Origin of the sequence: Kocuria sp. 2SI (assembly GCF_005502825.1) — a bacterium.
GTDB classification, from domain to species: Bacteria; Actinomycetota; Actinomycetes; order Actinomycetales; family Micrococcaceae; genus Kocuria; species Kocuria palustris.
Window position 1 is genome coordinate 1 of sequence record NZ_SCNB01000021.1, and the last position, 44902, is coordinate 44902.

The window sequence follows — 44902 nt, forward strand, 5'->3', positions numbered from 1 at the left end:
CTGAACCCACGCCCCGACCGGAACACCCCCACGGCCTCGACGGAGAAAACGAACCCATACGAAAAAAGCCTGAGCCGCGACATCGTCTGTCAACGATGTCGCGACTCAGGACAAGAAGTGCCCCGGGAGGGATTCGAACCCCCGACCAAGAGATTAGAAGGCTCCTGCTCTATCCCCTGAGCTACCGAGGCGGGCGCGGAACAGCTTATCGAACAGCTCGCGCCGACCGTGCACCCTGCCTCCACAGCAACAAGATCCGGGCTTGTGCCTGCAGATGCCCCCAGATGCGTCGGCGCCGCCGCCGGGGGCGGGGCATGGCGGTCCAGTCTGAGCGGACTCCGGGGCGCTGCCCGCACGAGCAGGCTCCGGCGACCATCGGCCGAGCGGCTCGTCTCGGCCCTCACCATCAGGAGTTGCCATGTTCGACACCCTCACGGTCCGCGGCTTCGCCGCCACCAAGCCCGATCTCCGCAATCTTCCCGACGGCACTCCGGTGGCGTCGTTCCGCCTGGCCTCGACCCCGCGGCGCTTCGACACCGAGTCGAACTCCTGGGTCGATGTGGGCCCCACCAACTGGTACACCGTGACCTGCTTCCGGCGGCTGGCGGCGAATGCGGCGTCGTCGCTGAAGGTCGGCGACGCCGTGCTCGTGATGGGCCGGCTGCGCCTTCGGCCCTGGACCACCAAGGAGGGGCAGGAGCGGCTGACCGTCGAGATCGACGCGACGGCCCTGGGCCCGGACCTGGCGCTGGGCACTGCCACCTACAAGCGCTCCGGTGCCGGTTCCGACAGCTCGCGCGGCGAGGGCTCGGACGCCTCGCAGCACAGCGACGACTGGGGCGACGGGTCCCGCTCGGTCGACCCCATGACCGGCGAGATCCTCGACGACGGGAACGACGAGCACGACGGCCGCGACGGCTCCGGCTCCGATGCCGGGGGCAGCTCCGAGGACGCGCATTCGTGGGAGGGCGATCCGCAGGAGCTGCTGGCCGGTGCCGGGCAGGGATCCTCCTCCTGAGTCGGTGTGCGGACAGCAGGTCCGTGCCGGGTCTGCAGGGCGCTCGCGGCGCCTCCCGCTTGGGTGCTCTCAGGGGCAGGGGAGGCGCCGCCGGGGTGCGGAGCCCGGCCGAGGGGACTGGACCCTGGGCAGATGCTCAGGCGGTGTGGCTCCGGCTGGCGTCCCCGACGGGTAACCTGAGGGCCATGGCTGAATTCATCTACACCATGAACAAGGCCCGCAAGAAGGTGGGCGACAAGGTCATCCTCGATGACGTCACGATGTCGTTCTACCCAGGCGCCAAGATCGGTGTCGTGGGTCCCAACGGCGCGGGCAAGTCCACCATCCTCAAGATCATGGCGGGGCTCGACGAGCCCTCCAACGGCGAGGCCCGTCTCTCACCCGGCTACTCCGTGGGCATCCTCCAGCAAGAGCCCCCGCTGAACGAGGACAAGACCGTCCTCGGCAACGTGGAGGAGGGCGTCGGCGAGATCAAGGCCAAGCTCGACCGCTTCAACGCCATCTCCGAGGAGATGGCCCAGCCGGACGCGGACTTCGACGCCCTCATGGAGGAGATGGGATCCCTCCAGACGGACATCGACGCCGCGAACGCCTGGGATCTCGACTCCCAGCTGGCCCAGGCCATGGACGCCCTGCAGTGCCCTCCCGGCGACGCCGACGTGAAGAACCTCTCCGGAGGTGAGCGCCGCCGCGTGGCGCTGTGCAAGCTGCTGCTGGAGAAGCCCGACCTGCTGCTGCTGGACGAGCCCACCAACCACCTGGACGCCGAGTCCGTGCTGTGGCTCGAGCAGCATCTGGCCGCCTACCACGGCGCCGTGCTGGCCGTGACCCACGACCGCTACTTCCTGGATCACGTGGCGGAATGGATCTGCGAGGTCGACCGCGGCCGCCTGTACCCCTACGAGGGCAACTACTCCACCTACCTGGACACCAAGGCCAAGCGCATGGAGGTCCAGGGCAAGAAGGACGCCAAGCAGGCAAAGCGCCTCAAGGACGAGCTCGAGTGGGTGCGCTCCAACGCCAAGGGCCGCCAGACCAAGTCCAAGTCGCGTCTGGCGCGCTACGAGGAGATGGCCGCCGAGGCCGAGAAGACCCGGAAGCTGGACTTCGAGGAGATCCAGATCCCGCCCGGACCGCGTCTGGGCAACCTGGTCATCGAGGCCAAGGACCTGCAGAAGGGCTTCGGCGACCGCTCGCTGATCTCGGATCTGTCCTTCACCCTGCCCCGCAACGGCATCGTCGGCGTGATCGGCCCCAACGGCGTCGGCAAGTCCACGCTGTTCAAGACCATCGTGGGCAAGGAGCCGATCGACGGCGGCGAGCTGCGCATCGGCGACTCCGTGAAGATCTCCTACGTGGATCAGAATCGCGAGAACATCGACTCCGAGAAGTCGCTGTGGGAGGTCGTCTCCGACGGCCTGGACTACATCCACGTCGGCCAGGTCGAGATGCCCTCGCGCGCCTACGTCTCCGCGTTCGGCTTCAAGGGCCCGGACCAGCAGAAGAAGGCCGGCGTCCTCTCCGGCGGTGAGCGCAACCGCCTGAACCTGGCGCTGACCCTCAAGCAGGGAGGCAACCTCCTGCTGCTGGATGAGCCCACCAACGACCTCGATGTCGAGACCCTGGGCTCTCTGGAGAACGCGCTGCTCGACTTCCCGGGCTGCGCCGTGGTCATCTCCCACGACCGCTGGTTCCTGGACCGGGTGGCCACCCACATCCTGGCGTGGGAGGGCACCGAGGAGAACCCGGACAACTGGTACTGGTTCGAGGGCAACTTCGAGTCCTACGAGGAGAACAAGATCGAGCGCCTCGGCGAGGAGGCAGCCCGCCCGGGCCGCATGACCCACCGCCGTCTCACGCGCGACTGAGCTGCTCTGCCGCGGCCCTCGCACCGCGCCTCGAGGGCCCGTCGTCATCCTGCACCGGATGACGACGGGCCCTCGTCATCATGTGCGCTGGTTCGGATCAGCCGCGGCACCGCCCCTGGCTCGGGCGCCCTGCAGAGCCTCGCGAGCCAGGAAGGCAAGCTGGGCGGTCTTGTCCGGAAGCCGGATGTGCGTGCCGAGCTCGAAGCCGGTGCGCTGCATCCTCCGCACCGCTCGCCAGTTCGAGGCATCGGGCTCGGCGACCACGCGCCGGGTAGCGGGGTCGGCGAAGAGGAACTGCGCCAGCGACTCCGCCAGGGCAGAGGTCAATCCGGGCTGCGGCCGCCGGGCCGGGGCGAGCAGCAGGTGCATGCCCAAATCCCCGGCCCGCGGCAGATAGGCCCCGCCGATGGGGTCGGCGTGCGGCTGATAGGTCTGCAGCAGCCCCAGGGGGCGGTCCTCGAGCTCGAGGACCCAGGCGTGGTGGCTGTCGGAGGCTGCGATCTCGGCGTAGATCGCCGAGACCGTCTCCGCGTCCAGTCCTCCCATGCCCCAGAAGACGGCGCGCGGTGAGCTGACCCAGCCGTGCAGCAGCTCGGCATCGGCCAGGGGATCCACCGGTCGCAGGCTCAGCAGGGGAGCGTCGGGGCCGAACCCGGGGGCACCGGTGGACTCCTCTGCGGAAGCGCCGACCGGAGCCTCGGACGTGACCTGCGCGGCAGGACGGCGCAGGTGCAGGCCTCCCAGCGGGTGCGGACGGTCAGTGGACGCCGGAGCCCCAGGCGGCACCCACGGCAGCGCCTGATCGATCTCGCCTGCCGCCCACCGATCGAGCGGTCGCGAGCCCAGCTGGCCGCGGTCCACGGGGTCCGGGGTGATCCATGCCGAGGCGGCCGGGTGCGCCAGATCCCACAGCACCCGCGCCGAGGGCACACGAGCGCAGCCTGCGCCCAGGCCCGGCAGCACGCCTGCGGCCAGCAGCGCATCGGAATCCCCGCCGACGGGCACGGGAGCGAAGGGCAGCAGCTGGTCGCAGGCCCTCCACGGGGCGAAGGCGTGCTGCACTCCCCACGGGGAGCCGGACGGCCCGTCCAGCTGCGCCGCGAGCTCCTCGAGCGCCGCCTCGGCGCAGGGGCCGGGATCCAGCCCCAGCCCCGGGCCGAGGGTGACGATCGACTCGAGGGCCAGCCCCACCCGAGGGGTGGTCCCGAGCAGGGGATCCCACAGGGGCGGCAGGCCCGTGGCGCCGCGCAGCGGCTCGAGCGCCGGATGGCCCGCGAGGTGCCGGGCCAGCAGATCCCGCCACTGGGCCGCGTGCGCGGCGACGACGGAGTCCGCGGCCATCTCCCCGTCCCACTCGAGCAGCTCCTGGCGCAGGGCCTCGACCTCCGATCCTGCAACGGGACTGGACGAGCCGGCGGTGCGATCCGCGCAGGGGCCGGCGGCGGGATCGACGGTCCCGCCGGCGTCGTCGTCGGAGTCCTTCTGCGCGTCAGCCGGAGCGAGCAGCGCGTGCACCAGACCCAGCAGGGACGACGAGCGCGTGTCCAGCTGGGCGCTGAGCAGGTCCTCCGCCGAGATCGCACCGCTGTCCGCGAGCGCCTGGCGCAGCAGGTGCTCTGCGCGCCGGGCGCGATGGGGAGGGGCGCACCCCAGGACGGATCCGGCCGCGATGGGATCCGGGGGCCGCTGATTGGCGCGGACGAGCAGGTCGTCGACGTCGCGGGGCTCGGGCAGCGGGCGCGAGGCCGCACCGATCACGGCGTGCACGCACCTGCCCCTCGTGTCGGCCGCGACCAGGTCGTTGACGGGCACCGCCCAGCCCTGTGCCGCGGCCAGGACATCGGCAGCGGTGCCGGCGCCGAGCAGAGTGCGGCAGGCGCTGAGGGCCGTGGCCGCAGAGCTTGGCGACAGCTGCTCGGCTGCCGTGCGCACGACCAGCACGGACGCGGTGCCGCCCTCGGGCAGGTCCGACAGTGCAGCCTCTCGCTCGCTGCTGCCGGGCAGGACCCGACCCTGGCGGCAGCGACGAATCACGCGCAGTGCGCCGGTGCTGTCCCGGAACCCGGACTCGATGAGAGGCTCACCGGTCTGCTGCTGGACCAGCTGCCCGCCACAGCGCACCACGGTGATCTCGGCGAGCTGCTCCGTCACGGCCATCGAGGCGGTGATCGCCCATGCCGCTGATTCCGTGCGCCCGAAGTGGGGGGCGCCCGGCAGGCCCACCAGCGCCAAGCCCCGAACGCGCACACCGGGGCACGACAGGCACACCGGCTGGTAGGGCCCAGACTCCTCGACGATCCGGTGCGGGTCGGCCGCGATCATCGGGGCGCCGGAGGCGCTGAGCCGCCCCGGCACCAGCCACGCATTGGATCCGGCCGTGCGGGGGCTCTCCGCGTCCAGGGCGTCGAGCCACTGCGCTCCGAGCTGCCGGCGCACCCGGTGGCGCCACAGCTGCTCCGGCAGACTTCCCGCCAGCAGATGAACGTCCAGGTGCACCGCGATCGGCGTCCACGGCTGCCAGGGCCGGGGCGGACGATGACCGAGGCCCAGGGACTGCACCTCGGCGCTTGCTGCCCAGGCCTGCGACAGCTGCGAGCTGACCCCGCGCGCGTAGCCGGCCAGGAACACGCGGTCCTGAGACCCGGCGGCCTCCCACCAGGACCGCGCCGTCTCCTCGATGCCGAGGGCGGCGCTGAGATGGTCGCCGTCGTCGTGCTCCGGGCCCAGCAGATGCCCGCTGCGGGATTCGGCCCGGGTGCGCAGGACCTCCAGCTGCCACACCCGGTCGCGGGCGGTCACGGCCCCGTGACCGAAGGCCAGCGCCTCGAGGTCGCGCGCCTGGACGTGCGGCACGCCGTGCGGGTCGCGGAACACGGCCCACCCGTCGCCGGAGAGCTCGCAGCCGTGCGGATCCGGATCGGTCATGGGCGGCTCGCCGCCTCGTCCCGGCACTCGACCTCGACGCCGGCCGGACTTCCGATCTCGTCCGAGGTGGGGCCGACGCCGCGGAACTGCGCCAGCGGATTGCGGATCCGCCCCACGAGGATCTGGGAGCCCAACGGGTCCGTGAGGCTCACCATGGACTGCGGGTCGCGCAGCTGGAGGCGGTTGAGGCACGAGTGGGCGAAGTCTTCGCGGAAGAGATCGTGACCGCGCCACAGCTCGGGATGGGCCGCACGGTGCTCGTCGAGCACCTCGGCGGCCGCGCCCCAGAACCGCTGCTCGTCCAGAACGCCGTCGGCGTGCAGCAGCGCACCCAGGTGACGCAGCACCCCGTCCAGGACGTCGGTGTGCACGGACAGCTCCTGGGACTCCGGCTCGATCAGGGTGCGGATGCGCTCGATCTGCGGAGGCAGGGGCTGATCATCCATCACGGCGATCTCCTCGCCGAGGTCCTTCCAGAACGCGCCGACCGGCAGGCCGTCCTGCAGGCGCAGGATCACGTTCTCGCCGTGGGGCATCAGCGCGATCGAGCGCGAGAGCACGAGATGCGCGACGGGCAGCAGGTAGACCTTCAGCAGAGCACGGATCCACGTGTCGGCATCGACCCCGCTGCGCTCGATCCAGGCGCGCGCCAGCGGCACGCCGTCGCGATCGGTGTGCAGGACCCCGGCGAGGCTGGCGGCCTGCTCCCCGGGGGCCAGCCGAGCGACCGGGGATTCCCGCCACAGCGCGGCCAGCTGCTTGGTGTGATCGCTGCGCAGCCCCGAGCGGTGCTGGGCATCGCCCACCCATCCCACGGCGCTGCGCTCGCGCAGGACCTCCACGCCGCACTCCCTGAGGACGGGGTCGGCCGAGACGATGTCGTCGAGCCAGTCGCTGATGGCGGGCATGGCCTCCATGTAGGCCGGCGAGAGCCCGCGCAGGAAGCCCATCGAGTGCACGCCCAGCGCGGTCTTGGCGTAGTCGCGGGCCGGATCGTCCATGTCCAGGAAGGTCCGCACGGACTGCTGGGCGCGCCAGCGGTGCTCGCTGGGGCCCACCAGGATCAGATCCCGGCTCAGGACGTCCGGCAGCATGCCGGGCAGGATGCGGTGCTCCCACTGCCAGGGGTGCAGGGGGATCGGCGTGTAGTCCTGCGGGTCCTCGCCCGCCTCCCGCACGGCAGCGCGGAAGCGCTCCTCCTCCGGGTCCAGCAGGTGAAGCTCCATGTGCTCGCGGTCGTCCATCTCGCGGCCGAGCGAGAGGACGCAGCCGCTGCGGCGGGCGGCGAGCCACACCAGCGGGGTCGGCTCCGTGGCCTCGGGCGCCCACCGCTCCTGCTGGGCGGCGCCGAAGCCGATCCGGCCGGAGCTGGCGACGAATCCGGGGTGGCCCTCGTGCAGATGCTGCTCGACGAGCTTCAGGGGGCTCCCGGCGAGCTCGCGTGAGCTCGGTGCGGGTCGGGCCTGACGCCGGGCGGAGGTGAGCTGTGTGGCGGAGAGGTCCTCCAGGTACAGCGGCAGCACCCGGTCGGTGAGCTCGAGGACCTCGCGCAGATCCAGGATCGCCTGCTGGGCGTCGAGATCGCGAGGCGCTGAGCCGGGGCGGCCATCGTCGTCCAGGCGCTGGATCGACGACGGATCCACTCGCCAGTGCTCCATCGGGTGGCGGCTCGCGCGGAAGCGCCAGCGCGGCGTGCCGGTGTGATCGTCCACGACCCAACCCCCCGCCTCCGGACGCGGCGCGAGGATGCGCTCGTGGGCGAACTCCGCGAACAGCTTGGCCAGGGTGAGCCGCTGCAGCTGCTCGGCGCCCTCGGCATCCAGGTTCGGGGCAGGCGTGGGTCCGGCGGAGCTCGCGGTCTCGGCTCCGGTCAGGGCGGTCTCGGTCATCGGGGATCCTCCTCGCTTGCGGGATCGACGGTCAGGGTGCCGGCCGACGGGCGCTCGGAAGCCGTGGTGCACTCGGACGTCTCGGGCGCTGCGTCGGCCGCGGTGCGCTCGCGCACGGACAGGCAGGCGGTCTTCTCCGGCAGCTCGAGGGGTCCGAGCTCTCGGAAGCCGGCGCTGCGGTTCACGGCGCGGATCGCATGGTTGGTCTCGTCCGGCTCCACGACGACGCGCTGGACGGACGGGTCGCTGAACAGCAGCCGCAGGGCCGCCGCCATGACGGCCGAGGACGTCCCGGGCACCGGATCCTGGGCCGGGACCATGAAGAAGTGCAGCCCGACGTCGCCGTCGCGCACGCACCAGTGCTCGGCCAGCGGGCTGCGTGCGGGGTCGTAGGTCTCCACGAAGCCGCGCCGCACCGGATGCTCGGGATCCGAGGCCACGATCTCCTCGACGAGCCAGGCATCCGTGTCATCGGCGCGCTCGATCGCCTCGAAGACCTCTCGGATCCGCTCGGGGCTTGCGCCGACGAGATCCCAGGCCCTGGCCCGAGGCCGGCTCAGCCACTCGTGCAGCGCGGCGCCGTCGCGCTGCGGGTCCACCGGACGAAGCATGAAGCGGCGCCCGTCGATCTCGGCGCAGAACGGCTGGGCCTCGGCGGTGCGGGGGCCCCAGTGCTGCTGGGGCAGGCGGCCGAAGCTCTGGAACATGGTCCGCGCTCCGTCCGATACGGCTGCCGACCGGTGACGTGGCCCAGGACGATCGCATTGCGCAGCGCGCCCATGCCGAGATCCGGGGCGGTCAGGGCGTGGGTGTGCTCGGTGTGGTTGAGCACGTGCAGGGTGCCGTCGGAGCTGGCTCGGTGCCATCGGTCCGGGCTCAGGCGTCCTGCTCCGTCCAGGCTGAGCTGAGCGCGCACGGGCTCCAGCCACGGCAGGGGAGCAGGGACGTAGCCGGTGCCGGCCACGACCGCGTCCGTCACGGTCTCGCGGCTGCGCCCGGTCTCGATCGAGCGCCAGGTCAGCAGCGTCCGGGTGTCGTGCGGGGCGGCGGCCACCAGCTCGGTCGCAGCCAGAAGACGCACCGGGGCACGCCCGCCGGCCGCGCGGCGGACGTGCAGCGCCTCGTAGATGCGGGTGATCGTCTCTGCCGAGATGCCGCGGTGCAGCTGCGGCTGGGCGCGGTTGATCGCATCCCGCTGATCCTCCGGAAGGCCCCGGAAGTGATCCAGGTATTCGGGGGAGGTCAGCTCGAGCGAGAGCTCGGAGTACTCCATGGGGTAGAAGCGCGGGGAGCGGGTCACCCAGTCCACGGCCGGGCCGTGGGGATCCTCGAGCAGGTCGACGACGACCTCTGCGGCCGACTGCCCCGATCCCAGCACGGTGACATGATCCTGCCCGTGCAGCCGGTCCTGGTGGGCCAGGTAGTCGCCGGCGTGCAGGACCGCATCGCCCGCAGGATCCAGCGCCTTCGGCTGGGTGGGGATCTTGCCGGCCCCGACCACGAGGTGGCGGGTCCACCAGAGCTGCTCGAGACCGTCGTCGTCGCGGGAGCGGACCTGCCAGGCCCCGGAGCCGGAAGGGCGACGGACCTCGAGGACGTCCTGGCCCCAGTGCAGTCCCGGGAGGCGGGAGGCGGCCCAGCGGCAGTACGCGTTGTAGTCGCGTCGCAGCGGATAGAAGGACTCGCGCACGTAGAAGGAGTAGAGCTGCCCCGTCTCCTTGAGCCAGTTCAGGAACGAGTGCTCGGAGGTGGGATCGGCCATGGTCACCAGGTCCGCCAGGAAGGGGACCTGCAGCGTCGCGTCCTCGAAGAGCAGCCCGGGATGCCAGTCGAAGCCAGGTCTGCGGTCCAGGAAGGCGGCGCGCACGTCCGGCAGGGGATCGGCCAGGCAGGCCAGCCCCAGGCCGAAAGGCCCGAGGCCCACGCACAGCAGGTCCAGCGGCTCGTCTGCGGAGCCCGTCTCGGCGGTGGAGCGCATGGTCATCGGATCCTCTCTGCGGTCTGGGCCATGTCGGGATGCGGCTGCGCAGCGCGCTCGACGAGCACGGCCTCCCCGGCCCGGTGGACGTCGTCCAGGACGGCGCGCAGGTCACTGAGCTGCGCGGCGGGGTTCAGCAGAGTGAGCTTGAGGCAGCGCTGACCATCGACCACGGTCTCGGCGACCGTGGAGGAGGCCTCGTCCCACACTCGGCGCCGCACTGGGCGCACGAGAGCCTGCGGGGCCGAGCCGTCCAGGGGCAGCCAGCGGAACAGCACCGTGGACAGCGACGGCTGCGCGATCAGCTCGAAGCGCGGATCGGCCGTGATCTCCCGGGCCGTCTCCTGGGCCAGGGCGCAGCAGCGATCGAAGAGCTCGCCGATCCGCTCCGGGCCCATGGCGCGCAGGGTCGTCCACAGCTCGAGCGCATCGAAGCGCCGTGTGGTCTGCAGGGAGCGGTCCACCTGGTTGGGCTCCGGGGTGTCGGCCGGATTCAGGTAGTCGGCGTGATGCGTGCAGTGCCGCAGCGTGCGGGGATCGCGCACGATCACGGCCGAGCAGGACACCGGCTGGAACCAGGACTTGTGGAAGTCGATGGTCACCGAATCGGCCTGCTCGATGCCCGCCAGGCGCTCCCGCTGAGTCGTCGAGGCCAGCAGGCCGCCGCCGTAGGCGGCGTCGACGTGCAGCCAGGTCCCGGCCTCGGCGCACAGCTGGGCGATCCGCTCGAGCGGGTCGATGGCACCGCGGTCCGTGGTCCCGGCGGTCGCCACGACGGCGGCCGGGACCAGGCCCTGGGCGCGCAGATCCTCCAGTGCGAGCTCGAGGGCCTCGGGAAGCATGCGGCCGTCGTCGTCGACGGGCACCTGGACCACGGCATCGTCGTCCAGGCCCAGGATGTGCGCTGCGGTGAGCACCGAGAAGTGGCTCTGCTCGGAGGCCAGCAGCCGCAGCCGAGCCGCGCGCACGGGCCGGGGCTCGGCTCGCGGGGTCGCCCCGGAGCGCTCGGGCGCCTCGTCCCGGGCAAGCATGAGCGCCTGCAGGGTCGAGGTCGTGCCGCCGGGGGTGAACATGCCGTCGGCGCCGTCGGAGAAGCCGATGCGCTGCGCGGTCCAGGCCAGCAGCCGCCGCTCGATCAGGGTGGCCGAGGTCGACTGGTCCCAGGTGTCCACCGAGGTGTTCACGATCGCGGCCATGGTCTCGGCAGCCACGGCGGGCACGGCCACCGGGCAGTTGAGGTGGGCGGCAGTGCGCGGCAGATGGAACCACACGGCGTGGCGCAGCCAGAGCTCGTCGAGCTCGCCGAGCGCCGAGTCGAGATCCCCGAGCGGCCGGTCGAGGTCGATCGGGTCGATCAGGGCGGCGAGGTCGTCGAATCCGGCGGGGGAGTGCGCCGCGCCTGCCTCGGCGAGACGGGCCGAGGAGGTGCGCGCAGCGGAGGCGACGGCTTCGCGCAGCTGCGGGGCCGTGGCAGCGGCGAGCAGCTCGCGCTGCGCGGATGCCGGGACGGCCGGGGGCCGGCAGATTGTGGAATCGGCGGGATCGGGGGCTGGGGGCATGGAGCAGACTGCCTTTCGCCGTGGTCCTCGAGGGGACCGGTGGGACACGGGTCGTCACGATCGGGGGACACGGGGTGTTCCTCCGGCCGCAACGAATAGTGAGGTTAGCCTAATCTTCCTGAGTGGCCGCTCACTGCGAGCTGGCCGAACCGGCAGAACCCAGCGGGAGAGGGAGCATGGCGAGGATAGAGAGTGCCGTGGTGCGTGCCATGGGGTCGATGGAGACCAAGCTCACAGTTCTGGGGCGGGAGGAGATCGCGCCGTCGTACCTGCGGCTGGAGCTGGATGACGGCGGACTGCTGGCCCGCAGGGCCCCGCACCCGACCATGTGGCTGCGGCTGTGGTTCGCCGAGGGGAGGCCGGGACCACCAGCGGGCCTACACCCTGGTGGATCCCGATGTCGACGCCGGCCGGTTCAGCCTGGAGTTCGCCATGCACGAGGGCGCGGCCAGCGACTGGGCGCGCGAGTGCCGTCCCGGCGACACGATCCGAGCGTCGCTGCTGGGCAGCAAGCCGCCCTGGGCGCCCCGCGGTCGTCGCGCGCGGAAGGCCGTGGACCCAGACGTCCCGTTCAGCGGTCGGACGATCGTCATCGGCGACTCGGCAGCGCTGCCCGCGATGAACTCGCTGCTCGAATCGCTGGGCGAGGCTCCGGCAGAGGTCTGGCTCGAGCACAGGCTGCCCGAGGACCGGCAGCTGCCGCTGCACCTGGGGCCGAATGCGGAAGGCCACAGGGTGCACCGCAGCGACGAGAGCACCGGGGTGCGCGCCGTCCTGGAGAGCCGCTGGTCGCAGCAGCCGCCGAGCCCGCAGGATCGCTACTGGATCGCGCTCGAGGCCCGCGACACCCGTGGAGTGTCGTCGATGCTGCGCGCTCACGGCATGGGCCGCGAGGCGATCGAGGCCACGGCATATTGGAGGAGCGCATGAGCCGGGCGAGGACCGCGAGCACCCCGAGGGCCTCCGTCGCGCGGCCGCACGTGGCCGCAGGGCTGTGGAGCCTGCTCTGGGCGCTGTACACCACCCAGTTCATCGGGGCGTCGTTCATCAGCACCGGCCTCACCGGGATCCTGCGCAGCGGCGGGGTGGACCTGGCGATGCTGGGCCTGCTCCAGCTGCTCGGGCTGATCTGGCCGCTGAAGATCCTGTGGGCGCCGCTCGTGGACCGCTGGAGCCCCGCACGGGCGGCGGGCCATCATCGAGCCTGGCTGATCCTGCTGCAGTCGCTGATGGCCCTCAGCCTCCTGGGCCTGGCGCTGATCGGCGACCCGGTCGCCCGGCTGGGCCCGGTGGCCGTGCTCGCCGGGCTGTTCGTGCTGTTCTCCGCCACGCAGGACATCGCCGCCGACGCGCTGTCCGTGCGTCAGCTGCCCGAGGACAGGCACGACGACGGCGCCGGTGTCCAGGTGGCCGCCAGCTACGTCGGCACGGTGATCGGCGGCGGGCTGGCGCTGGTCGTGCACGACCAGTGGGGCTGGCGCGCGGCCGTCGTGCTGCTGGTGCTGTGCACCGCTGCGGCCATGATCCCCGTGCTGCGCTGCCGGGAGCCGGAGCGCGAGGACCTCGCGCACGTCCGGTTGCGCCTGCGCGATGTCGTGGGCGTGCTGGCACAGCCGGGAGCCCGGCTGTGGGGCCTGGGCGCCATCCCGCTGGTGGCCATGGGCTCGGCGGGCATGTGGTCGCTGGTGACCCCCATCCTCACCGACGCCGGCTGGTCGCTGAGCCGGATCGGGCTCACCACCTCCGTGCTGGCCTCTATCCCGGCCCTGGGTGCCGGCCTGCTGGCCGGGCGCCTGATGGGCCGATGGGGACGGGCTCCGATCATGGGTCTGGGGGCGGGCGTCCAGCTGCTGGGCGGTCTTCTCCTGCTGCCGCTCGTGCTGGGCTCAGGCGCCTCCGTGACCGAGGGGGCGGCAGCCGTCCTCGGCGCCTGCCTGATCCTGGCGGGCTACACCGTGGCGAACACCGGCATGTACGCCGTCAACCTGGATCTCTCGCGCCCTGACCATGCCGGGACCGACTTCACGCTGCTGAGCAGCCTCAACATGCTCGCCGGGACGATCGGGGCCTGGGCCGGACTCACGGTCGCGGCGTTCACCGGCTACCCGATCTCCCTGCTCCTCGGCCTGGTCGTGGCCGCCGCCGGGATCCTCACCGCACAGCGGCATCAGCGGGTCTGGGGTCGAGCGGCAGCCCGCGGCTGAGCTCCCGTCTCCGGTAGGGGAATCGACGCAGGTTCCGAGCGGATGCTGCCAGCCGAGTCGCGGCTGGCAGCATCCGCCCCTTCCGCAGCCCTCGTCCTCAGTCCGCGAACTCGGGCAGTCGCATCATGCCCTCCTGCATGGTGGTGGCCACCAGGTTCCCGTCGCGGTCGAACATGCGGCCCTCACCGAGCGCGCGGGCTCCGGAGGCCGACGGGGAGCTCTGCACGTAGAGCAGCCATTCGTCGGCGCGAGCCGGGCGATGCCACCACATGGCGTGATCCAGCGAGGCCACGGACATGCCCTTCTGGGTCCACACCCTGCCGTGGCGGCGCAGCGCGGGCTCGAGCATCACGTAGTCGGAGACGTAGGCCAGTGCGGCATGGTGCAACTGAGGGTCATCGGGCAGGCGGCTGTGGGTGCGCACCCACACGGCGTTGAACGGCTGGCGATCCTCGTCCGGGGCCAGGTAGATCGGCTGGGTGATGTAGCGGATGTCGAACGGGCGCTCGATCACCGAGCGGGCCGCCGACAGCGGCACGCCCTCCAGCAGCGTCTCGGCGGTGGGCAGGGACTCCGGATCCGGCATGCCCTGCGGCATCCGGTCCTGGTGCTCCAGGCCCTCGGCGGGCTCCTGGAACGAGCAGATCCCGGAGAAGATCGTGCTGCCGGACTGGTAGGCATGCACGCGCCGGGTGGAGAACGAGCGGCCGTCGCGCATGCGCTCCACACCGAACGTGATCGGCTCGTCGATGTCTCCGGCGCGCAGGAAGTAGGCGTGCATCGAGTGGATGCGCCGCGACGGCTCCTCGACCGTCCTCCCCGCCGCGATCACGGACTGCGCCAGCACCTGGCCGCCGTAGACGGCCCGGCGCATGGCCGACAGGGTGCGTCCCACGAAGATGTCCTCGTGGGTGCGGGCCCCGCCGCCATCGGCCAGCTGGAGCATGTCGATCAGATCCTGCGTGCGACGGGCAGGATCCTTGGTGGGCTCCTCGCCACCGGTTCCGGTCCCCGTGCCGGTGGACGGGGAAGCGGGCGGCACAGCGGAGGAGGGGCGGCTGCGATCGCTGGAGGACTGGGTCATGGGCCCACTCTATGCGCGGGCGCAGCGGGATCGGATGAGCCTCGGGCGTCGTGCCCGTGTGCTTCCATGGGAGGCATGAGCTCCCTGAGGATCCCCGTGCAGATGCGCTTCGGCGACATCGATTCGTACGGCCACGCCAACAACGTCATCCAGCTGCAGTACTTCGAGGAAGCGCGAGTGCGTCTCAGCGAGTCGACTCTGGAGGGCGTCCCCGGTGTGCCGGGGGGCGTGACGTTCCGGGAGCTCGTGGGGCAGCGCCTGACCGTGATCGGGCGCCAGGAGGTCGAGTACCTGGCGCAGCTGCACTACCGCACCTCCGAGATCGAGGTGGAGGTGTGGGCCTCCCACATCGGCACGAGCTCCTATGTGCTCAACTACAGGCTCCAGGACGCGGGCGGCGGGACCGTCTACGCGATCGCCCAGTCCACGACCGTCGAGATCGACGCCAGGACCGGCCGCCCGGAGGCATTCGGCCCGGAGCAGCGCGCCTTCCTGGAGCACTGCAGCGGGGATCCGATCGTCTTCGGCCGCCGTCCGTCCGAGACCGCAGCCCACGAGGGCTCGGACGCTCAGGAGGCGTGAGATGGGACGTTCGCTGCGCCTGCAGGACCGGGAGTCCGTCGAGGACGTCGGCACATACCTGAGCCGAGCCCGGGCGGTCGATGCCGAAGGAGCCGTGCGGTTCCAGGCCGTCGGCGGTGCCGTGGGGATCTGGACCTGCGCCCTGGCCAAGCAGGGGCTGCTCGACTCCACGCCCACGGTGCTCGGGCTGCGCACCGCCGGACTGTCCGAGGCCTCCGAGCTCGACGTCGTGGTGTCGCTGGCGGCCGTGCTGGACCGGATCCCGCGCGCGGATCAGGACGACACCCTGCTGGGCCTGCCGCCTCATGACGCCCACGCGGCCTGGGCCGGGATCTCGCCGTCGCTGTCGGGCTGGGAGACCGTTGCGGCAACCCCGGCCCCGGAGCTCGTGCGCGCGGCCCGCGACGGCATCGAGGAGGTCGTGCGCACCGTGCCCACGGACTCCGGGCAGGAGATCGTCGACCGCGTGCGCTCGCAGGTCTGGGGCCGGGTCTCGGAGTGGGGGCAGACTCCCGGTCACGCCGTGGACGTGCCGGTCGGGGCGGCGTTCGCCGCCTGGTCCCTGGGCTTCCTGCGCGCCGACGACGACTCCGAGGTCCCGGTGGCCGTGCACGGCTCCTGGGCGCGGCTGGCGTGTCCCGGCGGGTTCGTGCTGATCCGCCGCTGAGGACGATCAGCCGGGGCTGTTGACGAGCGAGTGCGCCGCGCGCTCCAGGTAGTCCCACAGGACGCCCTCGTGCATGGGGGACAGCTCCAGCGTCTCCACGGCGGCGCGCATGTGCTTCAGCCAGGTGTCGCGGGCCCAGGTGTCCACCGTGAAGGGCATGTGCCGCATGCGCAGGCGCGGGTGGCCCCGCTCCTGCGAGTACGTGCTCGGCCCGCCCCAGTACTGCTCCAGGAACATTCGCAGCCGACGCTCGGCGGGACCCAGGTCCTGCTCCGGATACATGGAGCGGAAGCGCTCGTCCTCGGCCACCCGGGCGTAGAACTCGCGGGTGAGCTTGGCGAACGTCTCGTGCCCGCCGATCTCGTCGTAGAACGACGAGCTGCGCGAGGAGTCCGCGCCCTGCTCGCCGGAGCCTGAGCCCGAGCCGGAGCTGCGCTGCGGGCGGCGCATGGCCGACAGCGGGCGGCCCACCGGGATCAGGCGCGCATCGGCAGGAGCCTCCGGCGCCGTCGGCTGCTGAGCGGGGTCGGGGACGGGCGCCGATACGTGCGGAGCCTGACCGGTCGAAGCCCCGTCGCCGACTGCCTGCGGGGCCGCCTCGCCCGTCGAGGGATCCTCACGGTCGTCGGAGTCTCGGGGTGCGCTGGGCTCGGGCATGCTGGCCTCCTCGGGGTCGCCGGACACGGGGTCCTGTGCTGCAGGGTGCTGTGCTGCGGACAGCGTGGGGTCGGAGCGCGTCATTCCATGGTGGTGCGCGGTGCGGGCGTGCGCTTGGCGGCCTCGGCATCGGCAAGAGAGGTGAGATCGGGCTCGTGCACGCCGGGGGATGCCGGGTGGGCGGCGTCGACCTCCTGTGCGGCCACGGCCCGCACCACGCGGTCCCGACCCTCCAGGGCCAGGCGGCGCAGGCCGTTGAGGTCCTCGGGGATCTGAGCGATGAACTCATCGGCGGCATCCACTGTGGCCTGGACTGCCGTGCGCGGGAACAGGCCCACCGCGATCTGCTCGGCGAGCTCGTGCGAGCGCGTGCGGTAGATGTCGGTGACCTGCTCGAAGTAGCGCTGCGTGTAAGGGGCGAGCAGCTGCGGATCCTGGGTCTTGCGGAACCCGGCGATCGCGGCGGCCTGCAGCGAGTTGGGCATGGTGCCCTCCTCGACGACGGCCCGCCAGGTCTCGGCCTTGGCCTCCGGCGTGGGGATCGCGGCCCGGGCCGAGGAGGCCGAGATGGCCCCGTGCTCGGTGTTGTCCGCCTGCAGCGCGGCGTCGATGTCAGCGGTGCCGGCGCGGCCGCCCGCGGCCAGGCTGATCAGCAGCGACCAGCTCAGGTCGTCGTCGATCTCCAGGCCCTCGAGCCGGACCTGACCGGAGCGCAGCTGCTGGACCAGGTCCAGATGCTCCTCGGTCGAGGCGCGGCGGGCGAAGGCGCTGACGAACTGCAGCTGATGATCCGAGCCGGGTGCCGCCTTCTCGGCGAGCTCCCAGAGGCGGGTGGCGGCATCGTGGTCAGTGGCCTGTCGCGCTCCCGCAGCCACGTACGAGTCCAGGACCTGGTCCAGCCGGCGCAGCTGCAGGTTCACGGTGGTGGAGTCGGACTCCTGTCCGATGTTGTTCAGCACGGTGTCCACGTAGGCGCGGGCCGGGGTCACGCCGTCGTGCACGCCGTCCCAGGCGGCCTGCCACACGAGGGCGCGCGGCAGCGAGTCCGCGAAGTCCTTGAGGTGCTCGGCCGCGGTGTCCTGCGAGCACTCGTCCAGGCGGATCTTGGCGTAGGCCAGGTCGTCGTCGTTGAGCAGGATCAGGTCGGGGGCATCGCGCCCCACGAGCTCGGGGACCTCGGTGAGCGCGCCGTCGATGTCGAGCTCGTGGCGGTGGGTGCGCTGCAGCAGCCCGGTCGCGGAGTCGACGTCGTAGAACCCGACCGCAAGGCGGTGCGGGCGCAGGGTCGGCAGCTGCTCAGGGGCGGTCTGCTCGATCGCGAACGAGGTGATGACACTGTCGTCGTCGCGCTCGACCCGAGGGATCAGGGTGTTGACCCCTGCGGTCTCCAGCCAGCGCTGCGACCAGTCCTTGAGATCGCGACCCGAGGCCTTCTCGAGCTCGACCAGCAGGTCCTTCAGCTCGGCATTGGCCCAGCCGTGGGCCTGGAAGTAGGTGCGCAGCCCGGCCATGAACTCCGGCTGGCCCACCCAGGCCACGAGCTGCTTGAGCACGGAGGCGCCCTTGGCGTAGGTGATGCCGTCGAAGTTGACGAGCACGTCCTCCAAATCTGCGATCTCGGCCTTGATCGGGTGCGTGGTGGGCAGCTGGTCCTGCTCGAAGCCCCACGACTTCTCCCCGGAGGCGAAGATCGTCCAGGCGCCCTCCACATCCGTGGCCTGCGCGCTGGCCAGGGTCGAGGCGTACTCGGCGAAGGACTCGTTGAGCCACAGGTCGTTCCACCAGCGCATGGTCACGAGATTGCCGAACCACATGTGCGCCAGCTCATGCAGGATCGTGATGACGCGGCGGTCGCGGCGGGCCTGCGTCGGCTTGGAGCGGAACACGTAGGACTCCACGAAGGTCACAGCGCCCGCGTTCTCCATGGCCCCCGCGTTGAACTGCGGGACGTAGAGCTGGTCGTACTTCTCGAACGGGTACGGGGTGTCGAACTGGGCCTCGTAGAACTCGAAGCCCTGCTTGGTGATGCGGAACATCTCCTCGGCATCGACGTGGTCCATCAGCGACTTGCGGGCGAAGACGCCCAGCGGGATGGTGCGGCCGTCGCTGGAGATCAGCTCGTCGCGCACGACCTCGTACGGGCCGGCCACGAGTGCGGTGATGTACGGCGGCAGCACGGGGGTGGGGGCGAAGGCCCAGGTGCCCTTGTCGCCTTCGACGACGGGCCCCGGGGTGGGCTGGTTCGACACGACCTGCCAGTGCGCCGGTGCGGTCACCGTGAAGGCGAAGCGGGACTTCAGGTCCGGCTGCTCGAACACCGGGAACATGCGCCGCGTGTCGGCGACCTCGAACTGCGAGTACAGGTAGACCTCGCCGTCGGCGGGGTCCACGAAGCGGTGCAGGCCCTCGCCGGTGTTCGTGTACGCCATGGTGGAGGCGATGACGAGCTCGTTGTCCTCGGCGAGATCCGGCAGCTGGATGCGCAAGCCATCGGAGACCTCCGCCGGATCCAGCTCCCGGCCGTTGAGGCGCACGGAGGACACGGAGGCCGTGAAGGCGTCGATGAAGCTGTGCGAACCCGGCTCCCGGCACGTGAAGCGGACGGTCGTGAGCGCCTCGAAGGTCTCGTCGCCGGTCGTCAGGTCCAGCACGACGTCGTAGGAGGCGACCTCGAGGGCGGCGGCGCGCTGGGCGGCCTCCGCGCGGGTCAGGTTCTTTCCGGGCACGGTCGGGTCCTTTCCGGACGGTTCTCCACTTGCGGTGCGGGCGGCGGCTCATCAGGGCATCTTCGCGCTGACTGGGGGAAGGGCCTCCCGGGCGTTCTGCCCATGATGCCATGCGCCTCGCACGTCGCAGCAGGCGATTAGGCTGGGGCCGCATCTGGGGCGCGGTCCGTGCGCCCGTCGAGAACTCGAGGAGCTGAAACGCTAATGCGCGTGCACATCGCCACGGATCATGCCGGAATGGAGCTGTCCCAGTACCTGGTCGAACAGCTCTCGCAGCGCGGATTCGAGATGATCGATCACGGCCCCGAGGTCTATGACGCCCTGGATGACTACCCCTCTTTCTGCATCCACGCCGCGCAGGCTGTGATCGAGGACCGCCAGGCCGGGATGGACTCCCTGGGCATCGTGCTGGGCGGCTCCGGCAACGGCGAGCAGATGGCGGCCAACAAGGTCACTGGCATCCGCGCCGCGCTGGCCTGGTCGCTCGACACAGCCAAGCTGGCCCGGGAGCACAACGACGCCCAGGTCGTGGCGCTCGGGGGACGCCAGCACACCCGGGAGGAGGGCCTCGAGATCGTGCTCGCCTTCCTGAACGAGCCGTTCTCCGGCGACGAGCGCCACGTGCGCCGCATCGCCCAGATCGAGGAGTTCGAGCGCACCGGGAGGGTCGTCGGCCACTACGACGCCGTGACCGCCCGCGCCTATCGGGGCTGACCCGTGCCGGAAGGGCACTCGGTCCACCGCCTGGCCACTCAGCTCGGCGACGTCTTCGGCGGGCAGGCTCTGGTCGTGTCCAGTCCGCAGGGTCGCTTCTCTGACGGCGCCGCCATGCTCGACGGCCGGCGGCTGGTGTCCTCGCGCGCTCACGGCAAGCAGCTGTTCCTGGAGCTGGCGGCCCCGGATGATCCCTCCGACGTCCTGATCATGCGCTCGCACCTGGGCATCTACGGCGCCTGGGGCTTCGCGGGAGATTCCGAGTTCTCCGCCGCCTCCAGCATCGGGGCTCCGCGCCGGCTGGGGGAGCGCGAGTCGGAGGACTCCCTCCAGTCCGTGGAGCACGATGACGACGGCCGCGTGATCCCCGATCCGCCCGTGGGCGCCGTGCGAGTGCGCCTGGTCGGAGACCACGGCTGGGCCGATCTGCGCGGACCCGCGCTGTGCACGGTGGAGAGCCCGGACGAAGCGGCAGCAGCTGAGGCGAAGCTCGGTCCCGATCCGCTGGATCCAGATGCCGACCCGGCTGCCTTCTGCGAGCGTGCGGCCCGCAGCCGTCGTCCGATCGCCGTGCTGCTCATGGAGCAGGACATGATCGCCGGCGTGGGCAACATCTTCCGCGCCGAGTCGCTGTTCCGGCAGGGCGTGGATCCGTTCCTGCCGGGGGTCTCGGCCTCCGAGGAGACGCTCGAGGCGCTGTGGAGCGAGAACGTGGAGCTCATGCGCACCGGCGTGCGACTGGGACGGATCATCACCACGGATCCGTCGGACCGCCCCGGGATCGACGAGGCCGAAGCCTGGCCCGAGCAGGCCAACTACGTCTACGGCCGAGCCGGCCTGCCCTGCCGTCGCTGCGGCACGACGGTGCAGCGCCAGCAGCTGGCCGGGCGCGCGCTGTTCTGGTGCCCGAGCTGCCAGCCGCCGGTCTCACCCCGCTGAGGCCGCAGCAGCGCACGCGATCGACGCTGATCGGGTGCCGAAGTGCGGCCTGGACCACCCGAACGAGTGTACGGTGCCATCTCCTGGTGAGCTGGCGACAGATCTGCGCCTCCTCAGCGCTGAGGGGCTGCAGATCTGTCACCAGCCGGCAGAGCGACGACGAGGGCCCCGGCGATCTGCTGATCGCCGGGGCCCTCGATTCTGTGAGGGGATGACGGGAATCGAACCCGCGTAATCTGTTTGGAAGACAGAGGCTCTACCATTGAGCTACATCCCCGCGCATGCGTCGACGGCATCGGATCCGACGAGCACGAGCGACGATGAAACTACCCCACGCAGACCACCTCGGCAAACCGCGCGGAGCCCCCGCGGGTGCGGCATGACGGTGCGTGCGGCTAGACTCGTGCGATGTCCGCGCCCAGGCGCGGGCACCGCGGACGGTCAGCGGACCCCGCAGCGTGTGCCACCGGCTCCAGCCGGGTCCCTCCGGCAGCGCGCGGCCCGCACGCCCACGGGGTGTAGCGCAGTGGCTAGCGCGCCTGCTTTGGGAGCAGGAGATCGCAGGTTCGAGTCCTGTCACCCCGACGCCTGTCCCCGTCGCCGTGCTGTGCGCGGTGCACGGGGACGCCGTCCGTGCCTGCGGCCCAGTGACGGTCCGCAGGCCGAGCAGACATCGCATCATCACCGATCCGAATCCACTGAGGAGTGCATCGCCAGTGCAGAGCACCGTCGAGAAAGTCAGCCCCACCCAGGCCAAGATCGAGCTGGAGATCCCGTTCGCGGAGCTCAAGCCGTACCTCGATCGCACCTACAAGTCCCTGGCTGATCAGATCCAGGTGCCGGGCTTCCGCAAGGGCAAGGTCCCCTCGAAGCTGATCGAGCAGCGCGTGGGCTACGACTTCGTCGTGGAGAACGCCCTCCAGGAGGGCATGGACTCCTTCTTCCAGCAGGCCCTGGCGGAGAACGAGCTCACCCCGATCGCCCAGCCCAAGCTCGAGGTCACCCAGCAGCCCTCCTCCGAGGACCGCGAGGCGGACGTCAAGGCGACCGTCGACGTCACCGTGCGCCCGGAGATCGAGCTGCCTGAGTACAAGGGCCTGACCGTCGAGGTCGAGGCGCGTGACGCCGAGGACGCCGACGAGACCGAGGCCCTCGACGAGCTGCGCGGCCGCTTCGGCACCCTGAAGAGCATCGACCGCCCGGCCGCCGACGGCGACTTCGTGACCCTGGATCTCCAGGCACTGGTCGACGGCGAGGAGGTCGACGCCGCGAACGACCTGTCGTACCAGATCGGCTCGGGCAACATGCTCGAGGGCATGGACGAGGCCATCCTGGGCCTGTCCGCCGACGAGGACGCCACCTTCGAGACCAAGCTGGCCGGCGGCGAGCACTCCGGCGAGGACGCCACCGTCAAGGTCAAGGTCACCGCTGTCAAGGAGCGCGAGCTGCCCGAGGCCGACGACGACTTCGCCCAGATGGCCTCGGAGTTCGACACCATCGAGGAGCTGCGCGCCGACCTGAAGAAGCAGGCCGCCGACTCCGTGGTCGTCGATCAGGGCATCGAGGCCCGTGACAAGGTCCTCGACAAGCTCGTGGAGCTCGTCGAGATCGAGGTCCCGGAGTCCATCATCGAGGACCAGCTCGAGCAGCACTTCAACAACCCGAACGCCGAGGCCGGGCACGACACCCCGGAGCACCGCGACGAGGTCCGCGACAACGCCCGTGCGGCGTTCCGCAACGAGATCATCCTGGACGCCGTCGCCGACGCCGAGGAGATCGGCGTGGAGCAGTCCGAGCTGATCGACTACATCGTCACCACGTCGCAGCAGTACGGCATGGACCCGAACCAGTTCGCCCAGATGCTCGACGGCTCCGGCCAGGCCGGGATGATGGTCGGCGAGGTCCGTCGTCGCAAGGCCCTGGCCAAGGTCCTCGAGTACGCGACCGTCTCCGACTCGAACGGCAAGCCCGTCGACCTGTCCGACTTCGTGAAGCCGGCCAACGAGACCGCGGAGGAGGCCTCCGAGGCCGCCGCCTCGGACGCTGCTGTCGAGGCCGACGAGATCGTCGAGCCGAACGACGGCAAGTGATCCGATCCCGGTGAGCGCCTCCTGAGGGAAGCCCGCCCCGGGCCCAGCGTACGGCGCCCCGTCCGATCGGACGGGGCGCCGTCGTCGTCGCGGAGATCCGCGGGCCCGCGACAGCCATCAGCGAACATTGCCGCCGAGCTCCCCGCGCGGCCCCGCCGCCGGATTAGTGTCGGAGGCAATCAGAACGACCCCGAGAAGAGGACGCACCCATGACTTCGTCGCAGCCGCGAATGGAGACCACGCCCGGCCCCATGGGCCAGGACGACTACGTCTACAACCGCCTGCTCCGCGAGCGCATCATCTGGCTCGGCTCGCAGGTCGAGGACCGCAACGCGAACCTGATCTGCTCGCAGATGCTCCTGCTGTCCGCGGAGGACCCCGAGGCGGACATCTACCTCTACATCAACTCCCCGGGCGGCTCGGTGACCGCCGGCATGGCGATCTACGACACCATGCAGCTCATCCCGAACGACGTCGTGACCGTGGCCACCGGCCTGGCCGCGTCCATGGGGCAGTTCCTGCTGTCGTCGGGCACGCCCGGCAAGCGCTACGCCACGCCGAACACCCGCATCCTCATGCACCAGCCCTCGGGCGGCATGGGCGGCACGGCCTCGGACGTGCGCGTGCAGGCCGAGCTGATCATGGACATGAAGAAGCGCCTGGCCCAGCTCACGGCCGAGCAGACCGGTCAGAGCATCGAGAGGATCCTCGAGGACAACGACCGCGACAACTGGTTCACGGCGGAGCGGGGCCTGGAGTACGGCTTCTTCGACCACATCGCCGCGAACGCCTCGGGCGTCTCCGGGGGCGGCGGCACCCGCAAGGACACCGAGTCCTGAGCCCGCAGCCCACGCCCGCTGATCTTCCGAAGGAACCGAGGATGACTTCCATGCACAACCACCAGGCCATGGCCGCCGCCTACGGCGCCGGCTCCGCGGCATCCCACATGCCCTCCTCCCGCTACGTCCTGCCGGACTTCGAGGAGCGCACTCCCTACGGCTACCGCCGTCAGAACCCGTACACCAAGCTGTTCGAGGACCGCATCGTCTTCCTGGGCGTCCAGGTCGACGACGCCTCCGCCGACGACGTCATGGCGCAGCTGCTCGTGCTCGAGGCCCAGGACTCGGACCGCGACATCACCATGTACATCAACTCGCCGGGCGGCTCGTTCACGGCCATGACGGCCATCTACGACACCATGCAGTTCATCCGCCCCGAGATCCAGACCGTGTGCCTGGGCCAGGCGGCCTCGGCCGCCTCGGTGCTGCTGGCCGCCGGCACCCCGGGCAAGCGCCTGGCGCTGCCGAACGCCCGCGTGCTGATCCATCAGCCGGCCATGCAGGGCCAGGGCGGCGGACAGGCCTCGGACATCGAGATCCAGGCCAACGAGATCGTGCGCATGCGCTCGTGGCTCGAGGACACCATGGCGGTGCACACCGGCAAGTCCTCCGAGCAGATCAACCGCGACATCGAGCGCGACAAGATCCTCACGGCCGCAGAGGCCAAGGACTACGGGATCGTGGATCACGTCCTGGAGTCGCGCAAGGCGGTCAAGCCCAAGACCGTCACCCCGTGACACCACGGGATCGGCCGAAGGGCTGATCCTCCGGCGGGAGGGCGAGGCGCACGCAGGCGCCTCGCCCTCCCGCCGTCTCATCGCCTCGAGCCCCGGTCGGCCCATGACGGGCGCGGCGACGTCCGCCGAGCGGGCGGACACTCAGGCGCAGTCATGTTGTTGGGCGGGTCGTCGCCCCTCGCGTATCGTGGAAGCGTCAGCGCCGACCGGCGCTCATCGTCGTGCGCCCTCACTCGGGGCGTCGGCAGCACCCGGCAGAAGGAGAGCCCCATGGCCCGCATCGGCGAGAGCGCTGACCTGCTCAAGTGCTCCTTCTGCGGCAAGTCCCAGAAGCAGGTCCGCAAGCTCATCGCGGGCCCCGGCGTCTACATCTGCGACGAGTGCATCGAGCTGTGCAACGAGATCATCGAGGAGGAGCTGACGGAGACCGTCGGCCAGGAGGACTCCTCGCTGCCCACGCCGCGTGAGATCTACGACCACCTCCAGCAGTTCGTGATCGGCCAGGACCCTGCCAAGCGGGCGCTATCCGTGGCCGTCTACAACCACTACAAGCGGGTGCGCGCCTCCCAGGAGGGCCGCCCGCTCCAGCTGGCCACCGACGAGGGCGACGAGTCCGTCGAGATCGCCAAGTCCAACATCCTGCTGGTGGGCCCCACGGGCTCCGGCAAGACGTACCTGGCGCAGTCGCTGGCCCGCAAGCTCAACGTCCCGTTCGCCGTGGCGGATGCAACCTCGCTGACCGAGGCCGGCTACGTGGGCGAGGACGTCGAGAACATCCTGCTCAAGCTGATCCAGGCCGCCGACTTCGACATCAAGCGCGCCGAGTCCGGGATCATCTACATCGACGAGATCGACAAGATCTCCCGCAAGTCGGAGAACCCGTCGATCACCCGCGACGTCTCCGGCGAGGGCGTCCAGCAGGCCCTGCTGAAGATCCTCGAGGGCACCGTGGCCTCGGTGCCGCCGCAGGGCGGGCGCAAGCACCCCCAGCAGGAGTTCATCCAGATCGACACCACGAACGTCCTGTTCATCGTGGCGGGGGCGTTCGCCGGGCTCGACGAGATCGTGGAATCCCGCGCCGGCAAGACCTCGATCGGATTCGGCGCTCCGGTGGAGCAGATCCTCAATCCGCAGAAGGCCATGCACTCCGGCACCGTGCTGCCGGAGGACCTGCTGAAGTTCGGTCTGATCCCGGAGTTCATCGGCCGCCTGCCGATCATCGCCGCGCTGGACGAGCTGACCACCGATGATCTCGTGCGCATCCTGCGCGAGCCCAAGAATGCACTGCTCAAGCAATACCGCAAGATGTTCGAGCTCGACGGCGTGGAGCTCAGCTTCACCGACGAGGCCCTCACCGCGATCGCGCAGAAGGCGGACGAGCGCGGCACCGGCGCCCGCGGCCTGCGCGCCATCATGGAGGAGGTCCTGCTCCCCGTGATGTTCGATCTGCCCACTCTCGAGGATGCGGCTCAGGTGATCGTCGAGGCCGAGTGCGTCACCGACGGCGTGGAGCCCCAGATCCTCATGGCCCCGGACGAGGAGTCCAAGTCCGCCTGAGCCTGAGCTGATCCCCGGTGTGCGGGGAGCGGACCCAGTCTCCGGATCGTGCAGCCGGCTCCCGGACGTCGACGAGCAGGCAAGCAGAGACACATGAGCAGGGCCCCGATCGCCGCGCGGCGATCGGGGCCCTGTTCTTCTGCGGACTGTCCTGCGCACAGGTGCTCAGCGGCTCAGGCGCTGCGCGTCGAGGCGGAGGGGTCCGCGCGTCGGGTGCGGTTCTTCCTGTGCTTGCGCAGCGCGCTCAGCGCGATGAGGAGCAGACCCGCGGCCGCCCAGCAGACGAGCACGATCAGTGCGTGAGTCATCCCGGTGCCGTCGAAGAAGGCCACTGAGCGCAATGCGGTGCCTGCGGCGCCGATCGGCAGCTGCTGTCCGATCGCGCCCCACGGCTGCGGCAGCCACTGCCAGCCGGTCGCCATGCCCGACAGAGGGTTGGCCACGAACATCATGAGGACCGCGCCCAGTGCCAGACCGACACCGCCCAGCACGGACTGCAGCCCGGAGACGGCCAGGGAGATCGCCGCGATGCCCAGCGCGAGCACGCCGGCCAGGGCCCAGAAGTCGCCGTCGACCGCGTGCAGCCAGCTCTGCAGGACCCAGGTCACGGCCACGCCCGCCAGTGCCGAGAAGCCGATGATGCCGAGGGCGCGCACAGCGGGACGATTCCCGGACAGCATGGTGAAGGCCGCAGCGGAGATCATGCCGCCGAAGGCCAGCGGCAGGGCAAGCGTGCTCATGGCCGTCGCGTTCGGGTCGTCGTCGGTCAGCGGGGCGATGTCGCGCACGGTGACCTCCTGGGCCGGGGCCTGCTGGCCCTGCGCCTGTCCGCCCTGAGCGGCAGTCTGATCGCCCTGCGCCGGAGCCTGCTGTTCCTGCCCCTGTGCCTGCTGCGCCTGGGCCTTCTGCTGCTCCTCCAGACCCGTGGCGATGCCGTCCATCATCGTGCTGTAGGGGGTGCCGGCTCCCGAGGCCTTGAGGATCTCGACACCCTGCTGTCCCACCGTCACGGCACCGATGGCCTCTCGATCGGCCACGGCCTGCTCAGCCTGCTCGGCGTCGTCGTACTCGGTGATCTCGAAGGCGCCGGGGGAGCGCTCCTCGAGCGCATCGGTGATCTGCTCGACGGCCGGGGCGGGGCCGGCGACCGCCAGCGGCAGGTCCTCCGGGCCGGAGTTCAGGGCCGGGGTGAGGAAGGCCAGCAGCATGAGGCACACCGCGATCGGCAGCACCAGGATGAGCAGACCCGTGCCCAGCCAGGAGCGGCGGGTCGAGGAGGGCGAGCCCTCGGTGGCGGGGGTGGACATGAGAAGCCCCTTCGTTCATGTGGAGGATTTCCCTCCGATTCTTAAATGGAGCTTATTCCTCCGATAAGGTGGAGGCAAGCAGATCCGATGCTCATGCCCGGTGAGCTGGGTCATGGCCGTGCGAGGATCATGAGGCGGCGTTCCGAGCGTCAGAGTCCTGCCAGCCGAGAAGATGACCACGGAAGGACCACCATGCGAGCCGATGCCCGAGCCAAGCGCGCTGCTCTGCAGACGGCCGGGGCTGAGCTGTTCGCCGAGCAGGGCACGGACGTCCCGCTCAGCGCGGTTGCGGTACGAGCGGGCGTGGGGATCGGCACCCTCTACCGCCATTTCCCCACGCGAGGGGAGCTCTACCTGGGGGTGATGGAGGCCGTCGTCGAGAAGGTCGAAGCGGCGGCCGCTGAGCTGGAGACGGCGTGGGATCAGGATCCCCGGGCCACGTGGCAGGCAGCCGCCCACGAGCTCGGGCGGCTGCGGATCGGCGCTCTGGTGGAAGGTGCCGACCCGCAGCGCAAGGCGGCGTTCGAGGAGGCGGGCTGGGACCGAGTGCTGCAGCTGCGGGACCGGCTCTTCGACCGGCTGGGCGCGCTGCTGCGTCGGGGCAAGGAGGCGGGGCTGGTGCGGGAGGACCTGAGCCCTGCGCAGTTCTACTTCGGCCTGGCGGTGGTCACCCGCCCGCTCCCGGAGACCGTGACGCAGACCATGCCCGTGGACCTGAGCTGGCTCGTGGGCGCCTACTTCCACGGTCTGCGTCCCTGAGGGGCGGGCAGGCTGCGCACATGCGGCGGGCGGTCGGATCCTGCACGTCATCACGCTGTCAGCGGACGCCTCGACCTGTGCCGTCCGTGCGTCATAGGTTGGGCAGCGATGGCCGGGCCCTGTTCCGGGTCGGCCGCCCCCGCACATGGCGGCACCTCGCCGCTGATCAAGGAGTGAGCATGTCTGACAAGGTGGACTTCTGGTTCGACCCCCTGTGCCCCTGGGCCTGGATGACCTCCCGGTGGATGGGCGAGGTCCAGCAGCGCCGCGATGTCGAGGTCGACTGGCGCATCATCTCCCTGGGCATCCTCAACGAGAACAACCCGGACAACCACCACCACGGCCACGACGAGTCGATGTGGATGGTCCGCGTGATCCAGGCTGCCGCGCAGGCCCACGGCGACGAGTACCGCAAGAAGCTCTACGACGCCATGGGAACCCGCTGGCACGTCCAGGGCTACGGCGACGAGAAGAAGATGGTCGAGACCATCGCCGATTCCCTCGAGGAGGTCGGCCTGCCGGCCGAGCTGATCGAGGCCAAGGACTCGACCGATTTCGACGCCGCCCTGCGCGAGTCCACCGAGGCGGCTCAGGCCGTCGCGGGCAAGGACATCGGCACCCCGTGCATCGCCGTGAACGGCACCGGCTTCTTCGGCCCTGTGTTCACCCCGGCTCCCAAGGGCGAGCAGGCGGCCGAGATCTGGGACGCCGCCCTGACCCTGTCGGGCTACTCGGGGTTCTACGAGCTCAAGCGCGGCCGCGAGAAGGGCCCGGACTTCAGCTGAGGACTCCGGCCGCGCTCGCCGGGACTGCCCCGACGACGGCCGCCGTCACGCCCGTGGCTGACGAAGGCCGTGGTCGACGGGGCAGGCGTCGGCCAGTATCCGACGCAACTCGATGAGGCGCCGAGCAAGCACTACGGCCCCCGCACCGATCGGTGCGGGGGCCGTAGTGCTGTGCCAGCGGATCAGGACTGGTCGGTCTCCTCCGGGGGAGCCAGCCGGACGTCGCCGACCAGCAGCAGGGCATCGCCCGTCTCGCCCTCCACGACGGTCAGCTCGCGTGCGTTGCCGGCCGCCTTCAGATCGCCCAGCCCGGCCTGCAGCTGCTCGACCTGGGCGGCCGGGGCCGTGATGGTCGCCGACAGCACCTCCGTGCGCTGCTTGACCTTGGCTTCGGACTTGGACTTGCGCAGCCCGGACAGTGCCACGCCCACGGCGGTGAGGATCTCGGGATCGGCCTGATCGGCCTGGCCCAGGGACTCGGCCGACGGCCACGGCGCGCGGTGCACGGAGCCTGCGCGCCACCACGACCAGACCTCCTCCGTGGCGAAGGGGATGAACGGGGCGAACAGCCGCAGCAGTGCATCCAGGGTGGTGGCCAGGGCGGCATGCACGGAGGCCTGCTGCTCGGGGCCCTGCGCGCCGTAGGCCCGGTCCTTCACGAGCTCGACGTAGTCGTCGGTGAACGACCAGAAGAACGACTCCACGAGCTGCAGCGCCCGGGCGTACTCATAGCCTGCCAGGGCCTTCGACGCCTGCTCCACGACCTCGCGCAGACGTGCCAGCAGGGCGCGATCCAGGCCGTTGACTATCACCGACGGATCGGCACCGGCGGAAGCGGCTCCGGTGCCCAGCACCGAGGCCTCCGTGACGCCCTGGTTCAGCACGAACTTGGAGGCGTTGAGCAGCTTGATCGCCAGGCGACGGCCGATCTTCATCTGACCCTCGTCGTAGGCGGTGTCCGCGCCCAGGCGTGCGGAGGCCGCCCAGTAGCGCACGGCGTCGGCGCCGTACTTCTCCAGGACCTCGTTCGGCACGACCACGTTGCCCTTGGACTTGGACATCTTCTTGCGGTCCGGATCCAGGATCCAGCCCGACAGCGCGGTGTGGCGCCACGGCACGGAGCCGGCCAGGGTCTCGGCGCGCACGGCGGTCGAGAAGAGCCAGGTGCGGATGATGTCGTGGCCCTGCGGACGCAGGTCCATGGGGAACGTGGAGGCGTGCAGCTGCGGATCGGTCTCCCACCCCGTGGCGATCTGCGGCGTCAGCGACGAGGTCGCCCAGGTGTCGAGCACGTCCGGGTCGCCGGTGAAGCCGCCCGGGACGTCGCGCAGGTCCTCGGTGTACCCAGGGGCCGGCTGGGCGGCGGGATCGACCGGCAGCGCGGCCGCGTCGGGCAGCACGGGGGAGTCGTAGACCGGCTCGCCCTGGGCGTCCAGCGGGTACCAGACGGGGATCGGCACGCCGAAGAAGCGCTGGCGGGAGACCAGCCAGTCGCCGTTGAGCCCCTCGATCCAGTTCTCGTACCGGGAGCGCATGAACGACGGATGCCACTCGATCTCCCGGCCGCGCTCGATAAGCTTCTCGCGGCGAGAGGCGTCGCGGCCGCCGTTGCGGATGTACCACTGCCGGGAGGTCACGACCTCGAGGGGCTTGTCGCCCTTCTCGTAGAAGTTCACCGGGTGGGTGATCTTCTTCGGCTCGCCCTCGAGGTCGCCGGACTCCGTGAGCATCTCCACCACAGCCTGCTGAGCGGAGAACACGGTCTTACCGGCCACGTTCGCGTAGCGCTCAGCCGGGGCGCCGTCGGCGATCCACGACGGCTGCTCGGCCAGGAAGCGGCCGTCGCGCCCGATCAGGGCGCGGGTGGGCAGCTCGAGCTCGCGCCACCAGGTGACGTCGGTGAGATCGCCGAACGTGCAGATCATGGCGATGCCGGAGCCCTTGTCCGGCTTGGCCAGGTGATGCGCCTTGACCTCGACCTCGACGTCGAACAGGGGCGAGCGCACGGTGGTGCCGAACAGCTCCTGGTAGCGCTCGTCGTCGGGGTGGGCCACCAGGGCCACGCAGGCCGGCAGCAGCTCGGGGCGGGTGGTCTCGATGAAGACCTTCTGCCCTTCCGGGCGGTGGAAGGCCACGCGGTGGTAGGCGCCCTCGCGCTCCTTGTCCTCGATCTCCGCCTGTGCCACGGCCGTGCGGAAGGTGACGTCCCACATGGTGGGGGCCTCGGCCATGTAGGCGTTGTCGGCCTGGAGGTCCTTCAGGAAGGCCAGCTGCGAGACGCGGCGCGAGTGGTCGTCGATCGTGCGGTAGGTCCGGGTCCAGTCGACCGACAGGCCCAGGGTGGCGAACAGGTGCTCGAAGACCTTCTCGTCCTCGACCGCCAGCTCCTCGCACAGCTCGATGAAGTTCTGCCGGGAGACCACATCCCAGTCGCGCTGGTTCTTGGCCGGCTTCTCCGGCGGGCGGTAGCCCTCCACATAGGCGTAGGAGGGATCGCAGCGCACGCCGTAGTAGTTCTGGACGCGGCGCTCGGTGGGCAGGCCGTTGTCGTCCCAGCCCAGCGGGTAGAACACGTTCTTGCCGGTCATGCGCTGGTAGCGGGCGATGACGTCGGTCTGCGTGTAGGAGAACATGTGGCCCACGTGCAGCGAGCCGGAGGCCGTGGGCGGCGGGGTGTCGATCGAGTACACCTGCTCGCGCGGGGTGCCCTCCTGGAAGGCGTAGGTGCCCTGCTCGCGCCAGCGCTGCGAGTACTTCTCCTCGAGGCCCTCGAGGGCGGGCTTGTCCGGGACCGTGATCGTGGTGGGCGTGTCTGTGCCCTGAGTGTTGTCAGCCATGGAGACCAGTCTCCCATGACTCGCGCCTGCGTCTCAGCGCTCCTGTCTGCCCTCACCTGACAGGAATCCCCACCTGGCGCGAATGGATCCCCAGTTGCGCTATCGGAGCGAACAGCGCAACTGGGGTTCCACTCGGCGGGAGTGTGCAGGAGGTCGTCGGGGAAGACTCAGGCGGCTGTCGGAGTGTCGAAGCCATTCCGTCACGCGACGGCAACAAAAGAGGAGTAGACCTATTGCCCGCATGTCGAGAAGGCTTGCGACACGCATCGATCCGAACGGCTCGATCCGACGGCACGTCGTCGGCTCGGGCCCTCGAGCCAGCAGAGGAAGCTCATGCACCTTCAGCCCAAGGACCAGGAGAAGCTCCTGGTCGTCGTCGCCGCCGATCTGGCCAGACGCCGCCAGGCGCGCGGTCTCAAGCTGAACCACCCCGAGGCCGTCGCGATCCTCACCTACGAGCTGCTCGAGGGTGCCCGCGACGGGCGCACCGTCACCGACCTGATGAGCTGGGGCAGCACGATCCTCACGGCGGACGATGTCATGGAGGGCGTCCCCGGGATGATCCCGGACGTCCAGGTCGAAGCCACCTTCCCCGACGGCACGAAGCTCGTGACCGTCCACGACCCGATCCGCTGAAGGAGACCGTCATGCAGCCCGGAGAGTACGTCCTCGCCAGCGACCCCGTCGTGTGCAATCCCGGTCGGGAGGCCATCGAGCTCGAGGTCCTCAACAGGGGCGATCGGCCCGTCCAGGTCGGCTCGCACTTCCACTTCGCCGAGACCAATCGGGCGCTCGACTTCGATCGCGAGGCCGCCCTGGGGCGCCGCCTCGACATCCCCGCCGGCACCGCCGTGCGGCTGGAGCCCGGCGACTCGACGACCGTGAAGCTGATCCCGCTGGGCGGCGACCGCGTGGTCCACGGGTTCCGCGACCTGGTCGACGGCCGCCTGGATCCCCAGGAGGCCGCGGACGTCTCCCAGATCAGGTCCGAGGACTACTCGGGCAACCGGCGCCATGCTGCCGGGGACGCCCCGCAGCGGCTGCGCGAGCGCGCCGAGACCGACTACTCCAATGAGACGCGCTGAGCGCGAGAGGACCAGGACGACATGAGCTTCGAGCTGAGCCGCGAGCAGTACACGAGCCTCTACGGGCCCACGACCGGGGATGCGATCCGACTGGCGGACACCGAGCTGTTCGCGCAGATCGAGCAGGATCTGACCACGCCGGGCGAGGAAGCGGTGTTCGGCGGCGGCAAGGTGGTGCGCGACGGCATGGGCCAGAACGGGCAGCTGGTCCGCGACGTCGGCATCCCGGACACCGTGATCACCAACGTGGTGGTCATCGACTGGACCGGCATCTACAAGGCCGACGTGGCCCTGCGCGACGGGCACATCTTCAAGATCGGCAAGGCCGGCAACCCGGACACCATGGACGGCGTCGACATCATCATCGGCGTGGCCACGGACATCATCGCGGGCGAGGGCAAGATCCTCACGGCCGGCGGCATCGACACCCACGTGCACTTCATCAGCCCGGACCAGATCGAGACGGCGTTGGTCTCCGGCATCACGACCATGATCGGCGGCGGGACGGGCCCGGGGGAGTCGACCAAGGCCACCACGATCACGCCCGGCGCGTGGAACATCCACGGCATGCTGCGCTCCTTCGAGCACTTCCCCATGAACTTCGGGCTGCTCGGCAAGGGCCACGGCTCCGCGATCCAGCCCATGGCGGAGCAGATCCGCGCCGGTGCGATCGGGCTGAAGATCCACGAGGACTGGGGCGCCACGCCGTCGTCGATCAACACGGCCCTGGAGGTCGCCGACGAGTACGACGTCCAGGTCGCGATCCACACCGACACCCTCAACGAGGCCGGGTTCGTGGAGGACACCAAGGCGGCGATCGCCGGCAGGGTGATCCACACCTTCCACACCGAAGGCGCCGGCGGCGGGCACGCTCCCGACATCATCGAGCTCGCCTCGCAGCCGAACATCCTGCCGGCATCGACCAACCCCACGCTGCCCTACACCCGCAACACGGTGGAGGAGCACCTGGACATGCTCATGGTGTGCCACCACCTGCGCGCGGACCTCCCGGAGGACGTCTCGTTCGCGGACTCCCGCATCCGCAAGGAGACCATCGCCGCGGAGGACGTGCTGCATGACATGGGCATCTTCTCCATGACCTCCTCCGACTCCCAGGCCATGGGGCGCGTGGGCGAGGTCGTGCTGCGCACCTGGCAGGTGGCCGATTCCATGAAGCGCCAGCGCGGCAAGCTGCCGGAGGACGAGGGGAGCACGGGCGACAACCACCGGATCAAGAGGTTCATCTCCAAGTACACGATCAACCCGGCGCTGGCGCAGGGGATCAGCGGCTCGGTCGGCTCCGTCGAGGTCGGGAAGTTCGCGGATCTGGTGCTGTGGGAGCCGCAGTTCTTCGGGGTGAAGCCGGACATGATCCTCAAGGGCGGAACGATCGTGCACGGGGTCCTCGGCGACCCCAATGCCTCGATCCCCACGCCTCAGCCGCGCTGGTACCGCAAGGCCTTCGGCGCCTACGGGGATGCGGTCTCGGCCGGCTCGATCACGTTCCTGTCCCGTTCGGCGATCGAGCGGGGCGTGCCGCGCCAGCTGGGGCTGCGCAAGGTCGTGCGCGCCTGCTCCGACATCCGGACCCTGCGCAAGGCCGACCTGAAGTTCAACGGTCAGACGCCCGAGCTGGTCGTGGACCCGGAGACGTACCAGGTCTCCGTGGACGGCGAGGTCGTGACCTGCGAGCCGCAGACCGAGCTGCCCATGGCCCAGCGGTACTTCCTCTTCTGAGGTCGTGACCGTTCACCCTGCCCGCGGCGGACGCAGCGTCCGCCGCGGGCAGGACCGACGACGAGAGGAGTCGCGGCGATGATCGTGACCGAGCTGCTCGGCAGCATGAACGACGAGGCCGGGCGCGCCCTGGTGGGGCGGCGGCACGTCGAGCGCGTGGTCCTGGCGGACGAGCATCTGTCCAAGCGCATCCAGCGCGTGCGCACCGACCACGACCGGGAGATCGGGCTGCGCCTGCCCCGCGGCAGCGCCGATCTGGGCGACGGCGACATCCTGGCCGTCGAGGGCGAGGAGGCCGACGGCAATGCCGTGGTGGTCTCGCTGCTGCCCACGGACGTCCTGGTGATCGCAGCGCGCAGCATCGTGGAGATGGCCTTCGCCGCGCACAGCCTGGGCAACCGGCACCTGCCGGCGCAGTTCTTCGACGCGCAGAGCCCGTACGGCGCCGAAGTCATGGTGGTGCGCTACGACCACACCGTCGAGGACTTCCTGGTGCATCACGGCATTCCGTTCGAGCGCCAGGAGAGGGTCATGCCCGAGCCCTTCCGCCACGCGGAGCACACGCACTAGATGAGAGACACACCGATCACCGCGGCGGCGTCCGGGCCGGATCCGCTGCTGAGCCTGATGCAGCTCACGGACTCGGCCCTGCCGACAGGCGCGTTCAGCCAGTCGCTGGGATTCGAGACCTACATGCAGCGGGGGCAGATCCACGACGAGGGCAGCTTCGCCGAGTGGCTGCAGATGTTCGCCGATCAGCAGCTGACCTACACGGATGCTCTGGCCATCCGCCTCGTCTACGCCGCGCGCGAGGTGGAGGAGGTCGTCGACCTGGATGAGTTGGCGACCGTCCAGGCGCTGCCGCAGCAGGTGCGCGACGGCGGCATCACCATGGGCCGTCGCCTGCTGAGCATCGGCGCGGCGTCCTATCCGGGACCGTGGACGCTGCACTGTGCGGCGGAGGTCGAGGCCGGACGCATGCAGGGCCATCAGGCCGTCGTCTGGGGAGTCCTCGCCCGCGAGCTGGGGCTCGGTCAGGACACCGCCGTGGCGGCCCACGTCCAGGCCACGGCGACCTCTCTGACCCAGAACGCGGTGCGCGGCATCCCCCTGGGACAGAGCGCCGGGCAGCGCATCATCCGCGCTGCGCAGGACTGGACCCGCCGGGCCGTCGAGGTCTCCCGGGGACTGGAGCGCGAGGACCTGGGTGCGATCGCCCCGGGGCTGGAGATCGCGCAGATGCACCACGAGCGTCAGCGCGCTCGGCTCTTCATGAGCTGATGCGCTCGGCGCCGGTTGCGCCGACAAGACACGAAGCACAGACAGCAACGCAGGAGGAGAAGTAGCCATGGACCCCGTCATCATCGGCATCGGAGGCCCCGTGGGCGCCGGGAAGACCCAGCTGATCGAGCGCCTGACGCGTGCGATGAGCCAGGAGATCTCGATGGCCGCGATCACGAACGACATCTACACCATCGAGGACGCCAAGATCCTGGCCCGCGAATCGGTGCTGCCGGAGGAGCGGATCATCGGCCTGGAGACGGGCGGCTGCCCCCACACGGCGATCCGCGAGGACACCTCCATGAACGAGGCCGCGATCGAGGAGCTCAAGCGGCGCCTGCCGGACGTGCGCGTCATCTTCGTGGAATCCGGCGGAGACAACCTCTCGGCGACGTTCAGCCCTGAGCTGGTGGACTTCTCGATCTACATCGTCGACGTCGCCCAGGGCGAGAAGATCCCGCGCAAGGCGGGGCAGGGCATGATCAAGTCGGACCTGTTCGTGATCAACAAGACGGATCTCGCCCCGCACGTCGGCGCGGACCTGGAGGTCATGGAGGCCGATTCCAAGGTCTTCCGCAAGGACAAGCCCTTTGCGTTCACCAACCTGAAGACGGACGAGGGCCTGGATTCCGTCATGAACTGGATCCGCTCCGACGTCCTGATGCTCGACCTTGACTGAGCAGGCTGCGGGCCCCTCGCAGGACGAGCAGTCGCCGAGCGCTCCGCCGACCGGGCAGCTGCGTCTGCGGATCGAGCAGCGCGACGGCCGCTCCTACGCGGCCCGGCAGTTCCACGACGGAGCGCTGCGGATCCTCAAGCCGCTGCACCTGGATGGCACCGGGCAGGTCTGCTACCCGGTGATCAACCCGGGTGGGGCGTACTTCGGTGCGGACCGCTACGAGCTCGAGCTCGAGGTGGGTCAGGACGCCTCGCTGCTGTCCACTACGCAGTCGGCGACCAAGGTGTATCGGACCCCGCAGGGCCCGGCGCGGCAGGACCTGGAGGTCCGCCTGGGCCCCGGGGCGGTGCTCGAGCACCTGCCGGACCAGCTGATCGTCTATCGCGAGGGCTCCTACCGCCAGCGAACGCTCGTGCGGATGCACCCCACCGCGTCGCTGGTCATGGCCGAGATCATCACCCCGGGGTGGTCGCCGGACGGCGAGCCGTTCCGCTTCGACGAGGTGCGGCTGCGCACAGAGGTCCAGGTCGAGGACGACGAGCACCGGCGCAAGCTCATCGTCGATCAGCTGCGCATGGTCCCCGACGCGGGCCAGGCCATCACCGGCTCGGGAATGATGGAGGGCCGCAGCCACACGGGCCAGCTGCTGATCGCCGATCGGCGCCTGGACGACGAGCTGTACGAGCAGCTGGCCTCGTCCGTGGAGGACTCGGCGACGCTGTCCGGGATCACCCGCGGCGGCCTTCCCCATCCCGACGGCCTGCGGTGCGTCGCGATCCGCTCCCTGGCCGATTCCACGGGCGCGATCGCCGCGCTGCACCGCGGGGTCGTCGACCTGCTGCGGGCCCGTTGGCGCGATCAGCCCCCGCTCGACCTGCGGCGCCCGTGACGACCGGGCCCCGACCCTTCTGCTGCGTCCTGCCGACGCCCCGCTGAGAGGCTTCACATGATGAACGCTGTCCGCACCGTGCTGTACGGGATCTCCCAGATCTTCTTCCTGCGCAGCGCTCCCGCCGGAGCGCTGCTGCTGATCGGCATCGCCGTGGCGAATCCCCGCACCGCGGTCCTCGTGGTGATCGGCTGTGCCGTCCAGACGCTGGCCGCATGGGTCATCGGAGAGCGAGAGCTCGTCCGAGACGGGCTCATGGGCTACAACGGCGCCCTGGTCGGCGCAGCGGCCTCGCTGTCGACCATCCAGCTCAACGAGACCGCACTGTCCATCGCCATGACAGTGGTCGGCGCGCTGGCCTGCATCCCGGCCCACCTGGTCCTCCGTGGCCTGTTCGACACGGCCGCGCTGCACCGCTTCGGACTGCCGGTCTCGACCGCGCCCTTCTGCCTCGTGGCGGGACTGCTCTTCGGCGTGCTGCAGCCGATCGTCGAGCCTGGCATCACGACGACCTCGGCCGGCGCCGTGCAGGGATCGCTGCTCGGGATGCTGAACCCCTTCGCCGAGGTCGTGCTCGCGGACGGCCTGGTCCCGGGGCTGGTGATCCTCGCGGCGCTGCTGGTGGGATCGCTGCGCGTGGGGCTGTGGGGGCTGTTCGGCTCGCTTCTCGCTCTGGTGCTCGGTCTCGTCCTCACCGGCGACATCGTGCCTGTGTCCACAGGTCTGATCGGCTACAGCGCGGTGCTCGTCGCGATCGCCCTGGGGGCGATCTTCTGCCCGGGACGCGGCCTGGTCCACCGGCTGGTCTGCGCGGCGATCGGCGTGGCCGCAGCCGTCGGTCTGCGCTGGGTGCTGGACCCCACCCCCATCCCCACCTACACCTGGCCGTTCCTGCTGGCCATGTGGGCCGTGCTGATCGCAGACGAGCTGCTCTCGCCGCAGCGGCGGCAGTTATCGGACGCGTCGCCGAGCAGCGAACGTGCGCCCGCGTGAGCCGTCCTGCCGCTTCCGCTCCATCGTCCGAGTGGACATCCCGTTGCGCTGTTCAGCCCGACAGCGCAACGGGGCATCCACTCGATGCGGGGGAGACGAGGGACAGGGGCTCACGGTCTGCCGTGCCGTCTGAGATGCCCGACGAGGAGACAGAGATGACTGGTCGTACGCCCATCGGTGGGCAACTGCACCCGCACCGACCAGCCCCCGGAGAGAGGCTCGACACGCACCGTGCGGAGGCCTGCGAGCACACCCCCGGACGTCGATTCAGGCCGGACAGCGGGCACGAGGTCCAGCGCCGGATCACCGACTACTGGGACCAGCGGGCGCGGGAGTACGACCGCCAGCAGCAGCGCGAAGCACGCGTGGAGGCGGATCGGATCGCGTGGCGGGGGATCCTTGAGCAGGTGATGCCCGCTCAGCCCCAGGACGTGCTGGATCTGGGCACCGGCAGCGGCTACATGGCCCTGCAGCTGGCGCAGCTGGACCACCGCGTCACGGGGATCGACCTCTCGGAGGCCATGCTCGGGATCGCCCGGGACCGGGCTGCGGAGCTGGGCCTGGCGGTGGAGTTCGGCCTGGGAGATGCCGCCGAGCCTCCGGTGGCGCCCGGTTCCTTCGACGTCCTCGTCAGCAGGTACCTGCTGTGGACCCTGCGCTCGCCCGATGACGCCCTGCGTGCCTGGCGGCGCGCGCTGCGACCGTCGGGGCTGCTCGTCGCGGTCGACGGCCTGTGGTTCCCGCGGGGGATCGACGCGAACCCGACTCCAGGGTTTCGCGAGCACTACGACCCTGCCGTGCGCTCGGTGCTGCCGCTGGCCGAGGCCCGCAGCGTCGAGGAGCTCACTGAGCGGATCCGCGCCGCGGGCTTCCGGGACGTGCGGGTGCGTCTGCTCGAGCAGCTGTGGGAGCTGGACCGCGATCGAGGGGTCGTCCCGGGCCACGATCTGGTGCCCCAGCACCTCATCACGGCTCGGCCCTGAGGTGGGACGGCAGCGGATCGCGCACTGCGGGATCGTCAGTACAGTGAAGGCTTCTGAAGCCGAAGGAGGGGCCGCATCGTGACGCAGGAGACGAGCCCGCCAGTCGCGGGCTCGCGGATCAGGCGGGTGCTCTCGCGCAGCCGCCGACGCGCGGTCCTGTGGATCATCGCCCTGGTCGCCGCGCTGTGCGCGGCGCTCCTGCTGGCAGTCGGCGTGGGGTCGGTGAGCATCGGACCCGTGCGCGTGCTGGGCGTGCTCGTCGAGCACCTGACAGGGGTGGAGATAGGGCCCGGTGCCAGCGCCACGCAGGATGCGATCGTCTGGCAGGTCCGCGCCCCGCGCGTGGTGCTCGCGGCCTTCGTGGGGGCAGGGCTGGCGGTGTGCGGCATGGCCCTGCAGGCGATGGTGCGCAACATGCTGGCCGATCCTCAGCTGCTCGGCATCAGCTCGGGAGCCTCCTGCGGCGCGGCGGCCTCGATCCTCTTCGGGTTCACCCTGGGCGGCGGGGAGCACGCCCTGCAGGCCATGGCCTTCCTGGGCGCTCTGGGAGCCTCCGTGCTCGTCTACGCCACCGCCCGCTCCGGCGGCCGGCTGACCTCGGTTCGGCTCCTGCTGGCCGGGGTCGCGGTGGGCTACGCGCTCAACGCGCTGACGAGCTTCCTGATCTTCGCCAGCGGCAGCGCCGAGGGCACCCGCTCGGTCATGTTCTGGCTGCTGGGCTCGCTGTCGCTGGCGTCGTGGGGCACGCCGCTGGCCGCCGTCGTCGTCATCGCCTCGGTGACCGTGGTCGTGCTGAGCCTCCAGGGGCGGCGCCTGGACGCTCTGGCCCTGGGCGACGACACCGCGCACTCGCTGGGCGTGTCGCCGGAGCGCACGCGGGCCCTGCTGCTGGTGCTCGTCTCGCTGTGCATCGGGGTGCTGGTCGCGGCCTCGGGCAGCATCGGGTTCGTGGGGCTGATCATGCCGCACCTGGCCCGGCGACTGGTCGGCGCGGCTCACACCGCCGCCATTCCCGTGGCGGCCCTGCTGGGCGCTCTGCTGCTGAGCCTGGCGGATCTGGCCGCGCGCACCGTGCTGCAGCCCCAGGAGCTGCCCATCGGCATCATCACCGCGATGCTGGGCGCCCCCTTCCTCCTCCTCCTCATCCGGCGCATGCGCGCCGGGTCCTCCTCTCGCTGATCGGAGCTCCATGCACTCGCCGTCCCGTTCTCGCGCCGCCGTCCTGTCGGCAGCCGCCGTGCTGCCCGCGGCCGCACTTCTGCTCGGCAGCTGCTCCCAGGACCAGGACTCCGAGTCCGACGGAGGCGGCGGGCACTACCCGGTCACCGTGAACAGCTGCGGGGAGGACGTCACCTTCGAGCAGGAGCCGGAGCGGCTCGTGCTGCTCAAGTCCGCGTCGGTACCGGGGCTGCACGAGCTCGGTGTGCTCGACCGGGTCGAGGCCAAGGCCGGGGCCTATCCGCTGGAGTCCTACGACGAGACCACCCGCGAGGAGGTCGAGGCCATCCCTTCGCTGGGCGGCGACGTCGACTCGAGCGGGCATCTGAGCGTGTCCCAGGAGGCCGTCATGGCCCAGGAGCCGGACGTCGTGATGGGACAGGCGGAGAACCTTGATGCCTCCGCGCTGTCGTCGGTGGGGATCCCGCTGCTCGAGGAGCCGGCGCTGTGCCCAGGGGGCATCGAGGATCCCGGGTTCGACGACGTCTACGACCAGCTGCGGCTGTACGGGAAGGTCTTCGACCGCGAGGACGAGGCCGAAGAGAACATCGGCGAGCTCGAGGATCGTGTGGCGGCCGTCGAGGAGCAGGTCGACGGATCCGCCTCGGACCAGGAAGAGCCCCTGACCGCCGCGGTGCTCTACCCCACGGTCGGCGGCGGCACCACCTATGCCTACGGCGCCCACAGCATGGCCGCGCCGCAGCTGGAGGCCGCGGGTCTGGAGAACGTCTTCGCAGACCTCGACGAGCGCGTGGCCGAGGTGACTCCCGAGGAGCTGGCCGGGCGGGATCCCGACGTCCTGATCGTCCTCTACTCGGAGGGCGACCCTCAGGCCGTCGAGGACTCGATCTCGGACATCCCCGGCACCGACGGCATCTCCGCGGTCGTCGAGGACCGGATCCTGGCCATGCCGATGAACATGACGGAGCCGGCCACTCCGCAGGCAGTGGACGGTCTGGAGCGGATCGTGGAGGAGTTCCAGCAGTGATCGAGGGGACCGGGCTGTCCTTCTCCTACGGCCGGGGCCCCGCGGTGGACGGGATCGACGTGGTGTCGGTGCCCGAGCGACTCATGGGTCTGATCGGACCCAATGGCAGCGGCAAGTCGACGCTGCTGCGGCTTCTGCATGGTCGCCTGCGGCCGGCTTCCGGGCGGGTGATGGTCGACGGGCGCGATCTGGCCGGGATGAGCGCCAGGGACATCGCGCGCAGCATCGCGGTGGTCGTCCAGGAGCACGAGCCCGTGGTCGAGCTCAGCGCAGCGGAGATGGTCATGCTGGGGCGCCTGCCCCGCGGCGGGCTGGGCGGCCCGGCGGCCGCCGATCATGCGGCCGCGGAGTCCGCTCTGGAGCAGGTGGGCCTTCTCGCCCAGGCCGAGCGGCCGCTGTCGGCCATGTCCGGCGGCGAGCAGCAGCGGGTCATGATCGCCCGGGCCATGGCGCAGGAGACGGAGCACCTGCTGCTGGACGAGCCCACCAATCACCTGGACATCCGCTACCAGCACGAGGTGCTCTCCACGGTGCGGCAGCTGCGCCGCACGTCGATCGTGGTGCTGCACGACCTGAACCTGGCGGCGCAGTACTGCGATGAACTGGTGCTGCTGGACCACGGCCGGATCGCCGCCCGCGGGACGCCGGACGAGGTGCTGCGCGCCGAGGTCCTGGAGCCCGTCTACCGCATCGGCGTGCGGCGCTGGGACGACGACGGCATCCACCTCTCCTTCGGCCTCCGAGACTGACTCTCCCCGCCCCGTCCTGCCACCCCGCCGAGTGGATACTCAATTGCGCAATTCGGCCCTTCTGCGCAACTGGGCATCCACTCGGCCGGGGGGGGGGGCTGGAACGACGGCAGCGGAAAGTCCGGTTCGATCAGGCGATCAGGGGCCCGACCAGCAGCGCCAGACCCAGCAGCAGCCAGCCCACGGGGAAGATCCAGCACAGGACCTTGCCCCTCCGGTGGGCCACATTGAGCGTCCAGTTCGACGGATGGTTCTGGACCATCAGCGGAAGCTCGGGGTCATCGACCAGACCCGGGATGCGCCATCGATGCAGGTCCTCTCGCGAGTGCTCGCCGAGGGGGATCTCGAGTGCGTCGAGCTCGCGCAGCACATCAGCCCGGCTTCCGCGGAGGCAAGCGGCGGCGATCAGAGGCAGAGCAAGCATGGAGGCGCCCAGCAGCCAGGTACCGCGGATCTGCCCTGAGCCGTCTGCCCAGCCGGCCACGCTCATCGCGCAGATCGCGGTGCCCAGCGGCAGCAGGGACCAGGCCACGGCGGCGGCGAGGCGGCGGTTCTGCACAGCCATGCGGATCAGCGGTCCCAGTCCATCGGCGAAGGGGTTCCGGGGACGAGGTCGGCCCACTGCGGTGACCAGCGTCGTCAGGCCCGAGGCGAACAGGACGCCGCTGGCCCCCAGCAGCGGGCCGACCAGCACCGAGCCTAGGGTCTTGGGCTCCCAGCGGGTGACCTGGCCGTCGGCGTCGGTGTGGGCGGCGACCTGCTCGGGGATCCGGTCCCACCATGCGGCGCACAGCAGCAGCGTCGCGACCAGCACCGCGGCCATGACCACGGAGGGCACCAGCGGCGAGGGCATGCCGTCGACGTGCAGCTCGTAGCCGCCCTCCTCGACCGTCCGCGCCCACTCGCCCTTCGGCAGGCCGTCGGAGTCCGCGGGGCGGTCCCGGGATGCTGGCAGGGCGGCGGATCGGTCGGAGCGCACCGCGCCATCCTCCCACCCTCCCGCCGAGTGGATACTCAGTTGCGCTGTTCGCCCCGATAGCGCAACTGAGTATCCACTCGGCGGGAGGGGAGGGGCGCGTAGGGTCGGGGCATGACGCATGTGGAGATCAAGAAGGTCCGCGACGAGCCCTCCTCGGACGACGGCGTCCGGCTGCTCGTCGACCGCCTCTGGCCGCGCGGGGTGTCCAAGGACGACGCCGAGCTCGACGGGCACCCCAAGGATGTGGCGCCCAGCACCGACCTGCGCAAGTGGTTCGACCATGACCCGGAGAAGTTCCAGGAGTTCGGCGACCGCTATCGCGCAGAGCTCGACGACAACGACGCAGCCCATGACCTCGCCGCCAAGCTGCGCGATGAGCGCCCCGAGCAGGTCACGCTGCTCTACGGCGCCAAGGACGACGAGCACAACCACGCGATCGTCCTGCGCGACTGGCTGCGCGACCACCTCTGAGACCGCCGAGTGGATCCTGGGTTGCGCTGTTCGCTCCCTCTGCGCAACTCAGTGATCACTCGGCGAAGGGGGAGGGGCGGCGGGCGCGGCGGATCATGTCGATCAGCGCCGGGCGGTGGCCTCGAAGGTCCTCTGCGGTGACCCGCAGCTCCTGCCACCCTGCCGCCTCGGTGAGCCGACGCCGCAGGATGTCCTTGCGCAGCTGATCCCCGCGGGCATGATGCGGCCCCTCGACCTGCAGGCTCACCCGATCCTCGTCATCGGCCAGATCGGGCCAGAAGCAGGATCCGTTCGGCGCGCTCACCTCCAGATCGGTGACCCAGCGGGTCTCCCCGAAGCGCTCGAGGCACAGGCGCGCCTCGGTCTCCAGCGCGGAGTCGACGGCCGCCGCCGTGCGCTGCAGGGCGCGCTTGATCCGAGCGACTCCGCGCACTCCCGGCAGCTCGCGCAGTTCTCGCTCGAGCTGCTCTCGAGACCTCAGTGCCGGCAGATCCTTCCGGATGCCGGTGGTGTGGGTGCAGATGATGCCGTCGAGCACGGCGACCAGGGCGTCGTCGTCGAGCAGCGGCCAGCGGCCCTGAGCGGCACCGGCCAGATCCACTGCGGTCCGCGCAGGGGAGGTGACGACGACGCCCTCGAACTCGATCAGCGGAGTCAGCCGGGGCAGCAGGCGGTGGGCGATGATCCCGGGAGATCGCATGAGCAGTTTGGGATCGGGGGAGACCAGGTGAATCGGCCAGGCCATGCGCAGCCGGTTCGGCACCCGCAGACCGAGCAGCGCCGCAGCCGTCACGTGACTGGCCGCCGCCCCGGGCTGGGCCTGGAGCATGGCAGGCAGCAGGCGGCGCAGCTCCCGGACATGGTCGGCTACCGCATCGCGCTGGCCGGCCTGCCAGACCCCGCGAGAGACCCGCACATAGGGCCCTCGTGTCAGCTGAGCGGGGCTGACCCCGGCGACGGCCGCCTGAGCGGTGGTGAAGGCGTGCTGGGACAGCGACTCCGGCACGACATGAGGCGGTTTTCCCATGGCCGCAACGGTGCCGCAGCGCGTCGCCGTCGTGGGGTCGGGATCGGACTCTGTGCAGTGCGCGTGGGGGCCGGCCTGTGCAGGGCAGCCCTGTGGAGCCGC

At 70.6% G+C, this 44902-nt stretch carries 39 protein-coding genes and 3 tRNA genes; 28 read left to right on the top strand and 14 right to left on the bottom strand.

Going from position 1 to position 44902, the window contains the following annotated elements; translation table 11 throughout:
• Positions 1 to 118: 118 nt before the first annotated feature.
• A tRNA-Arg gene (locus FFS25_RS10815) sits at positions 119 to 191 on the bottom strand.
• A 227-nt stretch (positions 192 to 418) separates the two neighbouring features.
• Here FFS25_RS10815 and FFS25_RS10820 point away from each other — a divergent pair.
• Together FFS25_RS10820 and ettA are read left to right on the top strand one after the other, a co-directional pair.
• Positions 419 to 1018 carry a single-stranded DNA-binding protein gene (locus tag FFS25_RS10820; protein ID WP_137802928.1) on the top strand — a complete coding sequence of 200 codons (600 nt, stop codon included), beginning with the start codon at positions 419 to 421 and terminating at the stop codon, positions 1016 to 1018.
• Positions 1019 to 1203: 185 nt separating this feature from the next.
• On the top strand, positions 1204 to 2886 hold the full coding sequence (ettA, locus tag FFS25_RS10825; RefSeq protein ID WP_006215133.1) for an energy-dependent translational throttle protein EttA: 1683 nt from the start codon (positions 1204 to 1206) through the stop codon (positions 2884 to 2886).
• 78 nt (positions 2887 to 2964) lie between these two features.
• Here ettA and FFS25_RS10830 read toward each other — a convergent pair whose 3' ends face one another.
• Genes FFS25_RS10830 through FFS25_RS10845 form a run of 5 tightly spaced genes read right to left on the bottom strand, consistent with a single transcriptional unit; the run spans position 2965 to position 11237 of the window.
• The gene (locus tag FFS25_RS10830) at positions 2965 to 5811 is read right to left on the bottom strand and encodes a GNAT family N-acetyltransferase (protein WP_249933871.1); all 2847 of its coding nucleotides are present in this window, start codon (positions 5809 to 5811) and stop codon (positions 2965 to 2967) included.
• Positions 5808 to 7700 carry an IucA/IucC family protein gene (locus FFS25_RS10835; protein WP_249933872.1) on the bottom strand — a complete coding sequence of 631 codons (1893 nt, stop codon included), beginning with the start codon at positions 7698 to 7700 and terminating at the stop codon, positions 5808 to 5810. Before FFS25_RS10835 ends, FFS25_RS10830 begins: the two co-directional genes overlap by 4 nt.
• Complete coding sequence (locus tag FFS25_RS13830) at positions 7697 to 8299, bottom strand: GNAT family N-acetyltransferase (protein WP_249933873.1); 603 nt, start codon at positions 8297 to 8299, stop codon at positions 7697 to 7699. The genes FFS25_RS10835 and FFS25_RS13830 overlap by 4 nt, the downstream gene beginning before the upstream one ends.
• The gene (locus FFS25_RS10840) at positions 8257 to 9684 is read right to left on the bottom strand and encodes a lysine N(6)-hydroxylase/L-ornithine N(5)-oxygenase family protein (protein WP_249933874.1); all 1428 of its coding nucleotides are present in this window, start codon (positions 9682 to 9684) and stop codon (positions 8257 to 8259) included. The genes FFS25_RS13830 and FFS25_RS10840 overlap by 43 nt, the downstream gene beginning before the upstream one ends.
• The gene (locus FFS25_RS10845) at positions 9681 to 11237 is read right to left on the bottom strand and encodes a pyridoxal phosphate-dependent decarboxylase family protein (protein ID WP_137802930.1); all 1557 of its coding nucleotides are present in this window, start codon (positions 11235 to 11237) and stop codon (positions 9681 to 9683) included. The genes FFS25_RS10840 and FFS25_RS10845 overlap by 4 nt, the downstream gene beginning before the upstream one ends.
• A 387-nt stretch (positions 11238 to 11624) precedes the next feature.
• Here FFS25_RS10845 and FFS25_RS10850 point away from each other — a divergent pair, with 387 nt between their 5' ends.
• Both FFS25_RS10850 and FFS25_RS10855 read left to right on the top strand, forming a co-directional pair.
• Positions 11625 to 12167: a siderophore-interacting protein gene (locus FFS25_RS10850; RefSeq protein ID WP_249933875.1), complete on the top strand. Its 543-nt coding sequence runs from the start codon at positions 11625 to 11627 to the stop codon at positions 12165 to 12167.
• On the top strand, positions 12164 to 13441 hold the full coding sequence (locus FFS25_RS10855; RefSeq protein WP_249933876.1) for an MFS transporter: 1278 nt from the start codon (positions 12164 to 12166) through the stop codon (positions 13439 to 13441). The genes FFS25_RS10850 and FFS25_RS10855 overlap by 4 nt, the downstream gene beginning before the upstream one ends.
• A 97-nt stretch (positions 13442 to 13538) precedes the next feature.
• Here the strand turns inward: FFS25_RS10855 and FFS25_RS10860 are convergent, their stop codons facing one another.
• Positions 13539 to 14387: an acyl-CoA thioesterase gene (locus FFS25_RS10860; protein WP_058871136.1), complete on the bottom strand. Its 849-nt coding sequence runs from the start codon at positions 14385 to 14387 to the stop codon at positions 13539 to 13541.
• Positions 14388 to 14600: 213 nt separating this feature from the next.
• Between FFS25_RS10860 and FFS25_RS10865 the strand changes: the two genes are divergently transcribed.
• Positions 14601 to 15107 carry an acyl-CoA thioesterase gene (locus FFS25_RS10865; protein ID WP_171004180.1) on the top strand — a complete coding sequence of 169 codons (507 nt, stop codon included), beginning with the start codon at positions 14601 to 14603 and terminating at the stop codon, positions 15105 to 15107.
• Between the two features lies 1 nt (position 15108).
• Positions 15109 to 15774 (top strand): DUF8185 domain-containing protein, encoded by a 666-nt coding sequence (locus tag FFS25_RS10870; RefSeq protein WP_137802932.1) that lies wholly within the window; start codon positions 15109 to 15111, stop codon positions 15772 to 15774.
• Between the two features lie 6 nt (positions 15775 to 15780).
• Here FFS25_RS10870 and FFS25_RS10875 read toward each other — a convergent pair whose 3' ends face one another.
• Positions 15781 to 16224, bottom strand: a complete 444-nt coding sequence (locus tag FFS25_RS10875) for a globin (RefSeq protein WP_137802949.1) — start codon at positions 16222 to 16224, stop codon at positions 15781 to 15783.
• 287 nt (positions 16225 to 16511) lie between these two features.
• On the bottom strand, positions 16512 to 19157 hold the full coding sequence (pepN, locus tag FFS25_RS10880; protein WP_137802933.1) for an aminopeptidase N: 2646 nt from the start codon (positions 19155 to 19157) through the stop codon (positions 16512 to 16514).
• 204 nt (positions 19158 to 19361) lie between these two features.
• Here pepN and FFS25_RS10885 point away from each other — a divergent pair, with 204 nt between their 5' ends.
• Positions 19362 to 19871, top strand: coding sequence for a ribose-5-phosphate isomerase (locus tag FFS25_RS10885; RefSeq protein ID WP_006215146.1), 510 nt, complete (start codon positions 19362 to 19364; stop codon positions 19869 to 19871).
• Positions 19872 to 19874: 3 nt separating this feature from the next.
• Complete coding sequence (locus tag FFS25_RS10890; protein WP_137802934.1) at positions 19875 to 20810, top strand: Fpg/Nei family DNA glycosylase; 936 nt, start codon at positions 19875 to 19877, stop codon at positions 20808 to 20810.
• Positions 20811 to 21016: 206 nt separating this feature from the next.
• Here the strand turns inward: FFS25_RS10890 and FFS25_RS10895 are convergent.
• Positions 21017 to 21087: transfer RNA gene (locus tag FFS25_RS10895), tRNA-Gly, on the bottom strand.
• A 235-nt stretch (positions 21088 to 21322) separates the two neighbouring features.
• Here FFS25_RS10895 and FFS25_RS10900 point away from each other — a divergent pair.
• The 5 genes from FFS25_RS10900 (at position 21323) to clpX (ending at position 26033) form a co-directional block, all read left to right on the top strand.
• Positions 21323 to 21395 (top strand) — tRNA-Pro (locus FFS25_RS10900).
• Positions 21396 to 21526: 131 nt separating this feature from the next.
• Positions 21527 to 22900 (top strand): trigger factor, encoded by a 1374-nt coding sequence (gene tig / locus FFS25_RS10905; protein WP_053447237.1) that lies wholly within the window; start codon positions 21527 to 21529, stop codon positions 22898 to 22900.
• 209 nt (positions 22901 to 23109) lie between these two features.
• Positions 23110 to 23739 (top strand): ClpP family protease, encoded by a 630-nt coding sequence (locus FFS25_RS10910; protein WP_006215149.1) that lies wholly within the window; start codon positions 23110 to 23112, stop codon positions 23737 to 23739.
• 50 nt (positions 23740 to 23789) lie between these two features.
• Positions 23790 to 24476, top strand: a complete 687-nt coding sequence (locus FFS25_RS10915) for an ATP-dependent Clp protease proteolytic subunit (protein ID WP_006215150.1) — start codon at positions 23790 to 23792, stop codon at positions 24474 to 24476.
• 270 nt (positions 24477 to 24746) lie between these two features.
• Entirely contained in the window at positions 24747 to 26033 is a 1287-nt protein-coding gene (clpX, locus tag FFS25_RS10920) for an ATP-dependent Clp protease ATP-binding subunit ClpX (protein WP_137802935.1), read from the top strand.
• Positions 26034 to 26206: 173 nt separating this feature from the next.
• On the opposite strand, the gene FFS25_RS10925 is transcribed toward clpX, so the two are convergent.
• Positions 26207 to 27340: an ABC transporter ATP-binding protein gene (locus FFS25_RS10925; protein WP_249933877.1), complete on the bottom strand. Its 1134-nt coding sequence runs from the start codon at positions 27338 to 27340 to the stop codon at positions 26207 to 26209.
• Between the two features lie 192 nt (positions 27341 to 27532).
• Here FFS25_RS10925 and FFS25_RS10930 point away from each other — a divergent pair, with 192 nt between their 5' ends.
• Together FFS25_RS10930 and FFS25_RS10935 are read left to right on the top strand one after the other, a co-directional pair.
• Positions 27533 to 28099 (top strand): TetR/AcrR family transcriptional regulator, encoded by a 567-nt coding sequence (locus FFS25_RS10930; RefSeq protein WP_006215153.1) that lies wholly within the window; start codon positions 27533 to 27535, stop codon positions 28097 to 28099.
• A gap of 179 nt (positions 28100 to 28278) precedes the next feature.
• Positions 28279 to 28884 carry a mycothiol-dependent nitroreductase Rv2466c family protein gene (locus tag FFS25_RS10935; RefSeq protein ID WP_137802937.1) on the top strand — a complete coding sequence of 202 codons (606 nt, stop codon included), beginning with the start codon at positions 28279 to 28281 and terminating at the stop codon, positions 28882 to 28884.
• Positions 28885 to 29066: 182 nt separating this feature from the next.
• On the opposite strand, the gene valS is transcribed toward FFS25_RS10935, so the two are convergent.
• Positions 29067 to 31721 carry a valine--tRNA ligase gene (gene valS / locus FFS25_RS10940; RefSeq protein ID WP_137802938.1) on the bottom strand — a complete coding sequence of 885 codons (2655 nt, stop codon included), beginning with the start codon at positions 31719 to 31721 and terminating at the stop codon, positions 29067 to 29069.
• Between the two features lie 333 nt (positions 31722 to 32054).
• Here valS and FFS25_RS10945 point away from each other — a divergent pair, with 333 nt between their 5' ends.
• The 12 genes from FFS25_RS10945 to FFS25_RS11000 all read left to right on the top strand — a co-directional run bounded on the left by FFS25_RS10945 (position 32055) and on the right by FFS25_RS11000 (position 42323).
• Entirely contained in the window at positions 32055 to 32357 is a 303-nt protein-coding gene (locus FFS25_RS10945; RefSeq protein ID WP_006215156.1) for an urease subunit gamma, read from the top strand.
• Between the two features lie 11 nt (positions 32358 to 32368).
• Positions 32369 to 32806 carry an urease subunit beta gene (locus FFS25_RS10950; RefSeq protein WP_058871024.1) on the top strand — a complete coding sequence of 146 codons (438 nt, stop codon included), beginning with the start codon at positions 32369 to 32371 and terminating at the stop codon, positions 32804 to 32806.
• A 21-nt stretch (positions 32807 to 32827) separates the two neighbouring features.
• The gene (gene ureC, locus FFS25_RS10955) at positions 32828 to 34543 is read left to right on the top strand and encodes an urease subunit alpha (RefSeq protein ID WP_058871023.1); all 1716 of its coding nucleotides are present in this window, start codon (positions 32828 to 32830) and stop codon (positions 34541 to 34543) included.
• A gap of 78 nt (positions 34544 to 34621) precedes the next feature.
• Positions 34622 to 35113 (top strand): urease accessory protein UreE, encoded by a 492-nt coding sequence (gene ureE, locus FFS25_RS10960; protein WP_058871022.1) that lies wholly within the window; start codon positions 34622 to 34624, stop codon positions 35111 to 35113.
• Positions 35114 to 35824: an urease accessory protein UreF gene (locus FFS25_RS10965; RefSeq protein WP_058871021.1), complete on the top strand. Its 711-nt coding sequence runs from the start codon at positions 35114 to 35116 to the stop codon at positions 35822 to 35824. It begins immediately after the preceding gene.
• 67 nt (positions 35825 to 35891) lie between these two features.
• Complete coding sequence (gene ureG / locus FFS25_RS10970) at positions 35892 to 36503, top strand: urease accessory protein UreG (protein ID WP_058871020.1); 612 nt, start codon at positions 35892 to 35894, stop codon at positions 36501 to 36503.
• The gene (locus FFS25_RS10975; RefSeq protein WP_137802939.1) at positions 36496 to 37392 is read left to right on the top strand and encodes an urease accessory protein UreD; all 897 of its coding nucleotides are present in this window, start codon (positions 36496 to 36498) and stop codon (positions 37390 to 37392) included. The genes ureG and FFS25_RS10975 overlap by 8 nt, the downstream gene beginning before the upstream one ends.
• 57 nt (positions 37393 to 37449) lie before the next feature.
• Positions 37450 to 38385 carry an urea transporter gene (locus FFS25_RS10980; RefSeq protein WP_137802940.1) on the top strand — a complete coding sequence of 312 codons (936 nt, stop codon included), beginning with the start codon at positions 37450 to 37452 and terminating at the stop codon, positions 38383 to 38385.
• Positions 38386 to 38540: 155 nt separating this feature from the next.
• Entirely contained in the window at positions 38541 to 39368 is an 828-nt protein-coding gene (locus tag FFS25_RS10985) for a class I SAM-dependent methyltransferase (protein ID WP_171004181.1), read from the top strand.
• A gap of 78 nt (positions 39369 to 39446) precedes the next feature.
• Entirely contained in the window at positions 39447 to 40547 is a 1101-nt protein-coding gene (locus FFS25_RS10990) for a FecCD family ABC transporter permease (protein WP_137802942.1), read from the top strand.
• A 10-nt stretch (positions 40548 to 40557) separates the two neighbouring features.
• Entirely contained in the window at positions 40558 to 41574 is a 1017-nt protein-coding gene (locus FFS25_RS10995) for an ABC transporter substrate-binding protein (RefSeq protein ID WP_137802943.1), read from the top strand.
• On the top strand, positions 41571 to 42323 hold the full coding sequence (locus FFS25_RS11000; protein ID WP_137802944.1) for an ABC transporter ATP-binding protein: 753 nt from the start codon (positions 41571 to 41573) through the stop codon (positions 42321 to 42323). The genes FFS25_RS10995 and FFS25_RS11000 overlap by 4 nt, the downstream gene beginning before the upstream one ends.
• A 130-nt stretch (positions 42324 to 42453) precedes the next feature.
• Here the strand turns inward: FFS25_RS11000 and FFS25_RS11005 are convergent, their stop codons facing one another.
• A complete protein-coding gene (locus tag FFS25_RS11005) occupies positions 42454 to 43302 on the bottom strand; it encodes a DUF1648 domain-containing protein (RefSeq protein ID WP_171004182.1) in 849 nt (282 codons plus the stop codon).
• 111 nt (positions 43303 to 43413) lie between these two features.
• On the opposite strand from FFS25_RS11005, the gene FFS25_RS11010 reads away from it, so the two are divergent.
• Positions 43414 to 43773 carry a DUF488 domain-containing protein gene (locus tag FFS25_RS11010; RefSeq protein WP_137802946.1) on the top strand — a complete coding sequence of 120 codons (360 nt, stop codon included), beginning with the start codon at positions 43414 to 43416 and terminating at the stop codon, positions 43771 to 43773.
• Between the two features lie 55 nt (positions 43774 to 43828).
• Here the strand turns inward: FFS25_RS11010 and FFS25_RS11015 are convergent, their stop codons facing one another.
• Positions 43829 to 44800 carry a putative endonuclease domain-containing protein gene (locus tag FFS25_RS11015; protein ID WP_137802947.1) on the bottom strand — a complete coding sequence of 324 codons (972 nt, stop codon included), beginning with the start codon at positions 44798 to 44800 and terminating at the stop codon, positions 43829 to 43831.
• Positions 44801 to 44902 lie beyond the last annotated feature (102 nt).

Bases quoted from the DNA above. Each gene is read 5' to 3' on its own strand.
- FFS25_RS10820 (WP_137802928.1), top strand. From the start codon at position 419: ATGTTCGACACCCTCACGGTCCGCGGCTTCGCCGCCACCAAGCCCGAT.
- ettA (WP_006215133.1), top strand. From the start codon at position 1,204: ATGGCTGAATTCATCTACACCATGAACAAGGCCCGCAAGAAGGTGGGC.
- FFS25_RS10830 (WP_249933871.1), bottom strand. From the start codon at position 5,811: ATGACCGATCCGGATCCGCACGGCTGCGAGCTCTCCGGCGACGGGTGG.
- FFS25_RS10835 (WP_249933872.1), bottom strand. From the start codon at position 7,700: ATGACCGAGACCGCCCTGACCGGAGCCGAGACCGCGAGCTCCGCCGGA.
- FFS25_RS10840 (WP_249933874.1), bottom strand. From the start codon at position 9,684: ATGACCATGCGCTCCACCGCCGAGACGGGCTCCGCAGACGAGCCGCTG.
- FFS25_RS10845 (WP_137802930.1), bottom strand. From the start codon at position 11,237: ATGCCCCCAGCCCCCGATCCCGCCGATTCCACAATCTGCCGGCCCCCG.
- FFS25_RS10855 (WP_249933876.1), top strand. From the start codon at position 12,164: ATGAGCCGGGCGAGGACCGCGAGCACCCCGAGGGCCTCCGTCGCGCGG.
- FFS25_RS10860 (WP_058871136.1), bottom strand. From the start codon at position 14,387: ATGCTCCAGCTGGCCGATGGCGGCGGGGCCCGCACCCACGAGGACATC.
- FFS25_RS10865 (WP_171004180.1), top strand. From the start codon at position 14,601: ATGAGCTCCCTGAGGATCCCCGTGCAGATGCGCTTCGGCGACATCGAT.
- FFS25_RS10870 (WP_137802932.1), top strand. From the start codon at position 15,109: ATGGGACGTTCGCTGCGCCTGCAGGACCGGGAGTCCGTCGAGGACGTC.
- FFS25_RS10875 (WP_137802949.1), bottom strand. From the start codon at position 16,224: ATGCGCCGCCCGCAGCGCAGCTCCGGCTCGGGCTCAGGCTCCGGCGAG.
- FFS25_RS10885 (WP_006215146.1), top strand. From the start codon at position 19,362: ATGCGCGTGCACATCGCCACGGATCATGCCGGAATGGAGCTGTCCCAG.
- FFS25_RS10910 (WP_006215149.1), top strand. From the start codon at position 23,110: ATGACTTCGTCGCAGCCGCGAATGGAGACCACGCCCGGCCCCATGGGC.
- FFS25_RS10915 (WP_006215150.1), top strand. From the start codon at position 23,790: ATGCACAACCACCAGGCCATGGCCGCCGCCTACGGCGCCGGCTCCGCG.
- clpX (WP_137802935.1), top strand. From the start codon at position 24,747: ATGGCCCGCATCGGCGAGAGCGCTGACCTGCTCAAGTGCTCCTTCTGC.
- FFS25_RS10925 (WP_249933877.1), bottom strand. From the start codon at position 27,340: ATGTCCACCCCCGCCACCGAGGGCTCGCCCTCCTCGACCCGCCGCTCC.
- FFS25_RS10930 (WP_006215153.1), top strand. From the start codon at position 27,533: ATGCGAGCCGATGCCCGAGCCAAGCGCGCTGCTCTGCAGACGGCCGGG.
- FFS25_RS10935 (WP_137802937.1), top strand. From the start codon at position 28,279: ATGTCTGACAAGGTGGACTTCTGGTTCGACCCCCTGTGCCCCTGGGCC.
- valS (WP_137802938.1), bottom strand. From the start codon at position 31,721: ATGGCTGACAACACTCAGGGCACAGACACGCCCACCACGATCACGGTC.
- FFS25_RS10945 (WP_006215156.1), top strand. From the start codon at position 32,055: ATGCACCTTCAGCCCAAGGACCAGGAGAAGCTCCTGGTCGTCGTCGCC.
- FFS25_RS10950 (WP_058871024.1), top strand. From the start codon at position 32,369: ATGCAGCCCGGAGAGTACGTCCTCGCCAGCGACCCCGTCGTGTGCAAT.
- ureC (WP_058871023.1), top strand. From the start codon at position 32,828: ATGAGCTTCGAGCTGAGCCGCGAGCAGTACACGAGCCTCTACGGGCCC.
- ureE (WP_058871022.1), top strand. From the start codon at position 34,622: ATGATCGTGACCGAGCTGCTCGGCAGCATGAACGACGAGGCCGGGCGC.
- FFS25_RS10965 (WP_058871021.1), top strand. From the start codon at position 35,114: ATGAGAGACACACCGATCACCGCGGCGGCGTCCGGGCCGGATCCGCTG.
- ureG (WP_058871020.1), top strand. From the start codon at position 35,892: ATGGACCCCGTCATCATCGGCATCGGAGGCCCCGTGGGCGCCGGGAAG.
- FFS25_RS10980 (WP_137802940.1), top strand. From the start codon at position 37,450: ATGATGAACGCTGTCCGCACCGTGCTGTACGGGATCTCCCAGATCTTC.
- FFS25_RS10985 (WP_171004181.1), top strand. From the start codon at position 38,541: ATGACTGGTCGTACGCCCATCGGTGGGCAACTGCACCCGCACCGACCA.
- FFS25_RS10995 (WP_137802943.1), top strand. From the start codon at position 40,558: ATGCACTCGCCGTCCCGTTCTCGCGCCGCCGTCCTGTCGGCAGCCGCC.
- FFS25_RS11010 (WP_137802946.1), top strand. From the start codon at position 43,414: ATGACGCATGTGGAGATCAAGAAGGTCCGCGACGAGCCCTCCTCGGAC.
- FFS25_RS11015 (WP_137802947.1), bottom strand. From the start codon at position 44,800: ATGGGAAAACCGCCTCATGTCGTGCCGGAGTCGCTGTCCCAGCACGCC.